The sequence below is a fragment of the Mesorhizobium sp. L48C026A00 genome, from assembly GCF_000502375.1.
GTDB lineage: Bacteria > Pseudomonadota > Alphaproteobacteria > Rhizobiales > Rhizobiaceae > Mesorhizobium > Mesorhizobium muleiense.
In genome coordinates this window covers 1-55,369 of the sequence record NZ_AYWU01000011.1, presented here as the reverse complement: position 1 = coordinate 55,369, position 55,369 = coordinate 1, and the positions used below count along the sequence as shown (strand labels likewise).

Here is a 55,369-nt window from a genome sequence, read left to right as displayed (position 1 = left end):
ACCGGCGGCGTCAAGGCTTCGCTGATGACGCTGGGGGCCGTGCTGTGGCTGTTACTGGTGGTGGTGATCTGACGGGCAGTGCTGCCGTCAAAGGCCGGCGGAAGCCGTCCTTTGACAACGTTGAATTCCAGTCAGGCGGCCGGCTCGAATTTCAGCGCGACCCCGTTGATGCAATAGCGTAGGCCGGTCGGCGGCGGGCCGTCCTCGAAGACGTGGCCGAGATGGCTGCCGCAGCGGGCGCAGTGGCATTCGGTGCGGACCATGCCGTAGCTGCGGTCGACGGTCGTCTCGACCGAACCGGGCACCGGATCGTTGAAGCTTGGCCAGCCGGTGCCACTCTCGAACTTCAGCTTGGATTCGAACAAGGGCTGGTCGCAGCCGGCGCAGAAAAATGTGCCGGCGCGCTTCTCGTGGAGCAGGGCGCAGCTGCCCGGCCGCTCGGTGCTGTGGTTGCGCATCACCGCATATTGCTCCGGCGTCAGCCGGGCGCGCCATTCGGCATCAGTGCGGGTGACAGGGTAGATGTGACTATCCATTTTATGCCTCTTAGCTCATGCCGCTATTGGGCTGCTTCCCAAGTTCGCCTAAAATAGGCTTTTGTTACGGCGTTTGCCGATATTTCCAGTCCTGCCGCGAAGAATTCCTTAGGCGATCGCTGCGAGATACCGCGCAACAGACCTTGCAAATCCCGTCTTTGCATCGCCGATGACGTTCTGGTTCCACCATGCGCCATAGATATGGTCGAACGCGAAAGGCTCCAGTGCCGACGCGATGCGGAGTACCTTCGCCGCATTGAGCGGGATGTAGTTCGGGTAGCTGTACATGAAGCTGACATGGCGGCGGGTTGGCGTCACCTGCAGGATGTCGCCGGCCAGGATGGCGTCGCCGCCGTCGCGCTTCCAGTGCAGCACCTGGCCGCCGGCAAAGTGACCGCCGCAACGGATAAGTGTCAGCGAGGGGTTCAGGGCGCGCGTCTCGCCCTGCCAACTGACAACAGCCGGATGCGGCCGCATGATCCACTTGCGGTCATCGGCATGCAGATAAATCGGCACGCCGCCAAACGCCTCGCTCCACTCGACCATCGCCGAATAATAATGGCAGTGCGAAATGGCGATCGCGATGAGGCCGCCGCGGCGGTTGATTTCGGCCACCGCCTCGTCGCTGACCATAGAGATGCAGTCCCACAGCACATTGCCGTGCGGCGTCTGTGCCAGCAGCGCCCGCTGACCGATGGCGAAGCGCGGCTCGATGCCGAAGGCGAGCACGCCGGCGTCGTCCTTCATCACGATCCGATGCCCGGCGGCGAGCTCTTGCGGCGTGATCCAGGCCTGGCCCTCCCAGCGCACATATTGCCGCTCGTCCTCGCAGATCGGGCAACGTTGCGGCGGCGCGGCTGCCGCCGCGAACTGGACGCCACATTGCAGGCAGAGGAAACAGGTCGGACGTCCTGTTTTGCGTAAATCCATTCAGTGCTTCCTTGAAAGCTGCTTCGTCGCGGCCTCGAGTCCGGCGAGCGTCAGCGGAAACATGCGGCCGCCGAAGATGTCGCGGATCATGGCGATCGAAGGGGTAAAACCCCAGTGCTTTTCGCTTTCGGGGTTGAGCCATACCGCGTTCGGCCATTGCTGCAGCAGACGGCTGAGCCAGACGACGCCGGCCTCCGGATTCCAGTGCTCGACCGAGCCGCCGGGATGCGCGATCTCATAGGGGCTCATCGAGGCATCGCCGACGACGATCACCTTGTAGTCCGGACCGTATTTGTGGAGGAGATCGAAGGTCGGAATCACCTCCGCATGGCGGCGCCGATTGTCCTTCCACACACCTTCGTAGAGGCAGTTGTGGAAGTAAAAATATTCGAGCTGGCGGAATTCGGCGCGGGCGGCCGAAAACAGCTCCTCGACGCTTCTGATGTGATCGTCCATCGAGCCGCCGACATCGAAGAACATCAGCAGCTTCACGGCGTTGCGCCGCTCGGGCCGTGTCTGCACGTCGAGATAGCCGTGCTCGGCCGTGGCGTGGATGGTGCCGGGCAGGTCGAACTCTTCCTCGGCGCCTTCGCGCACCCAGCGACGCAAGCGCTTCAGCGCGATATTGATGTTGCGGGTGCCGAGCTCGACGGCATCGTCGAAATTCCTGAACTCACGCTTGTCCCAGACTTTCACCGCACGGCGGTTGCGGCTCTCATGCTGGCCGATGCGAACGCCTTCGGGATTGTAGCCATAGGCGCCGAAGGGTGAGGTGCCGCCGGTGCCGATCCATTTCGACCCGCCCTGGTGGCGGCCCTTCTGTTCCTCCAGCCGCTTTTTGAGCGTTTCCATCAGCTTTTCGAAACCGCCCAGCGCCTCGACCAGCTTTTTCTCCTCATCGGTCAGGTGCTTTTCGGCAAGCCGCCGCAGCCATTCCTCCGGAATGTTCTCGACGTCGACCGGATTTTCGCCAGCCAGCGCTTCGACACCCATAAAGATGTGCGAAAAGACCTGGTCAAAACGGTCGATGTGGCGCTCGTCCTTCACCAGTGCCGAGCGGGCGAGATAGTAAAAACCCTCGACGTCATAGTCGACCAGCCCCGCCTCCAGCCCTTCCAGCAGCGACAGATATTCCCGGAGCGAAACCGGAACCCGCGCAGCCTTCAGTTCGAGGAAGAAGGGGATGAACATCGTCCGACTTCTATCTGTGCCCTTCGATCTTCTCGCGAGCGGCGCTGGCGATGAAGGCGGAACGCGTGAGGCCGCGTCGGCTCGCTTCGGCATCGATTGCCGCCAAGAGACCTGCGTCGAGCGACAGATTGGCTCGGACAGGCCGTCCGGAATCGATCAGCACGGGGATCATCACGGCAGATTCTCCGGCGGCGCTATCGATTTCGCCCAGTCGGAGCAGATCTGCCACCGTGCGTGCGTCGGGCAAGGGCAAGTGCTTCGCCCTTCGTGCCTCAGCCCATTCGCGAACGGCGGAGGTCGCGTCGGCTATCGCCTCCTCGGGACTTGCGCCACCGCCGTGACATCCGGGAAGATCGGGGACCCGCACTCCCCAGACATCATGTGCGCCGTCAAGAATTCCGACATAGTGCGTCATCATTCCTCCTTAAATCCATCCGGCAAGCCGGGCGATCGACCGTTCATCACATCAGATCATATTCGATGAAGCCGGTCCTGCGCGCCACGTGGTCGTAGAGCTTGCGCGCGGTGGTGTTGGTCTCGTGCGTCATCCAGTAGACGTTCTTGACGCCGATCTTGCCGGCTTCCTGCTTGACTGCTTCGATCAGGGCGGCGCCGACGCCTTTGCCGCGCACGTCCGGGTCGGCGAAAAGGTCCTGCAGATAGCAGTTGTTTTTTTCGGACCAGCAGGAGCGATGGTAGAGATAGTGCGTCAGGCCGACCGCCTTACCGCCGAGCGTGGCGATGAACCCTTTTGGTTCAAACTCACCCGCCGTGAACAGCCGCTTCCAGGTGACGGCGTAGACGTCTTCCGGCAGCTCGGTTTTGTAGAAGGTGAGGTAGGCAGTCCACAGACGCTGCCAGTCGGCGTGGTCGGATTGTGCCAGTGGGCGGACGGTGATCTCGGTCATTTCATTTCCTTCTGAAGCTTCGGGCCTAGGCTGCCCCGGTGCCCGGACGGCGGCAACGGTCCAGCAACGGGAAAGCGCTGTCCGCCGCATGCCCGGCCATCCGCTATGGCTTCGGGCGTTCGTCGCTCGAAAAGCCAAATCGTCGGCTTTTCGTCGGCCGACCGCTCCTCACCCCTGCCTTCTCGCCATGAAGGCCAGCCGCTCGAACAGATGCACGTCCTGTTCGTTCTTCAACAGCGCGCCGTGCAGCTTGGGCAGTGCGTTTTTCGGGTCGGCGCGCAAATCCTCGGGCGCGATATCGTCGGTCACGAGCAGGCGGATCCAGTCCAGTGCCTCGGAGGTCGACGGCTTCTTCTTCAGGCCCGGCACGTCGCGGATCTCGTAGAACTGGGTGAGCGCGGCGCGCACCAGGTTCTGCTTGATGCCGGGATAGTGCACGTCGACGATCCGATGCAGCGTCTCGAAATCGGGAAAGCGGATATAGTGGAAGAAGCAGCGGCGCAGGAAGGCGTCCGGCAGTTCCTTCTCGTTGTTGGAGGTGATGATGACGATCGGGCGCACGGCAGCGCGGATCGTTTCGCCGGTCTCGTAGACGAAGAACTCCATTCGATCGAGTTCCTGCAGCAAATCGTTGGGGAACTCGATGTCAGCCTTGTCGATCTCATCGATCAGAAGCACGACCTTCTTGGCCGTCGCGAAGGCATCCCACAGCTTGCCACGCTTGATATAATTGCTGATGTCGTTGAAGCGCTCGTCGCCGAGTTGGCTGTCGCGCAGCCGCGACACGGCGTCATACTCGTAGAGGCCCTGCTGCGCCCTTGTCGTCGACTTGACATGCCATTCGATCAGCTCGAGGCCGAGCGCGGCCGCCACTTGCCTGGCCAGTTCGGTCTTGCCGGTGCCGGGCTCGCCCTTGACCAGCAATGGCCGCTCCAGCGCGATCGCCGCATTGACCGCCACCATCAGATCCTTGTCGGCGACATAGGCCGCCGTGCCTTCGAAACGCATTTTTGCTCCTCGGTTTTCATGGCAACCGTAAGGAGACAGCCCAGCCCATGCAAGGCGCAGCGGCGAGGGCGCGGTGAACCCATGTGCCGCGCAGCTCCCAGGCAGGACCTTGCGACGAATAAAGCCGCCGAACATGGCCGTCTCTCTGGCGCTTGGCCTGCCATCGGCCTATATTGGGCGTGGCGGTCTGCGCTTCCCGGCAGGAGAACATTTTCCCCGGGGCCTTAATGATCCCTAGGGAGCTGTCCCTGGGAAGACCCGTGGGTTTTCTCATACGGCGCCCACCTACTTTGTAGGTTCCCGGGATCGCTCTCTCCACCGGTTGTGTGGATCGTCACTTGACGCAAAGGATCCACGCTTCGGTGGATCATGCGGTGGAAAACGTCGCTCCTAAAACTCCATCCAAATCTGACCTTTTCTATCGTCGGCGCATGACATCCTCGAAAGACCTGAAAAGACAGTTGCGACGCGAAGCACTCGGGCGCCGCGACGCGCTCGACCCGTTCTGGCGGGTGGAGGCAGCGCTCGAAATGGCCGAGACGGCGCGGGACAGCATTGCGATGGAGCCGGGCCAGATCGTCTCCGGCTTCTGGCCGATGCGCTCGGAAGTCGACGTCCGGCCGTTGATGTTCGCCTTGCGCGAAAAAGGTGCACGGCTTTGCCTGCCGGCGATTCTCGACAAGACCACCATCGTCTTTCGCGAACTGGTGCGCGGCGCGCCGATGATCGACATGGGGTTCGGCACCGTCGGGCCGCATGAGGAGGCCGAGGTGCTCGATCCCCAGGTGATGCTGGTGCCGCTCGCGGCTTTCGACGCGCGCGGCCACCGCATTGGCTATGGCGCCGGCTATTACGACCGTGCCATCGCGCGGCTGGTCGACAAGGGGCAGCCGCCGCGGCTGATCGGCATTGCTTTCGACTGCCAGCAGGTGGCGCTGGTGCCGGACGAGCCGCATGACGTGACCATTCCGGAAATACTCACCGAGAGCGGGTTGCGCCGGTTCGCGCCGAAATTGTAGATAAGTTCCTGGACGCATGGTCTTTTCCGGAAGTCATGCAGCTTTTTGCTTCGCTGACCTTCGGTTCGGGATCATGTTTAGATGAGACTTCTCTTCCTCGGCGATATGGTCGGCAAGACGGGACGCACGGCGGTGTGGGAACAACTGCCCGGCCTGATCTCGGATTTCAAACTCGACTTCGTCATCGTCAATGGCGAGAACGCCGCCGGCGGCTTCGGCATTACCGAAGAGATCTTTCGCGAGACGATCTCGGCGGGCGCCGACGTCGTCACAACCGGCAATCATGTCTGGGACCAGCGCGATGCGCTGGCTTTCGCGCCGCGCGAGGAACGCTTTCTGCGTCCGTCCAATTTCCCCAAGGGCACGCCGGGGCGGGGCTCGGGCGTCTACATCGCCAGGAACGGCGCGCGCGTTCTGGTCGCCAACATCATGGGCCGGGTGTTCATGCATCCTGAACTCGACGATCCGTTTCAGGCCGGCGAGCGCGAGCTTGCCGCCTGCCCGCTTGGCGAACAGGCCGATGCGGTGGTCATCGATTTCCATGCCGAGGCGACCTCTGAAAAAATGTGCTTTGCGCACTTCGTCGACGGCCGCGCCAGCCTGGTTGTCGGAACTCACACGCATCAGCCGACCGGCGACCACCATATCCTCAACGGCGGCACCGGCTATATCTCAGACGCCGGCATGTGCGGCGACTATGATTCTTCGCTCGGCATGGACAAGGAGGAGCCGCTCAACCGCTTTCTGTCGAAGGTGCCGAAAGGGCGCTTCGAGGCGGCGAGCGGCCCGGCGACATTGTGCGGCGTCGGCGTCGACATTTCGGATCGCAGCGGCCTGACCGAGCGGATTGCGCCGTTTCGCCGCGGGCCGCGGCTCGAAGAAACCGCGCCCTCGTTCTGGTCATGACATTGATGTAAGCGATTGTAGTACCTAATTGCCGGCCACGCCTGCTTCAGATCGTAAGAGGGACGACCTCCATGCAGCTCATCGAATTCCTGGCGCCACATTTCGCCTTTGTCTCCGATCCGACTGCATGGGTCGCGTTGCTGACGCTGATCGTGCTGGAGGTCGTGCTCGGCATCGACAATCTGATCTTCATCTCGATCCTGACCAACAAATTGCCGGAGGCGCAGAGGGCCCGCGCCCGGCGAATTGGTATTTCGGCGGCGCTGATCATGCGGCTGGTGCTGCTTGCCACCATCTCGATCATCGTCCAGTTGACGGCGCCGGTATTCACCGCGTTCGGCCACGGGTTTTCCTGGCGCGATCTGATCCTGATCGCCGGCGGCCTGTTCCTCGTCTGGAAGGCGACCAAGGAGATCCACCACACGGTCGATCTCGAGGATCACCAGGACACGATGATGGGTGAGACGCTGCAGCTTTCGCTGGCCGGCGCCATCTTCCAGATCCTGCTGCTCGACCTCGTCTTTTCGATCGATTCGATCATCACCGCGGTCGGCATGACCGACGAGATCGCCATCATGTATATCGCCGTGATCGTGGCAGTCAGCGTGATGATGCTGGCGGCTGGACCGCTCGCCAATTTCATCGCCAAGAACCCCAGCATCGTCATGCTGGCGCTGAGCTTCCTGCTGATGATCGGCATGACGCTGATCGCCGACGGCATGGGCTTCCATGTGCCGAAGGGCTACATCTACGCCGCCATGGGCTTTTCCGCTCTTGTCGAGGGCCTCAACATGCTGGCGCGACGTCGGAGGAAGGCAAAGGCGGGCGCGGGGCACTGAGGTTGGCGGGGCGAAGCGACGGCGCGAAGGCCTGAGCTCTGCCTCAATTGTCGCGGCCATGCAGAACCTTTGAGACGGACAGCACCCCCCTCTGTCCTGCCGGACATCTCCCCCTCAAGGAGGGAGATTGGCAGCTTTAGCGCTCCGCTCGTCCTGCAGCGTTGGAGATTGGCGAAAGCCTCAGCGACATCCGATCTCCCCCCTTGCGGGCCCTTGCGGGGGAGATGTCCGGCAGGACAGAGGGGGTAGGAAGGATCGTTGCAGAACGGCTTTTTGCACCCAGCGACTTAAGCGGTCGGCGTGCCCTTCGGATGACGGTCGCCGATCAGGCCAAGCGTCAAGCCTTGCTCCAGCCAGGCCTTGGCGCCGGCGAGCACCAGCGCGAAGCCATCGGTCGAGCCGATCGCCTGCTTGACCTGTTCATCGGTGCTGCCGGCAAAACCGAAATTGCGAACCTCGACAAAGGTGCCGCCCTGCATCTCGGTAAAAGTCCAGACCACCGTGGTCGGCGGATCGCTCCATTGCATGACGATCTTTTCGTTCGTGACGAACTCGCTGACCGTGACCGGCGTCGAAACGCCATACATCCGCCACTCCCAGCGAACTTCCTTGCCGCTGTCCAACCTGCCGCTGCCGTGGGTGAACCAGAATTTCGTCGTGATCGTCGGATCGACGATGGCTTCGAATACTTCTGCGACCGGCCGCCGGATCAGCATGCCGGCTTCGGCGGTCGGTGTCTCACGGATGTCCATTTCGTCCTCCTTCCGAACCGGTCTCCGTCACCAGGCGTCGGGTTCGCGCACCAGGTGAATGATGTTGGCCGGATTGGTGATCCAGCCGCCACGAAAACCTTCGCCGAGCGCCTCGATGGCGTCGCAGCGCACAACACCGGCTTTGGCGAGATGATCGGCGGCGGCCGGAAAATCGTCGGTGAACAGTTCCAGCCAGATCTCGGCCTGGCTCAGCATCGGCGCTTCGTCGATCCACAGGCGATTGGGGCCGAGCTCGAAACCGATGGCAGGCGCCTTGGTCGTGAACGGTTTTAGGCCGACGACATCGCGGTAGAAGGCGATCGTCTCCTGGTGTTGGTGGGGCGGCACTTTCATGGCGATGTTGATGCCGCCGGTGATTTTCGCAGCCATTCTTTCCTCCGTCTTCTCAGATATTGTCTTCATTGGCGGGCTCGCCCTTCATCTCGCTGCGATAGTAGCCGTCGCGCAAATTGATGCCGTATTCGACATAGGCCTTCATGCAGGCCAGCATCTGCGACCAGCCCTCGCAATTGAGGTAGGACTTCTTCAGGCCGACCGCGTCCTCGTGCCAGCCGGCCTCGGCGATGGTGACGAAGGTGCCGCCGTCGTCCAGCGGCTCGAAATTCATCTCGATGCGCGTCTTGTAGGCCGGCTTGCCGTCGGCGTCGGTGGTGTCCCAGCGCAGCACGATGCGGTTGTCTTTCTCCACCTCGTCGACCTCGACCGGGACCTTGCCCCACCAGATGACCCTGGCGCCGGCCACCAGCGGGGCACTGGCGCCGCCGATGGTGGTGAAATAGCCGCTGAGCTTGTTCGGATTGACGACCGCATCGAAGACTTCGGCAACCGGTTTGCCGATGCGGCCCGAAACTCTGAATCCAAGAGACATATCCACAGCTCCTTCCTTGATCGGATCGATATTATGTTATAAAAATATAACATGTCAAGCAAGGCGCAGGATGACAATGTTTTCAAGGCGCTGGCGCATCCGCGCCGGCGCGCGCTGCTCGACGAGCTAAAGGACGCGCCGCGGACCACCGGCATGCTGTGCGATGCCTTTCCCGACATGGACCGCTGCACCGTCATGCTGCATCTGAAAGTGCTGGAGGAAGCCGACCTGGTGGTGGCGCGGCGCGAGGGGCGCGAACGCTGGAACCATCTCAATGCGCTGCCAATCAAGCAGATCCACGACCGCTGGATCAGCCAGTACGCCACGCATGCGATCAGCATTCTCGACCGGCTGAGATCCGATCTGGAGGAGTGAGCGTTCGCAGGAAAGCAGCTGGCGGTTACCTTGCCGCACCATCCTTACGGCGCGGCTGGACGAATTGAGCCGATTTATCTATAAGCCGGCCATTCCGAGATAGAGCGCCGTACGTCCATCGGACGCAGCAGGGACGTTCTGAAATTTTGACTTCGAGCATTTTGGCAAAGGCGAGGTGACTACCTCGCTGCAGGATGCTCTGCCAAGAAGACGACAGGGGTGCCATGGCTGGCCATTCACAGTTCAAGAACATCATGCACCGCAAGGGCCGCCAGGACGCGGTGCGGTCGAAAATGTTTTCCAAGCTGGCGCGCGAAATAACCGTCGCCGCCAAGAGCGGTACGCCGGACCCGTCGATGAACCCGCGCCTGCGTCTTGCCGTGCAGAACGCCAAGGCGGTGTCGATGCCGAAAGACAACATTCAGCGTGCCATCAACAAGGCGTCGATGGGCGACGCCGAGACTTACGAAGCTGTGCGTTACGAAGGCTACGGGCCAGGCGGCGTAGCGCTCATCGTCGAGGCGCTGACCGACAACCGCAACCGCTCGGCGTCGAATGTGCGGGCCGCCTTCACCAAGGCCGGCGGGGCGATGGGGGAAACCGGCTCGGTGTCGTTCATGTGGGACCGTGTCGGCGAAATCTTCTATCCGGCATCGGTAGGCAGCGCGGAGAAGGTCATGGACGCGGCGATCGAGGCCGGGGCCGACGACGTCCAGTCGGACGAGGAAGGCCACACGATCTATTGCGCCTTCGAGAATCTTGGTGAGGTGTCGAAGGCGCTGGAAGGCGCGCTCGGCGAGGCTGAATCAGTGAAACCGATCTGGAAGCCGCAGACCAACATTGCGGTCGATGAGGAGCGGGCACAGTCGCTGATGAAGTTGGTCGCCACGCTCGAGGACGATGACGACGTGCAGAGCGTTTACGCCAATTTCGAGGTCGACGACGAGACCATGGCGAAGCTCAGCGCGGCATGAGCACAGCTCAACCAGACATGAGCGGAGTTCAGTCCGAGATATGAGCGGAGCTTAATCTGAGATATGAGCGGAACTCAATCTGACATGACCGAAAAGCCGTTGCCCCAGGTCCGCATCACCTATTGCGCGCAGTGCCACTGGCTGCTGCGGGCCGGCTGGATGGCGCAGGAGCTGCTGTCGACCTTCGCAACGGATCTGGGCGAGGTCACGCTGGTGCCCGGCACCGGCGGCATCTTCACCATTTCCTGCAACGAGACACTGGTCTGGGACCGCAAGCGCGACGGCGGCTTTCCCGATGCCGCAAGGCTCAAGCAACTGGTTCGCGACGTGATCGATCCGGACCGCGATCTCGGCCATGCCGACCGCAAGAGCGACAAGTCAAAAGATACCCCGTCAAAAGACCCTGCCTGACGCAAGGTCTTTTAGATTTCTGCCCTCGTTCACCGCCACGCCACGATGAAGCAGGCCAGCGCGACGATGGCGGTGATGGTACGGACGTGGTTCCACATCACCCAGTCCCTGAGATAGGTGGCCCAAACGGCGGCGCCGTTGGCGCTTGCCGGATCGACGGCGGCCAGCGCGTTGTTGAGCGGCACGTTGAAAATCATCGTCACGATCAGGTTGCCGACGACATAGATCAGGGTGCCGGCGAGAAGCCACAACGAGCCCGGTTGGCCCCAGCCGATGACAGCGCCGACGACGAGGACGAGGCAGATCAGCCCGGTGCCGAAAAGCGCGGTCATGAACAGCGGCGTCACCGCAGTGACGTTGATCGAATTCATGGCGGCGATACCGCCCACGGCAGGCATGCGGGCGAGGCCCGGCATGACGAAGCTGGAGAAGGCGAAGAAGACACCAGCGACGACGCCCGAGCCGAGCGCGGCGATGAAGGTGAGGCTGGGAAGCAGTTTCATGATCATGTCAGTCACTCCATATGCCCGTACCAGCGGTTTCGGTTGCATAGGCGGAAAAGTCCTTTGGGGCGCGGCCGAGCACGCGCTCGACGCCGTCGGTCAGCGCCTCGTTGCGACCGTCGAGCACCTCGGTGAACAGCTCGTTGAGCAGCCCCGCGAACTCGGCCGGCAACTCGTATCCGGCTACTGCGGCGGTGAACTCGGCATGCGAAATCCTGACAAAGCGGATCTCGCGGCCGGCCGCCTTGCCGATCTCGGCGACCGCGTCGGCGAAGCTCAGCAGACGCGGCCCGGTCAGCTCGTAAAGCTGGCCGACATGGCCTTGCCGGGTAAGCACCGTCACGGCGGCGTCGGCAATGTCGTCGGCGTCGACGAACGGTTCTCCGACAGTGCCGACCGGCAAAGCCACCTCTCCGGCGAGCAGCGGATCGAGCAAAAAACTCTCGCTGAAGTTCTGGGAAAACCAGGCACAGCGCAGGATAGTCCAGTCGGCGCCTGAGGCTTTCAGCATCTCTTCGGCACGTTGCGCTTCGATTTCGCCGCGCCCCGACAGCAGCACCAGCCGGCGCACACCGCTTGCCACGGCAAGGTTGGCGAAGGCGCCGACCGCTTCGGCCGCACCGGGCACCGCAAGGTCGGGATAGTAGCTGATGTAGACGGCACCGACACCATCGAGCGCGGGTTCCCAGGTCGTATCGTCTTCCCAATCGAAGGGCGTGGTGCCCAAGCGCGAGCCGATCCGTACCGGCAGGCCCTGCGCCGTCAGCCTGTCCGCGAGACGACGGCCGGTTTTGCCGGTGCCGCCGAGGATCAAAATCGGTTTTGCTGCTGTGTCGATCATGGCGGGTTTCCTTTGCTGACAAATATGAGTAATCCTCACATTTGCAAAACGTGATAAACCCTCGTATTTTGTGAGTCAAGCCAATTTGTTGATCATTCGCCAGGAGACAGTGATGGAAGGCTCGAGCGTAGCGGGTTCACAGGATGGCCAGATCGCATCGCCGCGCCGGGCGCCCAGCCAGCAGCGCAGCCGCGAGCGGGTCGAGCGGATGCTGGCCGCCGCCTCTGCGCTGATCGCCGAGCGAGGCAGCGATGTCATGCGCATGGGCGAGGTGGCGGAACGGGCCGGCGTGTCGATCGGCTCGCTCTACCAGTTCTTCCCGGACAAGCGGGCGATCATCTGGACGCTGGCCGAGCGCTACACCGCCGAAAGCCAGGCCTGCATCGGGGCAGCGCTTGCACCAGTTAGCGACGCCGAAGGGCTGCGGCGAGCATTTTCCGAGCTGGTGGATATCTATTACGGGCTATTCCTGGCCGAGCCGGCGATGCGCGACATCTGGTCGGGCACGCAGGCCGACAAGGCGCTGCGCGAACTCGAACTCGCCGACAGCCGGGCGAACGCCGAATTCCTCACCGCGGTGCTGAAGCGGCTGCGGCCTACCGCCGATCCGGCGGCGCTGGAAACGACGGCGTTTCTCATCTGGCAGATGGGCGAGGCGACCATGCGGCTGGCGATCTCGGTCGGGCGCCAAGAAGGCGACGACCTGGTCGCCGCCTACAAGCGGATGGCGCTGCGCGAACTGGTTGGCGAATAGAGCCGCATTCAACAAAAAACCCGCCACGAGGGCGGGTTTCTTTCGATCCGAAAAGGCTTGCGGCTTAGAGGCCGAAACCTTCGAAACGCTTCTTGAACTTCGACAGGCGGCCGCCACGGTCGAGCAGGGTCTGCTGGCCGCCGGTCCAGGCCGGATGGGTGGTCGGGTCGATGTCGAGGTTCATCGTATCGCCTTCCTTGCCCCAGGTCGAACGGGTCGTGTATTCGGTGCCGTCGGTCATGACGACCTTGATGGTGTGGTAGTCGGGATGGATATCGGTCTTCATTGTGCTATTCCTGGTTGGCTGGCGCCGCTGACGGGCATAAAGCCTGCGTCGATGCGCCCCTTTTTAAAACTCGAAGCCGCAGCTATTGAGGAGCCACGGCTTTTAAAAACGGTCGGCGAGCCTATACATCAGCCGGAATTGAATCACAAGGCCGCGGCAAGCGCATATTGAGGCGCATGCCCAGAAGGCGGCCAGAGGAAACGGTCATGGCGCATACAAGCGGCGATGCAGACGAGCGTAGGCGCTCGATCAAGCCGCTGCGGCGCCTGTTCCCCTACATCACCCGCTACCGGAAAATGGTCATTGGCGCGGTCGTCTCGCTGACCGTTGCTGCGGCGACGACGCTGGCGCTGCCGCTGGCCGTGCGGCGGATGATCGACCACGGCTTTTCCGCCTCCGATTCCAGCTTCATCGCCGAGTATTTCGCCATGCTGGTGGTGATGGCTGCCTTGCTCGCCGCGGCGTCGGCCTGCCGCTATTATTTCGTCATTACGCTGGGCGAGCGCGTCGTCGCCGACATCCGCAGCGACGTGTTCCGCCATGTCACGACGCTGTCGCCATCCTTCTTCGACACCGCCCAGTCGGGCGAGATCGTCTCGCGGCTCGCCGCCGACACGACGCAGGTCAAGTCGGCGGTCGGCGCCACCGCGTCGGTAGCGCTCCGCAATGTCATTCTTGGGCTTGGCGCCGTGGCGATGATGGTCTTCACCAGCCCAAAACTGTCGGGCCTCGTCATCGCCGCCATTCCGGTGATCGTGCTGCCGCTGGTCGCCTTCGGCCGCTCGGTGCGGCGCAAATCACGGCTGGCGCAGGACACGCTGGCCGACGCCACGGCCTATGCCAGCGAGCAGATCGGCGCGGTGCGCACATTGCAGGCCTTCACCAACGAGAAGCAGGTCACCGGGCATTTTTCAGCTGCCGTGGAAGCCGCTTTCGCGGCGGCGCGGTCCTCGATCTTTGCCCGCTCCTTCCTCACCTTCTTCGCCATCTTCATGATCTTTTCCTCGGTGGTGGCGGTGCTGTGGTTCGGCTCGCGCGACGTGCTCGACGGCACGCTGTCGCCCGGCACGCTCGGTCAGTTCCTGCTCTATTCGGTGTTTGCCGCCGGCGCGCTCGGTGCGCTGTCGGAGGTGTGGGGCGAGCTTTCCCAGGCGGCGGGCGCTGCCGAACGGCTGACCGAGATCCTGGCCGAGAAGCCCGCAATCCAGGCCCCAGCGCATCCCAAACCGCTGCCGGCGACGGCCAGGGGCGCAATCAGTTTCGACGACGTGTCCTTCTCCTATCCGGCCGGGCCCGACCGCGCTGCCGTCAACGGCCTGAGTTTCCAGGTCAAGCCCGGCGAGACGGTGGCGATCGTCGGCCCGTCGGGGGCCGGCAAGAGCACCGTCTTTTCGCTGCTTCTGCGCTTTTACGACCCCGAGACCGGCAAGATCATGATCGACGGCGTCAATGTGCGCGAGGCCGACCCCGTCGCCANGCCAGTTGATACGGATGAAGAAGCGCTGCGTGGATGTGCTCGGGAGCGGCGGCCAGGGATGCGCTTGCCGACGAGTTCATCCTAAAACTTGAGAACGGTTATGACAGCCAGGTCGGCGAGCGCGGCGTGACCTTGTCCGGCGGCCAGCGCCAGCGCGTGGCGATTGCCCGCGCCATCCTGCGCGATGCGCCGATCCTGCTGCTCGACGAGGCGACCTCGGCGCTCGACGCCGAAAGCGAGACGCTGGTGCAGACGGCGCTGGAACGGCTGATGCAGGATCGCACCACGATCGTCATCGCCCACCGGCTGGCGACGGTGCTGAAGGCCGACCGGATCCTGGTCATGGATGGCGGCTGCATCGTCGAGGAAGGCACCCACCAGAGCCTCGTCGCCAAGGGCGGCATCTATGCGCGGCTGGCCAAGCTGCAATTCGAAACCGGGGCGAACGCTTTCAGGGGCGCCGCGGAGTAGTAGGACGACGCTGCCAAACGGCTTCGTCTTTTGCAAATGGCGCTGGTCGGCAGTGACGAAATTGCCGCCGCGTTCGATGCGCTTGAAGACATGTCAGGCGCCCTTCAGCACCTCCCCATAGCGCTTGCGCAAATGCTCGGTGAAATGCGTGGCGTTGAGCTTCTCGCCGGTGGCGCGCTCGAGCAGTTCGGGCGTTGACCAGCGCGAGCCTTGCGACCAGATCCTTTGCCGGCGCCAGTCGTTGATCGCCGCGAAATTTCCCTTGGCGAGGTCTTCGTCGGCGGAGGGATGATCTCTGGTCAGGGCGGCCCATTGCTGCGCCGCCATCATCGCGCCCAGCGTATAAGACGGGAAATAGCCGAACGCAGCACCCGGCCAGTGCACGTCCTGCATCGGCCCGTCGGCCGGGTTGTCGATGGTCGACAGGCCGAGATAGTCGCGCATCTTGGCGTCCCAGGCCTCGGGCAGGTCGGCGGCCTCGAGTCGCCCCGAGACAAGCTCCTGCTCCAACTCGTAGCGCAGGATGACGTGCAGCGGATAGGTCACCTCGTCGGCGTCGACGCGGATCAGGCCGCGCTCGACCCGGTGTACATGCGGCAGGATGTCTTCGATCGACCACGCCTCGCCGAGGTGCTTTTCGACCACCGGCAGCGCCCAGCGCCAGAATTCGGGGTTGCGGCCGATCTGCTTCTCGACGAACAGGCTCTGGCTTTCATGCACAGCCATGCCGCGCGCCTTGCCGAGCGGCCAGTGCGCCCACGCCTGCGGCAGGTTCTGTTCGTAAAGCGCGTGGCCGGTCTCGTGCAGCACGCCCATCAGTGCCGACAGGAAATCGGAGGTCTTGTAGCGGGTGGTGATGCGCACGTCGCTCGGCACGCCGCCGCAGAACGGATGATGCGATACCGACAGCGAGCCGTGGGTGAGATCGAAGCCGACCGCCGCCATCATGGCGAGGCCAAGCTCGCGCTGCTTTTCGATCGCATAGCTGCCCGAAAGCGGCTTCAGCGGATGTTTCGCCAGCCGCTTTTCCTGCACGGCCAGTGCCTCCGGCACGAAATCCCTGAGAAAGGTCTTCAACTCGGCGAAGACCGGCGTGATGTCGGCGGCGCGGTTGCCGGGATCATATTGCTCCATCAGCGCGTCGTACGGGTCAAGGCCGAGCACGTCGGCGCGAAGGCCTGCTTCCTCGCGCACCAGCGCAACGACGCCTTCGAGCGCCGGCAGGAACCCGGCCCAGTCGTTCTTTGCACGCAAGTCGCGCCACAACTGCTCGGAGCGCATCCGGGCGGTGGTTTGGCGCTCGACGAATTCGACCGGCAGGCAGGTCAGGTTGGTGTATTGCCGCCGGAATTCCTTGACCGCTGCCTGCTGTTCTTCGTTCAGCGTTTCCTGTTCGGCCGCTGCGATCCAGTCGGCGATCTCCGGCGCTGTCGCTCTGGCGTGATGCATGCCGGCCAGCGCCGACATCGCCTCAGCACGCTTGTCACCGCCGCCGACGGCCATGTGGGTCGCCTCGTCGGCGCTGAGAATGGCGAGCGCATGCTCCAGTGCTTCGAGCTTGTGGCCGAGGTCGTCGAGTTTTTGAAAGGACATGGCGGGTTCCGCTGAATTTGAACGGCGGGAAAAGATACCAATGCGCTGATATTGGCAACCCCGAAAGGCCGTTGGCGATGGGCACATGGTTGCTGGCCAGGATGCACAGCGCAATGGGTCTTGCAGGAGCGGTGGCGTGCGTGATCAATGTCGCGAGGCGGCGGCGCGTCGCATCGGGGGGACGAAGCATGATCGCCAATGTGCTGGTCGGGTTGGTGGCGCTGATCCACCTTTACATCGTCTATCTGGAGATGGTGCTGTGGGACACGCCGCGCGGCCACAAGGCGTTCAAGCTGACGCCGGAATTCGCCAGCGCATCGAAAGTGCTTGCGGCCAACCAGGGACTTTACAACGGCTTTCTCGCAGCCGGGCTGATCTGGGGGCTTTACCTCGGCGCGGCTGGTTTCCAGATCAAGGTGTTTTTCCTGCTCTGCGTCGCCATCGCCGGCCTCTACGGCGCGGCGACGGTCGGCAGGAAAATCCTCTACATCCAGACCGTGCCGGCTGCAGTTGCTCTGGTCGCAGTTTGGTTGGGCGCATAACCCCGAAATCGGACTCGATTTTTGGAAAAGTTCCCTGTGCGGATTGCTGCCTGGGGCTTCGGTGCGGAACGTATTTTGCACAAAACCAACAGATCATGCGCAAGATCAAAGTGCGGCGCTGTAATGGATGATTTCAGCCTTTTGGATAGTTTGGGCCGTAGCCGTTCGGATAGTACCCGCCATCGCCACCGCTGCCGATGAGGAAGGCGCTGCCGGTGGCAGCCCGCAGCCTTTGGCTCACATGGTCGATCTGCGCCAGCATTTTATGATACTGCGTGGCCGGCATCGTTCCATCTCGCGCGGCCCTCTGCGCGGCCCGATCAAGTTGAGCGACCTGCGTGCGCAAGCCACGCGCTTCGTCCAGCTTGATCCTGTTCGCCTGCATGGCGCCTCGGATACCGGTATCCACGCTCTCTATCTGGTTGATCAAAGCTGCCTCATGCGGGCGGGCGTCGGCGCCGGCAAACGGAACGGTGACGAGAAGTGCGGCGAGCGTTGCAGTCCTGAGGTCTTGGGAGTGAAAGAGCGCATGTTGCGTCTCCTTTTTACAGGGGAGGCGGCGATTGGGAGGGCCACCTTCCGGCCGTGGGCCGTCGGTTCCGTCGGGTCGCAATGGACGCTTCCACCGCCGGCGGTTCTCGGGCCCATGACATAGCTAGGAGCGATCCTCGGCAAAGTGTAATCAAAAAAAGGTAATCTTTTCAGGCCTTGCTAGCCTGCATCGCCGCCCTAAGTGCGGCCGCCGCCTGGAGCCGGGGCGATCAGCGCTCGGTCAGTTTCAGCTCGATGCGGCGGTTCTTGTTGCGCGCGTCTTCGGTGTCGGCGGGGTCGAGCGGCTGGAATTCGCCGAAGCCGGCGGCAACCAGGCGGTTGGCCGGCACGCCGTTCTCGATCAGGAACTTCACCACCGAGGTCGAGCGCGCCGTCGACAATTCCCAATTGTCGCGGTAGCGGCCGGTGCCCGACAGGGGCTTGTCGTCGGTGTGGCCGTCGACGCGCAGCACCCAGTTGATCTCCGGCGGGATCTCCTTCTGCAGGTCGATGATGGCGTCGGCGAGCTTCTTCATCTCGTCCTTGCCGGCATCGTTGATCACTTCGGAGCCTGTCGGGAAAAGCACTTCCGACTGGAAGACGAAACGGTCGCCGACGATGCGGATGTTCTCGCGATCGGCGAGGATTTCGCGCAGGCGCCCGAAGAAGTCGGACCGGTAGCGGTTCAGTTCCTGCACACGTTGCGCCAACGCGACGTTCAGGCGGCGGCCGAGATCGGCGATCTTGGTGTTGGACTCGCGATCGCGCGCTTCCGACACATTGAGCGCTTCTTCGAGCGCTCCGATCTGTCTGCGCAGCGCCGAGATCTGCTGGTTGAGGATTTCAACCTGGCTCAGCGCCTGCTGGCTGATCTGGCGCTGGTTGTCGAGTTCGCCCGAAAGCGCCGTGGCCCGCTGGTTGGCGGCGTCGCCGGCACCGGCGCCTTGCGCCAGCAATTGCTCGAGCCGGCTCTTTTCCGCCTCCGACGCCGACAGCGACGCCTGCAAATTGGCGAGCGAATCTTCCTTGTCCTGCGTTGTCGAACGCTCCAGCGCCAGAAGCTGGGTCAGTTCGTTGATCTGCGAATTGAGGCGGTTGAGCACCGTGTCCTTGCCGGAGATTTCGCGGCCGAGCAGGAACTGCGCCAGCACGAAGACGGTAAGCAGGAACATGATCGCGAGCAGCAACGTCGACAGCGCGTCGACGAAGCCCGGCCAGTAATCGATACGGCGATCGGCACGCCGGCTCCTGGCGAGAGCCATGCTAATGGACTCCAGTCTTCTTCAAGGCGTCGGCGATCTTCTCCAGAGTGTTGCGCATCGCCTTCTGCTCGTCCGACTGGGCCTCGACCCAGTCGCGCATGATCTGCTGCTCCGAGCGCATGTTCTTGACCAGGCCCGAAATGCCGTCGGCAAGGTTGGCCATGGCGGTGGCGACACGCGGATTGGCGCCGCCGCCGTTCTCTTGCATGCTGCGCAGTCTTTCCGACAGGACGCGGATCTCGTCGGAGGACTCGACCCTGGGCGGTTCGGCGACGACGATGTCGGAGGACAGGTCGGTGACCGAGGACAGCCAGTTTTCGAGCTCGGTGTAGAAGCGTGTCTGGGCGCGGCCAGCCTGCAGGTCGAGGAAGCCGAGCACCAGGGAACCGGACAGGCCGAACAGCGAGGACGAGAAGGCGGTGCCCATGCCGGCCAGCGGCGCGGAAAGCCCGGCCTTCAGCGATTCGAGCACGGCGGCGGCATCGCCGGTACCGGGATCGAGCGAATCGATGGTTTCGCGGATCGAGCCGATCGTGTTGAGCAGGCCCCAGAAGGTGCCAAGCAGACCAAGGAACACCAGCAGCCCGACAAGATAGCGCGAGGTGTCGCGGCTTTCGTCGAGGCGGGTGGCGATCGAATCGAGCATGGTGCGCATTGAGCTGGTCGAGAAGGCGATCGTCGGCGAGCGGCCGATCATCGCCTTCATCGGCGCCAGCAGCACCGGTTCGGTGGTTTCGGAGCCGGCCCGAAAAGAGTTGACCCAGCGCACTTCGCGAAACAGCCGGCCGACCTGCGCGAAGGCCAGCAGGATGCCGACCGCAAGCACGCCGACGATCAGGCCGTTGAGACCGGGATTGGTGGCAAAGGCTGTCGAGATCTGACGGGTCAGGATGGCGGCGATGAAAGCGACGATCATCAGGAAGATGACCATGGTCAGGAGAAAGACCTGCGGGCTCGACAATTTGTGCGGATCGTACATCAGCACGTCGGAGCGCCTGCCCATGCCGAAGGATTTGAGTAAAGCCATCCGTGCCCCGTTTCCGATGCCGCCGCCGCCGCCAATTCACGTTTGACGGCGACTCTAAACGCAATTGTGACCAAATTGAATGGCGCTTGGCAATATTGCCAAGCGGACCATTGCGTTAGGGTCGGTTGATGACCAGGCAGTCGACCATGGCGGCAAGATGCAGGCCGGCGCCGGTGACGACAAAGCCGTGCCACAGCGCATTGTGGAAGCGCAGGCCCTTCCAGGCGAAGAAGATGACGCCGCAGGAATAGACGATGCCGCCGGCGACGATCAGCGCGATCGATGTCGTCGGCAATGTCTGGACGAGCGGCTCGACCAGAACGATGCCGCTCCAGCCGATGGCGAGATAGAAGACGATCGCCAGCCGGTCGAAGCGACCGGGAAGAAGCACTTTGATGGAGATGCCGATCGCTGCCGCGACCCAGACTAGGACGATCATCGAGATGGCCAGCGACGAACCGTCGAGCTGGGCGAGGAAAGGCGTGTAGGTCGCGGCGATCAGCAGATAGATCGTGGCATGGTCGAAGCGCCGCAATATCCACTTGGCAGGCGACGACACCGGCCACAGATTATAGGCCAGCGACACCGACAGCACGGCGAGCAGCGAAACCACGTAGAAAGCGGCGGCGATATATTCGCCCGGACCTGTATGGAAGGCAGCCAGCGCCAGCAGCGTCGAGCCAGCAGCAATGGCGAGCACGATGCCCACCGCATGGACGATGCCGTCAGCGATCATTTCGGCGCGCGAATAGTGCCAGCGTCCCATGAACGGGATTTCGATCTGGGGTATCTCGATCTGGGATTTCGGGCCGATGCGCGTCATGAATGATCCTGCATCCCCTTATTTGGGCGGATGCCGGACAGCATTTCAAGCTTTCGTTGCGGTTTTGCGACTGCGGCGGTTCAGCGCGCCAAGTCCGGGTTCATGGTTTTTCGGGGATCATGGTCTAGCGCGGCGTCACCGGCTTCCTGACGGTCTTCAACAGCGCACGCTGGATGGTCTCGTTGCCGGCGACGATCGAGCCGCCATCCAGCATGTTCTGCCCGCCGGCGAAGTCGGAGATGAAGCCGCCCGCCTCGCGGATCAGCAGGATGCCGGCGGCGACGTCCCAGGCCGACAGGCCGGTTTCCCAGAACCCGTCCATGCGGCCGGCAGCGACGTAGGCGAGATCGAGCGAGGCGGAGCCGAGGCGGCGCACGCCCGAAACTTCGGCCATCACGTTGCGCAGCTCGATCAGGAAATTGCCATGTTGGCCACGGCCGAGATGCGGCACGCCGCAGCCGATCACCGTGTCGATCAGCTTGGTGCGGCCGGCAACCCGCAGCCGGCGGTCGTTCATGAATGCGCCGCCACCGCGCTCGGCGGTGTAGAGTTCGTCCATCGCCGGATTGTAGACGACACCGGCGACGATCTGGCCCTGGCGCTCCAGCGCGATCGAGATGGCGAAGAGCGGAATGCCGTGCAGGAAATTGGTGGTGCCGTCGAGCGGGTCGACGATCCAGCGGTGCTGGCTGTCGTCGCCTTCGATCAGGCCGCGCTCCTCCATCAGGAAGGCATAGCCCGGCCGCGCCTTCGACAGCTCGGTGAAGAGGATTTCTTCTGCCTTGCGGTCGGCCTGGCTGACATAGTCGCCCGGCCCCTTCATCGAGACCTGCAGGTTCTGCACTTCGCCGAAATCCCGCGACAGCGAGCGGCCGGCCTTCATAGCGGCCTGGACCATGACATTGAGGATCGCGGAACGCGCCATTGCTCTTCTTCCTGCCGCTGCGCCTATTTGCCTAGAGGCATGATCTTATCCAAAAAGTCTGCAACTTTTTGGGATGATGCTATTTGCTTTGAGACATGATCTTGTCCAAAAAAGTCTGCAACTTTTTGGGATCATGCCTTAGTCGGCGCGGCGCACATAAGTGATTTCGTTGGTGTCGACGATGATACGCTCGCCCGAGCCGATGAAAGGCGGCACCAGCACGCGAATGCCGTTTTCCAGCATCGCCGGCTTATAGGACGAGGCGGCGGTCTGGCCCTTCACCACCGGGTCGGCCTCGGTGATCGTCAGCGTCACCTGGTCGGGCAGCGAAATGCCGATCGGCCTTTCGTCATAGAGCTGGACCGTCACCATCATGCCGTCCTGCAGGAAGGCAGCGCGATCGCCGACGAAATCCTTTTGCAATTCAAGCTGCTCGTAGCTTTCGGTGTCCATGAACACCAGCGCTTCGCCCTGTTCGTAGAGGAAGGAGAAATCCTTCATCTCCAGTCGGATCTGCTCGACTGTCTCGGCCGAGCGGAAACGCTCATTGAGCTTGGTGCCGTTGATCAGGTTCTTCAACTCGACCTGATTATAGGCGCCGCCCTTGCCTGGTTTGACAGCGTTGGTTCTGACCGCCACCCACAAGCCGCCATCGTGCTCGATGACGTTGCCGGGACGGATTTCGTTGCCATTGATCTTGGCCATGATGATGTGATCCGGAATGAGATTTTCGCGACGAAAGCGATTTGGCGCCTCCAAGACCACAAATCGCCAGGAGAGGCAAGCGATTGGGCAAGAGGGAGAGTGGACAGCAGGGGGAGTAACGGCGGAGCCATCCCCTCGTCAGCATCCATCCCCGCCGCTGCCCGATATTCACTGTCCGCGACGCTTTACGGCAGGCGGTTGGCCTTCTGCAGCAACTGCTTGGTCTGGTCGTCGGTCAGGCCCTGCAGAAAATCGTCCATCTCCGGATCGATCAGCCCGGCGCGCCGTGCGACGACGTACCAGGCGCCGGCAAGGATCGGATCCGGATCGGTGCCGATGCCGCCCATGTAAAGCTTGGCGAGGCGGTTCTGGGCGGCGACATTGCCGCCCTCGGCGGCCTGTTTCATCCAGCCGAAGCCGGACTTCAGGTCGCGGGCGCCACCGCGTCCCTCGATCATCCAGGCAGCGAGATCGATCTGCGCCGTATCGTAGTTCTGCCTTGCTGCCTGCGCCAGCAGGCCGCGCGCCTGGGCATCGTCGCGCAGCTTGCCGCCGACGCCATTGGCATACACCTGCGCCAACGCATATTGCGCGTCGGCAAGGCCGGTCGCGGCGGCGCGCTGATAATAGGACACGGCCTTTGCGATGCCGGCATCGCCGGGGTCCTGCCGCACCAGCAGCTGCGCGAAATTGAACTGCGCCAGACGGTTGCCGGCCTCGGCGGCGGCCTGCATCAGCGCGTAAGCCCCTTTCTCGTCCTTCTTGACGTAGCGGCCGTCGAGCAGCATCAGCGCATATTGGAACTGCGATTCCGGTATCCCCTGCTCGGCGGCAAGCGCGTACCACTTGGCCGCCTCCGCCGCGTCGACCGGCACGCCAAGGCCGCGCGACAATATCTCGGCGATCAACGTCTGCGCCGCCGGATCGCCATTCTGGGCGCGAACCAGAGCGAGGTTGTAGGCCGTCTTGTAAAGGCCGCGCTGGAAGGCGCCATAGGCAGAATCCGACGGCTTTGCACCGAAGCGGTCGGGATTAATGGCGTCGGCCGACGGCAGCGGCGCCGTGGTGGCGGGCTGCGGCAGCGGCGTGGCGATCGGCTTGTCCGTGCTTGCAGCGGTGTCGGGCTTCGGTTGCGGCAATGGGACGGTTTCCGCCACGGCGACCTGCACCGTGAGCTGCGCAAGCAAAGCACCGAAAAGGATTGTCGGCGCGGGCACGTCAGTCCTCGAAACGCGGCGCGGTTTCGTCGAGCAGCGCGTTGGCGCTGGCGATTGCCATCTTTGGGTCGATGCCCTCGGCAAAGACGGCGCTGGACAGCGCCACGAATTCGGCGCCGGTGGCAGCCACCGCTTCCACCGAAGTGATGTCGGACCCGGCCATGACGATGCAAGGGATCTGGATCACATCCGCCCACCATTGCCCCAGCGACAGGTTGCGTGGGTGCGGCTCCGGCTTGTTGTCGTAGCCGAAGCGGCCGAAGAAGATGTAGTCGGGCCTGAGTTCGCCGAGTTCCAGCGCATCGTCGCGGGTCTTGGCGCCGCCGGTGCCGACCATCATTTTTGCCTGGAAACGCTCGATCGTCTCGGCGAGTTTGGCCTTGCCGGCCTCGACATGAAGGCCATCGGCCTGGACGCGGCCGGCGATGCGGGTGTCGCCGGCAATGATGACAGCGATGCCTGCCGCTTGCGCCGCCGGCACGATCTGTTCGGCGAAGGCCTGGAAGGAGGCTTCGTCCATGTCGTTTTCGGGCAGGATCAGCGAGGCGACGTCGCCGCCCTCGAACGCCGCGCCGATGTGCTCAGCCGGCATGCCGGGCGGCGCGATCAGCACGATGCGGCAGCGATTTGGAGGCGTTGCGTCGTTCATTGGTTTTTGACCCCGGTTTTCGCCTATGCCGGGCGAAGATGGTTGCATTGCGGCATAGAGCAAAGTGCCGGCCTTGAACAGGCGGGCGGCCAGGACCATTGGCGCATGATTGTCGCACGGCAACGTTGTTGCCTCACTTGATTGCCTGGGTGCTCTCGGCTGGGGTCTTCGATTTCCACAGCGTCCAGCCAAGATTCATGCCGGCGGCGGCGACCAGGATGGCGGCGCCGCCGACCATCTGGGCCGGATGCAGCCGGTGGCCGAAGGCGACGACATCGACCAGGATCGCGACCACAGGGTAGATGAAGGACAGCGACCCCTGCAGATAGGTTGGCAGTTTCTGAATGGCGCCGTACATCAGGATGTACATCAGGCCGGTATGGATGACGCCAAGCGTCGCCAGCATGCTCCAGCTCCACACGTCGGCGGGAAGGTGGGAAAGGTTGGCGAAGGGTGCCAGGATGACGACGCCGACGCAGACCTGGATGAGGGCGATCAGGTGCGGCGACGTGCCTTTGAGCTTCTTGGTGACGATGGCGGCGACGGCCCAGAAGAAAGCCGCACCCAGCGCCATCGCGATGCCGATAAAATAATCCGTGCCGACATTACCTGTATTGGGGCCCGCATCGGAGCCGGCATCAGGCGAGCCTTGCACGATCAGCAGCATGCCGGCGAAGGCGATGCCAAGCCAGGCCAGCTTTGTCAGGGTCAGCCGCTCTGAGAAGAAGAGCGCGCCAAAGCCGACCAGCATGAAGGGCTGCGTGTTGTAAACAGCCGTGGCGATCGAGATCGAGGCGCGGGAAAACGAGCTGAACAGCAGCAGCCAGTTGATGACGATGGCCGCGCCGCCAAGGGCCGCAATCGCCACGATGCGCAGTGACAGCGTGCCGCGCAGCAGCCCCAGGGCAGCGCAGATGATCAGCAGCGTTATAGCGCCGAAGGCGCAGCGCCAGAAGACGACGTCCATGATGGGCTCGCCCGACATGACGACGAACCATCCGATCGTGCCGAGGATCACCATTGCGGCCGTCATTTCGACCGTGCCACGCACCGTGCTGTCCATGAATATTGCCTCTCGAAACGCTGATGGTTGATAATCCCATGCCACATCAGCGCTTTCAATAATTTGCGCCGGGTGATATGCCCGTTATGCCTAATTAAATAAGGTGAAGATGGCCTTTTCCTTGGGAATGTCAAATGCTGGACGATCTGGACCGACGCCTTCTCGAAATCCTGATCAAGGATTCGCGAACCTCATTGAAGGAACTGGCCCACCAGGTAGGACTGTCATCGCCGAGTGTCGCGGAACGCCTGCGTCGGCTGGAGGATCGTGGCGTTATCAGGGCCTTCACCGTCGAAATCGATCCCCAAGCGCTCGGCTACACCTTGCAGGCGATCGTTCGCATCCGGCCCTTGCCGGGCAAGCTGCATATTGTCCAGAAGCTGATCGAGGAGATTCCGGAGTTTGGCGAATGCGACAAGGTGACGGGCGACGACTGCTTTGTTGCCCGGCTGTTCGTGCGCTCGATCGGCGACCTCGACAAGCTTCTCGACCGTATCGCCGACAAGGCCGAAACGAGCACAGCCATCATCAAGGCGCAGCCGATCCGCAGGCGCCCGCCGCCACTCGGCGCAACTGCCTCCTCAAAACCGTGACAGGCCTCAGCACGAACGACCACAGCGTCGTGTGCGCATTTGCAGTCGCGGCGCGAAAGTTTATCGGCTATTCCAGCGTCTACACGCTTTCCCTCCAACTGCTCCCCGACGATGTCAGGCTTGCTATTCGATCCGTGGTTCTATGCCGCTGCCGTTCCAGCCGTCATCCTGGTCGGTCTGTCCAAGGGCGGCTTTGGCGGCGCGGTCGGTTTCGTCGGCGTGCCGCTGATGGCGCTGGCCATGCCGCCGGTGCAGGCAGCCGCCATCCTGCTGCCCATACTGTGCCTGATGGACATCGTCTCGGTGTGGACATGGTGGGGGGTCTACGACCGCAAGATGCTTGCGGACATGATGCCGGGGGCAGTGATCGGCATCGGCCTCGGCTGGCTGACCGCGGCGCTGGTGACAGCGGAAATGGTGCGGCTGATCGTCGGCGCCGTGGCGATTATCTTCGTGCTTCGCTGGGTCTATCTACAGGTGCGGCACGGTGCGAGCCACTCGGCCGAACCCAACCGCGCGGCTGCCGCACTCTGGGGGACGGTCGCCGGCTTCACCAGCTTCGTCGCCCATGTCGGCGGCCCGCCCTTTCAGGTCTATGCGCTGCCGATCCGGCTCGATCCGAAAGTGCTGTCGGGCACCGCCGCAATCTTCTTTGCCGCCACCAACGCGTTGAAGCTCATCCCCTATTTTGCGCTCGGACAGTTCGACACCACCAACCTGACCGCATCGGCGGTTCTGGTACCGCTGGCGCCGCTCTCGACCATCGCCGGCGCCTGGCTGGTGCGGCGGATGCGACCGGAACTGTTCTACCCCTTCACCTATGCGACCGTAGCGGTCGTCGCGGTCAAGCTCCTGTGGGACGGGATCGCCGGCCTTCTCTAGATTGCCAGCCGATGGAAGTTGCCGGCAGCCGAGCCGTCAGCAGCGTCACGGCGGTTTCAGGCGGGCGCGATGCGACATCGTCCAGAAACATTGCCGATGCTAATGCGCCGATGCCGGGGACCCGGTGGCGGGGCGACCGCCTGATCTCAACCCATTCCCATGACGGGAAAAGGCAATTCGGGGCATAACATGCAAAAGGTAGCACGAAACTTCTTCACGCTGGCCGTCTTCTACGCACTCGCCGGGATGGCGCTCGGCCTACAGATGGCGATCAGCAAAGATCATGCGCAGATGCCAACCCACGCCCACATCATGGTGGCCGGATGGCTGATGTCGGCGGTGTTTGCATTCTTCTACCATCTGTTTCCGGCAGTCGCGGAAAAGACGCTTGCCACCGTCCATTTCTGGTTGACGGCAATCAGTGGCACCGGACTGTTGATCGGCCTTTACATCATGCTTGCCGGCAACCCGGCGATCGAGCCGCTGGTGGCAACATCCTCGATGGGCTTTTACGCGGGGCTGCTGCTGTTCGCTTACATCGCGCTGCCGGTGGTGTGGAAAGCCGAACGGCATGCTGAGACGCAAAAGGCCTGAGTCCAAAGGTCTGGGCCCCAAAAAGCCTGGAGTTATTGTGCTGTTACGGCACAGGCGGGCGACGCTTGATCAAAAAATTTCCTCGCCGTTAAGGCTTCATTAAGCTTTACAGGCGTTTACTATGCGCATCCAGTGATCTGGATTCTTACCGAGTGGTTGGAGCCACTTTGTTTGACGCCTCCCTGTTAAACTCCTGAGAGCCGCCTTATCCGCGGCTCTTTTTTTTCGGCGACCCGGATTGCCGGTCGCCCGCGCCGCTGCGTCGCCGTTAACCGTTTGTTAAACATGTGCTTGCCTTCACCGGCGGCGAAGCGCATTTTCAAGCCTCGGTCATTTAGGGTGCAGGCGTGGCGGCGATGACGCCGATTCGGCCGGCTGTAAGGCGAGTGCAGGGCGTATCGATGAACGATCCTTCGAAGGGAAGCGCGAAAACCATCAAGCTGGCGGAGCGCCGGGTTTTCTCCCAATCCTTCAAGCCGCTCTACCAGGAAGGCATGGGCCTGGTCGAGCAGGCGGCCGAATATCTGGACGGCAAGGGCCGGGCCGAGGCGAAGAAACTGTCCAGGCTGGCGGCGACGCTCTATGCGGCCGAGTCGATGCGACTGACCACGAGGCTGATGCAGGTCGCCTCCTGGCTGCTTCTGCAGCGCGCCGCGAATTCCGGCGAAATGACTCGCGATCAGGTTGCTTCCGAAAAATCCAAGGTGCGTCTCGACACCGCTTCCGCCAACAACGATGCCGCAGGCTGGGTCGAGCTGCCCAAGGATTTTCTTGACCTCGTCGACCGCTCGCTGCGCCTGCAGGCACTGGTGCGCCGCATGGACGAGGAAATCTACGGCGGCGCCGTGGCCGAGGCTGCGCCATCCGGCCGCCGCACCAATCCGGTTTCCGACCAGATCACGCTGCTCAACACGGCTTTCGCCCGCGGCTGACAGACCGCTCGATAATTCTACTCTGACGGGACACCTACAGCGCCGCGCGTGCTCTTGGACACGCAAAGAACGCTGTAGCACTTTGATTTTTGCGCATGATGCTTTCCGAAAATCGGTTCTGATTTCGGGGTCATGCGCGGGCTCACGGACCCAAATGTCCGCTGCGCTTCGGTTCTCGAAAACCACTCCATCTGTCTCCTCAGAGCAGCCGGTGGGACGCAGCGGAACCGTTTCTGGTTTGTTCACATTTCGCTGGCATCGCTGTCCGCCACGGGTAAACTTGGCGGATGGGGGAAACGATTCGCATCATCGGCATCGATCCGGGGCTGAGGCGCACCGGTTGGGGCATCGTCGAAAGCCTCGGCAACTCGCTGCGCTTCGTCGCCTCCGGCACCGTGCGTTCCGACGACAAGGCGACGCTGGCGACACGGCTTTGCCAGTTGCATGACGGACTTGCCGAGATCCTGCATGCCGCCATGCCGCACGAAGCAGCGGTTGAGCAGACCTTCGTCAACAAGGATGCGGCCGCGACGCTGAAGCTCGGCCAGGCGCGCGGCATCGCCATGCTGGTGCCGGCGCTGGCCGGCCTGGTCGTTGCCGAATATGCGCCCAACGCCGTCAAGAAGGCGGTGATCGGCGTCGGTCATGGCGACAAGAAGCAGATCCACATGATGGTCAAGGTGCTGATGCCGAAGGCGACGTTCGACACCGACGATGCCGCCGACGCGCTGGCCATTGCCATCTGCCACGCGCATCACCGGCAGAGTGTTGTCTATAGGTTGGCGGCGCTGGCATGAGGGACCACACATGATCGGCAAGCTAAAAGGCACGCTGGACGAGGTCGACGAGGATTTCTGCATCATCGACGTGCACGGCGTCGGCTATGTCGTCCACTGCTCGACGCGCACGCTGGCCGGCTTGCCGGCCTCCGGTGAGGCGGTGGTGCTGTTCATCGAGACCTATGTGCGCGAGGACATGTTGAGACTGTACGGTTTTCAGTCGGTTCTGGAGCGCGAATGGTTCCGGCTGCTGATGAGCAATGTGCAGGGCGTCGGCGCCAAGGTGGCGCTGGCCATCCTGTCGACGCTGGCGCCGGCCGAACTCGCCAATGCCATCGCGCTGCGTGATATTGCCATGGTCAGCCGCGCGCCCGGCGTCGGCAAGAAGGTGGCCGAGCGCATCGTCACCGAACTGAAGAACAAGGCGCCGGCCTTTGCGGGCGCTGCCTCCGGCACCATCGGCCTGAAGCAGGAGCTTGGCGAAGGCGTCGCGCCGGCGCCGATCAGCGACGCCGTCTCGGCGCTGGTCAATCTCGGCTATTCGCGCGATACCGCCGCGAATGCGGTGGCGGCGGCGCTGAAAAGCGCCGGCGAGGACGCGGATGCGTCGAAGCTGATCCGCTTCGGGCTGAAGGAACTGGCGCGGTGAGTCTGCGCTTGTCCCGTTCTCTGCCCTGTGCAAGGAAGGCGGCATGAGCCTTTCGCCACGCCTCATTGCTCCCGACAAGCGCGGCGAAGATGCCGAGCAGACCTTGCGGCCGCAGACGCTCGGCGATTTCGTCGGCCAGGCGGCGGTGCGGGCCAATCTCAAAGTGTTCATCGAGGCCGCCAAGGGCCGCAGCGAGGCGCTCGACCATGTGCTGTTCGTCGGGCCGCCCGGCCTCGGCAAGACGACGCTGGCGCAGATCATGGCACGCGAGCTCGGCGTCAATTTCCGCTCGACCTCCGGTCCGGTCATCGCCAAGGCCGGCGATCTCGCAGCACTGCTCACCAATCTCGAAGACCGCGACGTGCTGTTCATCGACGAGATCCACCGGCTCAACCCGGCGGTCGAGGAAATCCTCTATCCGGCGATGGAGGATTTCCAGCTCGACCTGATCATCGGCGAAGGGCCGGCGGCGCGTTCGGTCAAGATCGATCTTGCCCGCTTCACACTGGTCGCCGCCACCACCCGGCTCGGCCTTTTGACCAATCCGCTGCGCGACCGTTTCGGCATTCCGGTCCGCCTCAATTTCTACTCGGTCGAGGAACTGGAGCAGATCGTGCGGCGCGGCGCCCGCATCCTTGCCATGCCGCTCGGAGACGATGGCGCGCTTGAGATCGCTCGGCGCGCGCGCGGCACGCCGCGCATCGCCGGCCGGCTGTTGCGCCGCGTGCGTGATTTTGCCTCCGTCGCCGGCGACGGTCACGTCGACCGCCAGATCGCCGACGAGGCGCTGACGCGGCTCGAGATCGATGCGCTCGGCCTCGACGCGCTCGACCGCCGCTATCTCTCGATGATCGCGCGGAATTTTGGCGGCGGGCCGGTCGGCATCGAGACCATCGCGGCGGGGCTTTCCGAGCCGCGCGACGCCATCGAGGACATCATCGAGCCCTATCTGATCCAGCAGGGTTTTATTCAGCGCACACCGCGCGGCCGCGTGCTGACCGCCAATGCCTGGCGGCATCTCGGCCTCGATGCGCCGAAGGACCTGGCGCAGCAGCAGATCAGCCTGTTCCAGGAAGAGTAGCGTCGGCGCGGCGTTGCGGCCTTCTTTGCTGCGCAAAATCTCCTAATCCTGGTCAGCTTGCCGGCGCATTTGCGGGCTCTAACGCTTCGCTGTGGGACCGTCGGTTCCACGAACGAAGGGGTTGAGCGATGATCACCAGACGCGGCTTCCTGCGCCTCATCGGCGGTTCCTTCCTATCCGCCGTGTCGCTCAATGCTTATGCGGTTGGCCTCGAGCCGATGCTGCTGACACATGTAAAGCGCTATTCACTGACCCCGCCAAACTGGACTGCAGGATTGCGGCTTCGCGTCGTCGCTCTCGCCGATATTCATGCCTGTCGGCCATGGATGACGCCGGAGCGGATCAGGTCACTTGCCGAACGGGCGAACAGCCTGCAGCCGGATCTGATTGTCCTGCTTGGCGACTATGCAGCCGGCACACGCCTGGTTACGGACTGGGTGGGCTCCTCCGAATGGGCGCCGGCCTTGTCAGGCCTGAAGGCGCCGCTCGGCGTGTGGTCAATCCTTGGTAATCACGACTGGTGGGAGGACCTTTCCGCCCAGAAGGCCGGGTTGGGGCCGACGGTGGCGCGCCGGGCGCTCGAGAGCGCCGGCATACCGGTCCTGGAAAACGATGTGGTGCGCCTGGAAAAAGACGGGCATGGCTTCTGGATCGCCGGACTTGCCGACCAACTCGCGCTACGACCGGGCAGGGCCTGGGGCCGCAGCAGGTTCACAGGACTGGACGACCTGCGCGGCACGCTGGCAAAGGTGAGCGACAAGGCCCCTGTTATCCTGCTGACATTTTCCCGGAGGTCCCGCCACGGGTATCGTTGACCCTTTCGGGTCATACCCATGGCGGACAGGTGCGGTTGCTCGGCTATTCTCCGGTCGTGCCGTCCCGCTTCGGCAACCGTTTTGCCTATGGCCATGTCGTGGAGGAGAACCGCAACCTGATCGTCTCCGGAGGCCTCGGTTTCAGCATCCTGCCGGTGCGTTTCGGGATGCGCCCAGAGGTTCTTTCGATCGAATTGGGTTCAGCACTTCAATGAAGTGACCTGATCGCGTCCATCACATCCGGCTCGGCCTTGTCGCCATCAAAAGCGTCGACGATGCCGAAGGCGCCGCCATAGCTCCAGACCGACCATGCGAAGCCATGGGCTTCGGCGCGCGCGATCATGTCCCTGACATAAGCGGCACGGTATTCGGCCGGCATCACGTAGGCATTGCCGTATTCCTGGCGGATCATGCCGAATTCGCCGAGCGTGATGTTCTCCGGCTTTATCCCGTTGGCCTTTGCCCAGGCCTCGACCCTGGTGAACGGCGCATCCATCGTCTCGCGCAGCTCCTCGTCGGTGTCCAGGCTGGCGACCTGCTCGTCGAGATAGGCAAGCAGGCCGCTCTGGCGCGCCCATGGCGCTTCGGCCTTGATCCTTGCGCGGATCGTATCGAGCGCAGCATCCAGCTGGGCGCGCGGGCTGGCGCTGAGCGGATAGGGCAGGCCGGTGACATAGGGGATGAAGTCGCCGGCCCAGGTCGCGCCCTGATGGGTCAGCAGGAACGGCTCGTAGGAGTGAAAGGTCCAGATGATGTTGTCGTCAGGGATCGCCTTTGCATCGATCTTTGCCAGCGATGCCGCATTGGAATAGCAGGCGCCGGTCAGGATCAGGGTGAGCCTGGCGGCTGACGAACGCGCCGCCACGAACAGTTTCTGCTGGCGCTCCGGCCACAGGCCGGTGCCGTCGGCGTCGCAGTCAATGACCGGCTCGTTCATCGGCTCGAAAGCGACTTGGCGCGGATCCTCGTCGGCCAGCGTGCGCGCCATCTTGCGCACCATTTCGACATAGGCGTCGAACATTTGTGGATCGTCCATCACCTCGCCCATGCCGATCTTGCGGCTGCTGCCGCCAGGGATCAGGTGCATGTCGACGATCACCTTCAAACCGGCGCGATTGATCATGCGCACCGAGGCCAGCACGTTGGCATAGAGCTCGTCGCGCAGCGTCAGCGTCTCGCCGGACAGAAACGGCGACGAATCGACGGGCATGCGCAGGAAATCGAAGCCGGCGCTCTTCAGCGCCTTGAGGTCGTCGTCGTTGAGGAACTTGCGCCATTCCGGATAAGGCAGGATTGCCCGCCGGTCTCCCCACTTGTCCTCGCCCGGCCATGTCGTCCATTGGTCGAGATTGAGGCCGCGCTTCATCATAAAGCTCGCCGCCTGGCCCGGCGGCACCAGCGCGGCCAGCACAAGCAGCGCCGCCATCAAGGTCTTGATCATCGCCGTCAACAGTGCCATCGGGTTCATGGGCCAAGTTAATGCGTGTCGCCCAAAACTGTGTAGCGGCTTTTGGACAACGACGCGCCCGGAAACACTACCTGAAGCGCGTCGTGCTTTAGGTGCCCGGTCAGGCCAAAAAAGGAAAGCGCGATGGACGATCATGGTGAATCGGCGGCGCTCTGCGCGGGGCTTTCCGGCGCGCTGACCGAATTCGGCCACCGGCTGATGGCGCGGGTCTATTATGCCGACACCGATTTCTCCGGTGTCGTCTATCACGCGCGCTATCTCGAATTCTTCGAGCGCGGCCGTTCCGATTATCTCAGGCTTGCCGGCGTCCACCACACCGAGCTTGCCGACGGCAAGCATGGCGAAAGAATAATCTGGGTGGTGCGGCGCATGGAAATCGACTTTCGCGGCTCCGCCCGCATGGACGATGTCTTGACCATCGAGACGCGCACCGAGGACATTTCGGGCGCCCGCATCTTTATGGCGCAGCAGCTGAAGCGCGGCGGCGAGGTGCTGGTCGAGGCGCGGGTCGAGGCGGCGATCATCGGCGAGAACGGCCGGCCAAGGCGCTTTCCGAAGGAATGGATCGCAACCTTCATGCCCAAGACAAATCGATAGTTCAAATCGGCAAGTTACCGGTCCCAATGATCCGCTGACGATGCCAGGCGGCTCGCCCAAGGCGCGGCAATGCGCCGCGCTGTGCGTCCTAACCCATCCTTAACCATAACAGTTCATGAAGAGAGTGGTGAAGATTGGAGGAATCCAGCGCCTTCCTTTCACCAAGATTTGCCCTGAAAAGGCCGCCTACGGTGCATTTTGGGGTTATTCCGCAAGCTTTGCGCGAACGGATTATAAGGGATGCCTATGGGCCAGCCGCCAGCCGTGCCCGGAAAATTCTTAAGGACGTAACCATGGAAAATATCGCACTCGCCGAACCGGGCGCGCATTTGTCGATTTGGGCGCTGTTCACGCAGGCCGGCTGGGTGGTCAAGCTGGTCATGATCGGGCTGCTCTGCGCCTCGATCTGGACCTGGGCGATCATCGTCGACAAGCTCGTCGCCTATGGCCGCATGCGGCTCGCGCTCAATCGCTTCGAACAGGTGTTCTGGTCCGGGCAGTCGCTGGAAGAGCTCTATCGCACGCTCGCCGACCGCAAGACGTCAGGCATGGGCGCCATCTTCGTCGCCGCCATGCGCGAATGGAAGAAGAGCTTCGAGAAGGGGGCGAAATCGCCGCTTGGCCTGCAGACCCGCATCGACAAGGCGATGGACCTGGCGCTGACCCGCGAAATGGAAAAACTGGAAGGACGGCTTGGCTTTCTCGCCACCACTGGCTCGGCGGCGCCGTTCATCGGCCTGTTCGGCACCGTGATCGGCATCATGACCTCGTTCCAGGCGATCGCGGCATCGAAGAACACCAGCCTGTCGGTGGTCGCACCCGGCATTGCCGAGGCGCTGCTGGCCACGGCAATTGGCCTGCTGGCGGCTATTCCCGCCGTCATCGCCTACAACAAGCTGTCGTCGGACGCGAGCAAGATCGCCGTGCGAATGGAAGGGTTCGCGGACGAGTTCTCCGCCATACTCTCGCGCCAAATCGATGAAAAAGTCGCGCAGAAGACCTGAGGAACAATCATGGGAATGTCTGTAGGCGCGGGTGGCGGGGGACGCGGTGGTCGCGGCCACAGGCGGCGCGGCCGCCATCACGCCATGATATCGGAAATCAACGTCACGCCGATGGTCGATGTGATGCTGGTGCTGTTGATCATCTTCATGGTCGCCGCACCCTTGCTGACGGTCGGCGTGCCGATCGACCTGCCGGACACGCAGGCCAAGGCGATGGATGTCGACACGCAGCCGATCACCGTTTCCATCAACTCCGCCGGCCAGATCTATCTCCAGGAGACTGAAATCCCGGTTGAGGAGCTGGTGGCGAAGCTGCAGGCGATTTCGAGGACCGGCTATGACGAGCGCATCTTCATCCGCGGCGACAAGTCCACCGACTATGGCACGGCAATGAAGGTGATGGCCCGTATCTCGGCCGCCGGCTACAAGAACATCGGCCTGGTTTCGTTGCAGGAACAGGATCAGTAGACGCTAGATGAGAACCGGCCTCACCACATCGGTGATCTTGCATGCGGTCGCGATCGGCTTCGGCCTGTTCACGCTGTCTGCGCCGGCGGCGTTGCCGGCGTCCGATGCCGAGTCTCTGGCGGTCGAAATCGTGCCGATGGAAGCTATCGCGCAGATACAGAAAGGCGACAAGAAGGCTGCGGTGAGCGAAAAGCCGGCGCCATTGCCGACCCAGCGCCCGGATATCGTTCCCGACGCGAAGACGGTCGGTGACAACAGCGTCGATACCGACAAGCCGCCGACGCCGGAACCCAAGCCCCAACCGGTCGATATGGCTGAGGCGCCGCCGCCCGCGCCGACGCCGAAAGAGAAGCCGAAGCCCGAGGACGCGCCGAAGCCGAAGGAGCAGCCGAAGCCTGTCCCGGCGACGGAGGTCGCACCGGTCCCGCAGCCGAAGGAAGAGGTCAAGCCCGAGCCGGTCAAGCAGGCGGAGCCCAAGCCGACACCGGCCAAGGAACCGGCGCCGACGCCGCCGCAGGACAAGACCGCCGCCATCGACCCGAAGCCAGAGGTCAAGCCGGACGCCGTTGCCGAGGCCATTGCCCAGGAGCCGCCAACCGAGGAGACGCAGCTTCCGGACTCGGCGCCCGCCCCGCAGGCGCGGCCGAAGCCGCAGCCGGCCCAGGCCGAAAGCGCCAAGGCGCCCGAGCGCAAGGACGCCGACAAGCCGGTCAAGGAAGCCTCGTCCAAGCCGAAATCGGAAGACAAGCAGTTCAACGCCGACGAGATTTCGGCGCTGCTCGACAAGCGCAAGCCGTCAGGCGGTGGCGCCAAGCGCTCGACCCAGCAGGCGTCGCTCGGCGGGGACAAGGATCAGGGCCAAAAGCTTTCGAGATCGGAACAGGGGGCGTTGGAGGCCCAGCTTGGTGGCTGCTGGACCCTGCCGGTAGGGCTCGAAGGCTCCGAGAACTTCGTCGTCGTAATCCGGTTCAACCTCGACGCCTCCGGCAAGCTGGACGGACGGCCATCCGTCGAAAAGTCGAGCGGCAACCGCCCGTTCGACGAAAGTGCCGTGCGCGCGGTTCAGAAATGCGATGTGGCCGGCCTGCAGGTTCCCGCAGGCAAACAAGACATCTGGGCCGACGTCCGGGTCACGTTCGATCCGAGGGAGATGCTGGGCCTGTAGGCCTGGCGCCCCCGCAGAATCATTGAAGACCCGTAGAATCATTGAAGAGAAGCGAGAAGACATGAAATTCATCCTCAAGCCGCTCCTGATGATCGTAGCGATGGCGCTGGGCATGACTGCCGCCGCCACCTTGCCGGCGCGGGCGCTCGTTGAGCTCAACGTCAACAAAGGCAATGTCGAGCCGCTGCCGATCGCCATCACCGATTTCCAGGGCGGCGATGCGCTGGGCGCGGAGATTTCCGGCATCGTCAGCGCAGACCTGAAACGCTCCGGCCTGTTCGCGCCGATCGACAAGAGCGCCTTCATCGAAAAGATCTCCAACCCCGATGCCACGCCTCGCTTCGAGGACTGGAAGGTGATCAATGCCCAGGCGCTGGTCACCGGCAGCGTCAGCAAGGAGGCCGATGGCCGCGTCCGTGCCCAGTACCGGTTGTGGGACACCTTTGCCGGCCAGCAGATGTCGGGCGAGCAGTTCTTCGCCAACGACGCCAACACAAGGCGCGTCGCCCACATCATCGCCGACGCCATCTATGAGCGGCTGACCGGCGAGAAGGGCTATTTCGACACGCGCGTCGTCTTCATCGACGAATCGGGCGCAAAGAACGCGCGAAAGAAGCGCCTCGCCATCATGGACCAGGACGGCGCCAATATCCGCTACCTGTCGGACGGCAGATCGATCGTGCTGACCCCGCGTTTCTCGCCAAACCGGCAGGAAATCACCTACATGTCCTATGAAAGCGGCCAGCCGAAGGTCTATCTGCTGCAGATCGAGACCGGGCAGCGCGAACTGGTCGGCGACTTTCCCGGCATGACCTTTGCGCCGCGGTTCTCGCCCGACGGCCAGAAGGTGATCATGAGCCTGCTGCGCGACGACGGCAATTCCAACATCTTCGCCATGGATTTGAGAAGCCGCTCGACGACCAGGCTCACCAATTCGACGGCCATCGACACCTCGCCGTCCTATTCGCCGGATGGCAGCAAGGTGGTGTTCACCTCCGACCGCGGCGGCCGCGCGCAGATCTATGTGATGGGCGCCGACGGTTCTGGCCAGACCCGCATCTCCTTCGGCGACGGCGTCTATTCGACGCCGGTATGGTCCCCGCGCGGCGACCTCATCGCCTTCACCAAGCAGACCGCCGGCGAGTTCCAGATCGGCGTCATGCGCGTCGACGGTTCAGGCGAGCGCATCCTTTCAACCGGCTTCCAGCAGGAGGGGCCGACCTGGGCGCCCAACGGCCGGGTGCTGATGTTCTTCCGCGATTCTGCCGGCGGCCCGAAACTCGTTTCGGTCGATCTCACCGGCCGCAACGAACAGTCGATCCCGACCTCGAATTTCGCTTCGGACCCGGCCTGGTCGCCGCTGCTGGAATAGGCTGGAAGGGGAATTGAGGAATTGAGGAACTGACGAGTTGAAGAACTGAAGGATGGAGAAGGCAGCGGCCTACATCGAGCACGCGAGGGATTTGGAAGTCTATAAGCGTGCCTATGCAGTTTCCCTTGGGGTACACAGAGCCACGCTTGCTTTTCCGAAAATGGAGCAATACGCGCTCGCCGATCAACTACGTCGTTCCAGCAAGGCGATCTGCGCCAATTTGGCTGAGGGTTTTGCCAAACAAACCCGCTCCAAGCCCGAATTCGCACGGTTCATTTCGATGGCGATAGGGTCATGCAGTGAAGTGGAGACGTGGATTTCGTATGCGTTCGATCTGGAGTATATCACCCAGGCGCAACGCGACGACTGGTTGCAATCCTATGCCCGCATCTACGGAATGCTGGTCAATCTCAGAGAGAAGCTGAGGTGACCTCTTTCCTCAATTCCTCAATTCCTCAGTTCTTCCACTCTTCAATTCGCTCTTTCCACGGCTTGGTCGCGTTTCAGCCGCATTTCTGCCTACGGTCCGCGCGCATTGTTGCCTCCACGGATTCCCTTGAACCAAACGGCTGCGGACGGTAGCCGAAACCAAATTTTAACCGTGTTTCTTGAACGCCGGTTAACCCAAACGTGGTTACTGGACGATCAACGAAATCACTCGAATTGCGAAGGAGAGGCGGCATGGGCCGTATCGCAGCACTTACCAGAAACCCGGCGATGATCGCGCTGGTGGCGTTGCTCGCCATCGCCGGCTGCGCCTCGAAGAAGAACCTGAACAGTGCCGCCGATCTCGGTCTCAGCGGCGCCGGGGCGGCAACGCCCGGATCGGCCCAGGATTTTACCGTCAACATCGGCGACCGCATCTTCTTCGACACGGATTCGTCCTCGATCCGCGCCGACGCGCAGACGACGCTTTCGCGCCAGGCGCAATGGCTGAACCAGTACAGGCAGTATGCCATCGTCATCGAAGGCCATGCCGACGAGCGCGGCACGCGCGAATACAATCTGGCGCTCGGCGCCCGCCGTGCCGCCGCCACCCGCGACTTCCTCGTCGCCAGGGGTGTTCCCGCCCAGCGCCTGAAGACCATTTCCTACGGCAAGGAGCGTCCGGTCGCGGTTTGCGACGACATCTCCTGCTGGTCGCAGAACCGCCGCGCCGTCACCACGATCAGCGGCGCCGGTTCCTGATCGGCAATTTTCCGATCGGCAGAAATGCAACACCTACGTGTGAAAGGCGGCTGCGGCCGCCTTTTTCATGTCCGGCGCCCGGATGTGGGACTTGAAACAAAATTTGGCCGAAGTCCTGCGTCCTTGGTAATAACCGAGGCGCCTGACGGTCCACTCCGATCGGAAGGCATGCAACAGGCAAACAATCCACGGCGAGAGGCACATGCATTTCAGATCGGTCTTGAGCGGCACGCTTGCGTTGCTGCTCGTATCAAGCGTCGCTGCCCCGGCAGTAGGCAATGAGCAAGGCACAGAAAAAAGCGGTTTTTCCTTCCGCCTGCCGACGCTCGGCATTTTCGGTGAAAAAAAGAAACCGGATCAGGTGCAATTTGCGCAGGATGGCACCGGCACTACCGCGCTGGAGGAACAACTCCGGCAAATGAACGGCAAGATCGAGGAGCTCAACTTCCAGGTGCTGCAGATGCAGGAGCAGATCCGCAAGCAGCAGGAAGATAACGAGTTCCGTTTCCAGCAGCTGGAAAGCGGCTCACATGGCGCGCAGCAGCCACGCGAGCAGAAGAAGTCGGACGCCACCACCAACACCGACAGCAGCGTCGCCGAGGCTCCGGCGACGCATGCGCCGGCCGATGCGGGCACACCGCCCGCCGGCGGCCAGAGCGGCGAGGTGATCGTCGAATCACCGACAGGCGAACCCGGCGCGGTGATCCCGGGCACGCCGCCGAAGACGTTCGGCACCATCACCGTCGACAAGAACGGCAATGTGATCGAGGGCAACACGCAGGCACATGCACCGGCGCAGAACACCGCCCCTGTCCCCGGCGACCAGGCCGCTGGCACGCAGGCCGGCAAGTCCGACGATACGGTGGTCGCGGCGCTGCCCGCCACCGACGACCCGGAGGAGCTTTACCGCAATTCCTATCAGTTCATCCTGTCGGGCGACTACGGCACTGCCGAACAGGGTTTTCGCGACCACATCGCCCGCTTCCCCAAGGACGCCAAGACGGCGGACGCGCATTACTGGCTGGGTGAGTCGCTGCTCGGCCAGCAGAAGTACCGCGACGCGGCCGAGACTTTCCTCGCCGCCAGCAAGGACTATCCGAAGGCCAAGAAGGCTCCAGACATGCTGCTGAAGCTCGGTGTGTCGCTGGTCGGATTGAACCAGCGCGACGTGGCCTGCGCCACTTTCGGCGAGATCGGCAAGCGCTATCCGAACGTTTCCGGCGCGCTCAAGGAACGCGTCAAGCAGGAGAGGGCGCTCGCGGCGTGTTAGTTTTTCTCCTGCATGTCGTTGCCCCAAGACTTGTTGCCCCAGATCCGGGGCCACTTTTAGGCGACATGCATTGACGCCCGAAACCGAGCCTGACCGTTCGGTTTTTTCGCAGATCGACTTTACCAGCGGCGCTGTTGCGGCCGTGTCCGGCGGCAGCGACTCGACCGCCCTCCTCCTTCTCCTCAAAGATCACCTCGACCGTACCGCGCCGGCAACGAAATTGCTGGCTGTGACCATCGATCACGGTCTGCGGCCGGGCTCGGCAGCGGAAGCACAGGCCGTGGCCAGGCTTTGCGCCGGGCGCGGCATTGCCCACCGCATCCTGCTCTGGTCCGGACGCAAGCCGTCGACCGGCCTGCCGGCTGCCGCGCGAGAGGCACGCTACCGGTTGCTGGTCGAGGCGGCGCAGGCGGAAGGTATCGGCCTGATCCTGACCGGCCACACGGCCGACGACCAGGCCGAGACCGTGCTGATGCGGCAAGCTCGCCAGGAGGAGGTGCGAGAGCCAGGGCGTGGCCTAGCCGGCATGGCACCGGCCACCCTCTATGACTGGCGGATCTGGATCGCACGGCCGCTTCTCGGCACACAGCGTGCTGCGCTGCGCGAAGTCCTGCGGCGCGCGAATGTCGGCTGGACCGAAGACCCGACCAATGAAGACGAGGCTTTCGAGAGGCCACGTATCCGCGCAGCGCTTGCCGACCGCAATGGTGCGCGGGAAGACGCGTTGGCGCTGGCCGCGCGGGCTGCGGTGGAGCGCGAGCAGCTTGGCCATCGCGCCGCCGCGCTGATCCGTGGCTTTGCCAGCAGGCCCGCAGCCGGCCTTATCCGTCTCGATCCGGGCTTTGCGACAGCCGTCGACGAGGCGGCGGCCGTCTACGCGCTGCGCGTCCTGCTGGCGACTGTCGGCGGCGTTGCCTTTCTGCCCGAGCAGGCTCGCAGCGAGGCGCTGCTCAACCGGCTGAGGCCCGGACCACCTGGCACAACCTCATTTTTCGCTACCCCGTTTTGCGCCACATTGTCGCGGACGGTGGTCGATGCGCGGCGTGCCGGCATTTTTCTGCGTCGCGAAACCCGCAACCTGCCGCCCGCTGCGCCTGCCGTGAACAATGCCCTCTGGGACGGTCGCCGGAGGATCACATTGGCGGACAGACCGGGTGAATTTTTGATCGCGCCGCTCGGCGCGGCGCGTGCCGCAAGACAGGCAATTGCCGAAAATGGCACGCCGCCGAGCCTTGTCCGCGCGGCTCTGGCGGCCGAGCCGGTGCTGTGGCGCGCAAGCGAACATCCGGGCGACAGCCCGGTCTTGCCGGGAATGGCGGTATGCCCGGTCGTCGCGCCCTTTGCCCGCTTCCTGCCGTCCTTCGACCTGGCGCCGGCCGGAACTGTCGCCGCGCTGATCGGCGCGCCGCGACTTCCTGCCCCGCCTTTCGGCGGCCACACTGCCGGTTGATCATGGGCGAAAGCTTAACCGCGACATGCTGTTCTGCTTGGCAATGAAGGGCGCCATCCCTATGTTAGACCCAAGTTTCCTCTCACGACGCGTGTCCGCTGGCGGACACCAACGGGACAATTGATGAATCCGAATTATCGCAATCTCGCGCTCTGGGCGATCATAGCGGTCCTGCTCATCGCTCTCTTCAATCTGTTCCAGACGCCGCAGACGCGCGGAGCAGCGAGTGACGTCCCCTATTCGCAGTTCCTGCAGGACGTCGCGGCCGGCCGGGTCAAGACGGTGACCATCGCGGGCGCCCGCATCTCGGGCACTTATACCGACACCTCTACCGGCTTCCAGACCTATTCGCCGGGTGATCCGTCGCTGGTTTCGAGACTCCAGGACAAGAACGTCACCATCAACGCGCGCCCCGAATCCGACGGTTCCAATTCGCTGTTCAGCTATCTCATCTCCTGGCTGCCGATGATCCTCATCCTTGGCGTCTGGATATTCTTCATGCGCCAGATGCAGTCCGGCTCCGGCCGTGCCATGGGCTTCGGCAAGTCCAAGGCCAAGCTTTTGACTGAAGCGCACGGCCGCGTCACCTTCCAGGATGTCGCCGGCGTCGACGAAGCCAAGCAGGATTTGGAAGAGATCGTCGAATTCCTGCGGGATCCGCAGAAGTTCCAGCGGCTTGGCGGCAAGATTCCGCGCGGCGTGCTGCTCGTCGGCCCTCCCGGGACCGGCAAGACGCTGCTTGCCCGTTCGGTCGCCGGTGAGGCCAACGTGCCGTTCTTCACCATTTCCGGCTCGGACTTTGTCGAGATGTTCGTCGGCGTTGGCGCCAGCCGCGTCCGCGACATGTTCGACCAGGCCAAGAAGAATGCGCCCTGCATCATCTTCATCGACGAAATCGACGCGGTCGGCCGCCATCGCGGCGCCGGCCTCGGCGGCGGCAACGACGAGCGCGAGCAGACGCTGAACCAGTTGCTGGTCGAAATGGACGGCTTCGAATCCAACGAAAGCATCATCCTGATCGCTGCCACCAACCGGCCGGACGTGCTCGATCCGGCGCTGCTCAGGCCCGGCCGTTTCGACCGCCAGGTGGTGGTGCCGAACCCCGACATCGTCGGCCGCGAGAAGATCCTGAAGGTGCATGTGCGCAACGTGCCGCTGGCCCCCAATGTCGACCTCAAGGTGATCGCACGGGGCACGCCGGGGTTTTCCGGCGCCGACCTGATGAACCTCGTCAACGAATCCGCCCTGATGGCGGCGCGGCGCAACAAGCGCCTTGTCACCATGGCCGAGTTCGAGGACGCCAAGGACAAGATCATGATGGGCGCCGAGCGCCGCTCGTCGGCGATGACCCAGGCCGAGAAGGAACTCACCGCCTATCACGAGGCCGGCCACGCCATCCTGGCGCTGAACGTGCCGTCGGCCGATCCGCTGCACAAGGCGACCATCATCCCGCGCGGCCGGGCGCTTGGCATGGTCATGCAGTTGCCGGAAGGCGACCGCTATTCGATGAGCTACAAATACATGATCTCGCGCCTTGCCATCATGATGGGTGGCCGCGTCGCCGAGGAGTTCAAGTTCGGCAAGGAGAACATCACCTCGGGTGCCTCCTCGGACATCGAGCAGGCAACCAAGCTGGCGCGCGCCATGGTCACACGCTGGGGTTTTTCCGACAAGCTTGGCCACGTCGCCTATGGCGACAACCAGGAGGAAGTGTTCCTCGGCCATTCGGTGGCGCGCACGCAGAACGTCTCGGAAGAGACGGCGCAGATCATCGACGCCGAAGTGCGTCGGCTGATCGACGAGGCCTATTCGACGGCGAAATCCATCCTGACCAAGAAGAAGAAGGAATGGATTGCGCTGGCGCAGGGGCTTTTGGAATATGAGACGCTGTCCGGCGACGAGATCAAGCAGCTGATCGCCGGCCACAAGCCGGCACGCGATCTCGGCGACGACACGCCGCCGAGCCGCGGCTCGGCCGTGCCGAAGTCCGGCAGCCGCCGCAAGAAGGGCCCGGAGCCCGAAGGCGGCATGGAGCCTCAGCCGTCAAGCTAGGGTCCGGCTCAGGAGATTGATTTCGAAAACGCCGCGGCTTGGACGCGGCGTTTTTGTTCAGGAGGTGCCGACAGCCGATCGCGGCCTGAAAAACTCAATCACTTCACCCAAGTGCCGGGGACTTCTCCACATGGGAAATAGACGTTGAAGGTTTGCGGATGCCGTGATGAGGGCTGATCTCCCCGCAAGGGGGAGATTGGCAGCGGCGCCGACAGCGCCTCGCTTGCAGCGCAGATACGGCATATCCTGGCCCTGCCTGCCACCGCCAGCAGCAAAAGGCCCGCGAACCGTCGCGAGCCTTGCTATCTTCGAATGTTAACGTCGATCAGCTCTTCAGCGCGGCATTGCAAAGACTGTAGAAGCCGCCACCGGTCTGGATCCACTTGAGGCCGCCCAGCGTCCCGGCCCCCTTGTTGGCTTGGTACTGGTCGCGGCAGGTGTACATGCGGGCCTTGGCCGGAGTTTCGCTGCTATATTTGTCCGAGATCGCCTTCGGAAACGTCACTCCCTGGGGAGCGGTCACGGTCGGCTTTTTCGGCTGGCTGGTGAGGCTTGCCTGATCGGCTGCCGGCTTGGTGTCGTCGTCGAAGGCACTGGCACCGCACTGGCTCATGCGGAAGTCGTTCCACTTCATGCCGTTCAGCGTGTTGCCGGCCTTGGCCGCCCGATATTTGGCGCCGCACTCCGCCCTGCTGAGGCCGCTGCCTGCATTGGCAGTTGCCGCTGCCTTGGTCGTCGCTGCGGCGGCCGCATCGGGCGTTGCAGCGCTGGTGCTGTTCGCCTTGGCTGGCGTGGCGTCGGTTGCGGCGGCGACGGTGGCGCATTCTGCCTTGCGGAACTGGTTCCAGTTCTGCCCGCCAAGTGTTCCGGCGTCCTTTGCCGCGTTATACTTGGTGCTGCATTCAGCCATGGTCAGCGCATTGGCGGGCGCTGCCAGGAATAAAGTCACGACGGCAAGACCCGTCAAAGTTGCAAGTCGATGGATAAGCATGTGTCTTCTCCCTCTGATGTTCACGTTATGTACCAAGCAAGCAATAGCACTCAACGAATGGTTGCGCCAGAGGCCAAATGGCGTAAAACCCTTCGGAAAGTGCATTATTTTGGATGAACTCGTTGCCAGCTCCTGCCCCCAGGCAATTTCCTGGGTGCATATGCACGGAAAACTTGTATAGAGCGGACCACTCTCCGGGAACTGCCTCGCATGACGGGCCGAGCGGGTCGGCCAGTGCGGCCGGCCCAGAATAACGCGACGGGGATTCCGACTTCGATGCCGCTGATTGGCACATGAAAGAATCCAGATGCGGTCTGAAGGTTCTGAACGCTGCTGGCGCAACCAGGGCAGGCAAATTCAAACCACTGACGTGACACAAAACACACAAGACAACAGTTTTCTAAGGAATGGTGCCCTATAATCATGAATTGTGATGATAGGGCTCGGGCCAATGTGTGGCATGACGTGCCGGCAATGAACCATCGGGAAGCTGACTAGCATGGCAGGAAGTTATTTCGGAACGGACGGCATTCGCGGCCGCGCCAATAGATTTCCAATGACGGCGGAGATCGCCATGAGGGTCGGCATGGCCGCCGGCCTTTCGTTCCAGCGCGGCAACCATCGTCACCGCGTCGTGCTCGGCAAGGACACCAGACTTTCCGGCTACATGATCGAGAATGCGATGGTGTCGGGCCTGTGCGCCGCCGGCATGGATGTGTTCCTGCTCGGCCCGATTCCGACGCCCGCGGTCGCCATGCTGGTGCGCTCATTGCGCGCCGACATCGGCGTGATGATCTCGGCCTCGCACAATCCTTACTACGACAACGGCATCAAGCTGTTCGGTCCCGATGGCTACAAGCTTTCCGACGAGATCGAGGAGCGCATCGAGGGCATGCTCGACAAGGATATCGAACTGGCGCTCGCCGACTCGGACGGGCTCGGCCGCGCCAAGCGCGTCGACGGCGTTCATGACCGCTATATCGAATTTGCCAAGCGCACGCTGCCGCGGTCGATGTCGCTGTCGGGCCTCCGCATCGTCGTCGATTGCGCCAATGGCGCCGCCTACAAGGTGGCGCCCGAGGCGCTGTGGGAACTCGGCGCCGAAGTTGTCGCCATCAACGTCGAGCCAAACGGCTTCAACATCAACAAGGAGTGTGGCTCGACCCATCCGGCCGGCCTGCAGAAGAAGGTGCATGAAGTGCGCGCCGATATCGGCATCGCGCTCGACGGCGACGCCGACCGCGTCGTCATCGTCGACGAGAACGGCGCGATCGTCGATGGCGACCAGATCATGGCGCTGATTGCCGAGTCCTGGCATCAGAGCGGACGGCTGGCCGGCGGTGGCGTCGTCTCGACGGTGATGTCCAATCTCGGCCTCGAACGCTTCCTCGGCGACATGAACCTGCAGTTGCACCGCACCAAGGTCGGCGACCGCTATGTCGTCGAGCACATGCGTGCGCACGGCCTGAACGTCGGCGGGGAACAGTCGGGCCACATCGTGCTGTCCGATTTTTCCACCACCGGCGACGGCCTCGTCTCGGCGCTCCAGGTGCTCGCCTGCATCAAGCGGCAGAACCGACCGGTCAGCGAATTGTCGAAGAAGTTCGCGCCGGTGCCGCAATTGCTGAAGAACGTTCATATTTCCGGCGGCAAGCCGCTCGAGGAGGCTCTGGTCAAGGCGGCGATCGAAGATGGACGCCAGCGCCTGGGCCAGGCTGGCCGCCTGGTCATCCGGCCGTCCGGCACGGAACCGCTCATCCGCGTCATGGCGGAAGGCGACGATCAGCAACTGGTCGAGGCCGTCGTCAACGACATCGTCGAGGTCATTTCGGAAACCCGCAGCGCTGCCTGATCCCCCAGTTTTTGCCAGCTTGAAAGCCCGCCTTCCGGCGGGCTTTTTCACGTGTTTCGCACGTCAAATCATCGGCGGAAATGACGCGAAAATCCTGTAAGATTTAGAGATTCATGGTTAAGCGATAGGGTTAAACGGCTTTTAACTTTTCCAATTCATTATCCACGACTGAAACCAATCAGATTCGGACGCGTTCGCTGTGCCGAGGGTTCTCAGGGGTGACAAGCATGTTCAATACAGCAAGAATGGGCCTCTTTGCCGCGCTGCTCGCGGGCGTGGCCGGACCAGTGTTGGCCGCCGACTTCGTCGAGCCGCCCGTGGTCGAGCCGGCCCCGCCGCCGCCCGTCTACGAGCAGCCGGTCGAATATGGCGGCTGGTACATTCGCGGCGACATCGACTACCACTGGTCGAAGTTCCGCGGCGGCGACTACATCACCTACGGGGCGGTTCCAGGCACTGGCAGCTTTGACAGCGGCAAGCTGGATGGCGCCTTCTCGGCCGGCGCCGGCGTCGGCTACCAGATCAACCGGCATTTCCGTACCGACCTGACCGCGGACTGGATGAGCAAATCCGATTTCCGCGGCTCGACCAGCGGCTTCTGCGGCATCAATCAGACGCCCTGCACTTCGACCGACCACTCATCCTATACGGCGCTGCTGCTCCTGGCCAATGCCTATGTCGATATCGGCACCTGGCACGGCGTCACGCCTTATGTCGGCGCCGGCATCGGCGGCGCCTGGGTCAAATGGGACACGCTGCACAACAATGACATCGACGGCGAGTTCGAGCATCATGGCGGCAAGGGCTGGCGCTTTGCCTATGCGGCCATGGCGGGCGCCTCCTACTGCCTGACCGATCGCGTCAAGCTCGATCTCGGCTACCGCTTCAGCCATATCGAGGGCGGCAAGATGTTCGACTACGCTTCAGACAGCAATGTCGGTCCCGGCCGTGACAAGGGCATCAATGTGCACGAAGTGCGCGGCGGCCTGCGCTACCAGTTCGGCAACTCGGACTGCGCCCAGCCGGAGCCGATCGCCTACGAACCCGAACCGGTTTACACCAAGTAATCGCTTCGAGAGCAGGTTTGCGGACCGCCCGGCAGAAGCCGGGCGGTTTTTTTCGTTGTGGCGGCAACGCGCATCAAAATCAATTCACTAACGCCCTGTTATCCTTAACCGGCACTTAACCACTATGGTTAACAATGCCCTGAAACGGCGCTCGCGATCGCGAATGGCGCCACCTTCGGGAGCCGGGGATCATGACAGTCAAATCGCGCATAGCACTGGCGCTTGCAGCAATCGCCCTGACGCCGTTGTCGCAGGCGCTTGGCGCCGACTACGATCCGCCGATCTATGTCGACCAGGCGCCGGACTATGTGCCGGTCGAAGTCGGTTCGGGATGGTATCTGCGCGGCGATGTCTCCTATCTGGTGCAGAAGAGCTTCGACAATGAGGACTTCGCCTTCGCGCCAGCGAACTTCGACGAAGAAGAGGATCACATCTTCGCCAGCATCGGCTTCGGCTACCATTTTAACGATTATCTGCGCGCCGATCTCAATCTCGGCTATCTGCCCGGCAACGAGATCAGCGTCAGCTATGACAACGGAACGACCGTGGCATCGGCGGACCTGGAGAACTACGCGTTCTCGGGCATGCTCAACGGCTATGTCGATCTTGGCACCTATGTCGGGATCACACCCTATCTCGGCGCCGGTATCGGTATTGTCCAGACCAGGCGGCGCCTCTCGGCGGACTACTTCACAGACAACGCCAACCCCGCCGACGATTTCGTCCGCGATGATAACGAGACCCATTACTCTTTCGCCTATACGCTGAACGCCGGCCTTGCCTACCAGGTGTCCAAGAACCTTTCAGTCGATCTGGGCTATCAATATTTTTCCGCACCCGACGCCGAATATACCACCGCACAGGATTTGGATTCCTATCCGATCGACAAAGGGATCAGCAATCATCAGGTCAAGGTCGGGCTGCGCTACGATCTCTGGTAGGCACGGCGAAAGCCTCGGGGATGCCAGCGGCGGACTTCGGTCCGCCGTTCTGTTTTTGGTCTGGGATGCGACCAGTATCCCGTCAGCGACAAAAACTTTCCTCTTGACGCCGGAAGCCTGAACGCATATCGCCGTCTGTGGGCCACCCCTCCCCAACGAGGGGCCACTATCTGGAAGGATAGACCACGATGACGATCCATACGAAGCCCGGACTGCGCCCGGCAAATCCCAATTTTTCCTCAGGTCCCTGTGCAAAACGCCCCGGCTGGTCAGTCGAGGCGCTGGCCAATGCCGCGCTCGGACGCTCGCACCGCGCCAAGATCGGCAAGACCAAGCTCGAACAGGCGATCGAGCTGACGCGGGAAATTCTCCAGGTTCCGGCAGATTATCGCATCGGCATCGTGCCGGCGTCGGACACCGGCGCGGTCGAGATGGCGCTGTGGTCGCTGCTCGGCGAACGCGGCGTCGACATGGTCGCCTGGGAGAGTTTCGGTTCCGGCTGGGTCACCGATGTGGTCAAGCAGCTGAAGCTCGCCGACGTGCGCAGGATCGAAGCCGGCTACGGCGCACTGCCGGATCTGACAAAAATCGACTTCGACCGCGACGTGGTCTTCACCTGGAACGGCACGACCTCAGGCGTGCGCGTGCCGAACGGCGATTTCATCCCGGCCGCCCGCAAGGGCCTGACCATTTGCGACGCCACGTCGGCGGCCTTTGCGCAAAAGCTCGATTTTGGCAAGCTCGACGTCGTCACCTTCTCCTGGCAGAAGGTGCTGGGCGGCGAAGGTGCGCATGGCATGCTGATCCTCAGCCCACGCGCCGTCGAGCGGCTGGAAAGCTACAAGCCTGGCTGGCCGCTGCCGAAAATCTTTCGCCTCACCTCGGGCGGCAAGCTCATCGAAGGCATTTTTAAGGGCGAAACCATCAACACGCCGTCGATGCTGTGCGTCGAGGATTATCTCGACGCGCTGCGTTGGGCGAAGTCGATCGGCGGTCTCGACGCATTGATTGCCCGCGCCGACGCCAACGCCGCCATTATCGACGGTTTCGTCGATAAATCCGCATGGCTCGGCCATCTGGCCACCGACCCGGCGACGCGGTCGAACACGTCCGTCTGTCTTTCCTTCACCGACCCCGACGTCGCCGCGCTCGATGCCGACGGACAAGCGGCGTTCGCCAAGGGCATCGTCTCGGCGCTCGACAAGGAAGGCGTCGCCTACGATATCGGCGCCTATCGCGATGCACCGCCGGGCCTGCGCATCTGGTGCGGCGCAACCGTCGAGACTTCCGACCTCGAAGCGCTGCTGCCGTGGCTCGACTGGGCCTTTGCCGCGCAAAAGGCGTCGCTCAAGGCGGCCGCCTGATCCCTCCCCTTCGAGGGGAGGGTGGCCCGAAGGGCCGGGTGGGGTCGCCTCCACCCAACTCAACGGTCCGCCATCCAGAAGAAAAAGATTTCGCCACGCCCGGCCGCAACCACCCCACCCCGGCACTTCGCGCCGACCCTCCCGTCAGGGGAGGGGCGCCAATCGCAAAGGATGAAGCCCATGCCCCGCGTTCTCGTCTCAGACAAACTCTCCACCACCGCCGTGCAGATCTTCAGGGATCGCGGCATCGAGGTCGACTACCTGCCCGATCTCGGCAAGGACAAGGAAAAGCTGCTCGAAGTGATCGGCCAGTATGACGGCCTCGCCATCCGTTCGGCGACCAAAGTCACCGAAAAGCTGATCGACGCCGCCACAAGGCTCAAGGTGGTCGGCCGCGCCGGCATCGGCGTCGACAATGTCGACATCCCGGCGGCGAGCCGCAAGGGCATCATCGTGATGAACACGCCCTTCGGCAATTCGATCACCACCGCCGAGCATGCCGTCGCCATGATCTTCGCGCTGGCCCGCCAGATACCGGAAGCCAATGCCTCGACCCATGCCGGCAAGTGGGAAAAGAACCGCTTCATGGGCACCGAGATCACCGGCAAGACGCTGGGCATCATCGGCTGCGGCAATATCGGCTCGATCGTCGCTACGCGCGGCGTTGGCCTGAAGATGCACGTCATCGCCTTCGATCCGTTCCTGTCGGACAGTCGCGCCGAGGAGCTCGGCGTCGAGAAGGTGGAACTCGACGAGCTGTTCGCCCGCGCCGATTTCATCACCCTGCACACGCCCTTGACCGACAAGACGCGCAACATCATCGACGCTTCGGCGATCGCCAAAATGAAGACCGGCGTGCGCATCATCAACTGCGCCCGTGGCGGGCTGATCGTCGAGGCCGACCTGATCGCGGCGTTGAAAAGCGGCAAGGTGGCAGGCGCCGGCATCGACGTGTTCGAGGTCGAGCCGGCGGAGAAAAGCGAGCTGTTCGGCATGGAGAATGTGGTGGCGACGCCGCACCTCGGCGCATCGACGATGGAGGCGCAGGAGAATGTCGCTCTGCAGGTCGCCGAGCAGATGGCCGACTACCTGATCAAGGGCGCCGTTTCCAACGCCATCAACATGCCGTCGATCACCGCCGAGGAAGCGCCGCGCCTAAAACCCTTCGTCAAGCTGGCCGAAGTGCTCGGCGCCTTTGTCGGCCAGGTCACCGAGGATCCGATCAAGGAGGTCGAGATCCTGTTCGACGGCTCGACCGCGACGATGAACACGCGCGCGCTGATCAGCGCCACACTTGCCGGGCTGATCCGGCCGCAGGTCTCCGACGTCAACATGGTTTCGGCGCCGATCATGGTCAAGGAGCGCGGCATCATCGTCGCCGAGGTCAAGCGCGACAAATCGGGCGTGTTCGACGGCTATATCAAGCTGACGGTCAAGACCGAGCACAAGACGCGTGCGATCGCCGGCACCTGCTTCTCGGACGGCAAGCCGCGCTTCATCCAGATCAAGGGCATCAACCTCGACGCCGAGGTCGGCCAGCACATGCTGTACACGACGAATGCCGACGCGCCCGGCATCATCGGCCTGCTCGGCACGGTCTGCGGCGAGAACGGCGTCAACATCGCCAACTTCCAGCTCGGCCGCAACCGGCCTGGCGGCGATGCCATCGCGCTGCTCTATCTTGATGCGCCGTTCCCGGAGAAGGTGCTGGAACAGGTGCGGGCGCACAAGTCGATCGACTCCGCCAAGCGGCTGCATTTCGACGTCGGCGTCGCCTGAATCATGCGCGAGCGCCCCGCGAGCTTTGTAAGCCCACGGGGCGTTTCGACAATGGCGTCGAAATATCGACAGAGTTCTTTCACGGCCCGTCACAGGTTTCCGGCTGTCAAATCGCCATTTTACGTCCGCTGTATTCAGCCAGGCTGATGCCGCCGAGCACCAGCACGAGAGCCACGCCCTGATAGAGCTGGAATGTCTCACCGACGATCAGCACCGACAGCAGCGTGCCGAAGATCGGCACCAGGTTGATGAACAGGCCGGCCCGGTTGGCGCCGATCAGTTCGATGCCCCTGATATAAAAAATCTGCGAGACGACCGAAGCGCCGGTCGCAGTGTAGAACGCTATCGCCCAGCCGCGCGCATCGGGGATGATGACCTTGCCGGCAGCCACCTCCCAGAGGAAGAAAGGCAGCGAGGTCACCAGTGCGGCAATCGACAGCGCCAGCATCAGGCTTTGCCAGCGTATGGCCGGCTTCAGCCGCAACCCGACCGAGTAGAAGCTGTAGCAAAGCACCGCGATCAGCATGATGGCGTCGCCGAAGTTGAGGTCCAGCTTGAGAAGCTGGCGCAGATCGCCGTGGCTGGCGGTCAGGGCGACGCCGATGATCGTCAGCACGACACCGGCGATCTGCACCCGGTTCACACGCAGGCGAAACAGCACGAAATTGGCGAGGATGATGACGACCGGGATTGCCGCCTGCTCGATCGAGACGTTGATCGCCGTCGTGTAGTTGAGCGCCGTGTAGAAGATCGCGTTGAAAAAGGTGAAGCCGCAAGCGCCGAGCCCGCCAAGCAGCAACCAATGCCTGCGCACCACCGGCCAGTCCTCGCGCAGCGTTCGCCAGCCGATCGGCAGCATGATCAGAACGGCCAGGAACCAGCGCAGGAAGACCAGCGTCATCGGCGAAATATGGTCGACTGCCAGCTTGCCGGCCACGGAGTTGCCGCCCCACAGCAAGGTGGTGAACAGCAGGAACAGATAGGCGGTTCGATGCATCGCGAAATTCCAGCCGGGGTGGGCAGGGTCATTGCCGACCTATTGTGGTGGTTCGCCCAAGTAAATGATGTCAAACGCGAAAATTGTTGTGCCTGAGGGCGCTTTCGGCGGCAAAGAATGGTCGCGCTCGCCGGGTGTTGACGTTATAGAACGACGTACGTCCACCTGGACGCACAAAGTACGCGTCTCAAGGCTTTGAACGTTCGCGTCGTGCTATCCGAAAATCGATTCCGATTTTCTGGCCGATGCGATAGAAGCCTGTCGTTTCGAACCATTCAAGCCGCTCGGAGCGGCGCCTCAAGGGAAAAGAAACATGGCCAATGTGGTGGTCGTCGGTTCGCAATGGGGCGACGAGGGCAAAGGCAAGATCGTCGACTGGCTGTCGGAACGCGCCGACGTCGTCGTGCGCTTCCAGGGCGGCCACAATGCCGGCCATACGCTGGTCGTCGACGGCAAGGTCTACAAGCTGTCGCTGCTGCCGTCCGGCGTGGTGCGGCAAGGCAAGCTGTCCATCATCGGCAATGGCGTCGTCTTCGACCCGCATGCCTTCGTCGCGGAAGTAGCGAAATTGAAGGCGCAAGGGGTCGAGGTGACGCCGGAGCGCCTGAAAATAGCCGAAAACACCGCGCTTATCCTGTCCTTGCACCGGGAGCTGGACGGATTCCGCGAAGACGCCGCCTCCAATTCGGGAACGAAAATCGGCACGACCCGTCGCGGCATCGGCCCCGCTTATGAGGATAAGGTGGGCCGGCGCGCAGTCAGGGTGATGGATTTGGCGGATTTGGAAACGCTGCCCTTGAAGGTCGACAGGCTGCTGACGCATCACAATGCGCTGCGCCGCGGGCTCGGCCACTCCGAAGTCACGCATGGCGCAATCATGAGTGAGCTGATTTCGGTCGCCGACGAGATCCTGCCCTATATGGACCGCGTCTGGAAGATCCTCGACGACAAGCGCCGTGCCGGCGAACGCATCCTGTTCGAGGGCGCGCAGGGCACGCTGCTCGACATCGACCACGGCACCTATCCGTTCGTCACCTCGTCCAACACGGTGGCTGGCCAAGCGGCCGCCGGATCCGGCGTCGGCCCGGGTGCCATCGGTTATGTTCTCGGCATCACCAAGGCCTATACGACGCGTGTCGGCGAAGGTCCGTTCCCGACCGAACAGAAGAACGAGATCGGCGAGTTCCTGGGCACGCGCGGCCACGAGTTCGGCGTCGTCACCGGCCGCAAGCGCCGCTGCGGCTGGTTCGATGCCGTGCTGGTTCGCCAAGCTGTCGCCGTAAACGGCATCAAGGGCATCGCCCTGACCAAGCTCGACGTGCTCGACGGGCTGGACGAGATCAAGGTCTGCACCGGCTACCGCCTCGATGGCGAGGCGATCGACTATCTGCCGGCCAGCCAGGGTGCGCAGGCGCGCGTCGAACCGGTCTACGAGACGCTGGAGGGCTGGAAAGGCACCAGCGCCGGCGCCAGAAGCTGGAACGATCTGCCGGCCCGGGCAGTCAAATATGTCCGTCACATCGAGGAACTGATCGGCGCGCCGGTCGCACTCCTTTCCACCAGCCCTGAACGGGACGACACAATACTTGTGACCGATCCGTTTCAAGACTAGATTCCAAGCTGTTCCGGGCATCGCGGCCGATTTGCGGGGGCCGGCCCAGAAACGAAATGCAGGTCGACTGAAGCATGGCAGATTTTGTTGGTGCTCTGAAAAAGACGCTCGACGGTCTTGGAAATCCGACGCCGGAGATACGCGCCAGGGTCTATGACAAGGCCCGTTCGACAATCGCGGACAAGCTTGCGAAGAACATACCGCCGCTGGCGCCGTCGGTCGTTGCCCAGCATAAGCGCACTCTGGAAGATGCCATCGCCATAGTCGAGCGGGGCTACGCCAAGCCTGCGCCGGTATCCGATCCGCTGTCGGAGCTGGAGGACATCTTCTCCTCGATCGACCGCAACAAGAACCAACCCAGCCATGTCCGACAGCCGGCAAAGGCCGAGCCGGCATGGCAGCCGGCCAAGACCGAGCCGGAATGGCAGCCGGCACCTGCCGCCAAAGCCTCGCTGAATTGGCAAAAACCGCCTCCAGAGGGCACCGATGCGGAGCCTTCGGACGCGGATCTTCCAGCGGCGTACGAGAACAGCGATAGCTTTAGAGACGATGTCTTCCCCAACGACGAGGAGCCGGCGCCGGACACTTTTCAGCGTCAGCATCCTGCCGAGCGCAGGCGCAGCTATGGCGGGCTGATCGCCGCTGTCATCGCCTTGCTCGTCATCGCGGGCGGCGGCTACGGCATCTGGCTGAACAAGGACGCGTTCAGCAACATGCTGGGTCTCAACAGCACGACGGTCGCAACCGTAGAACCGCTGGTGAAGCCGAGCCCGGCCGAGCGGCCGGCTGCCGATGCTGCGGCAAGGGCCCCGGCCGCAGCGGCTCCAGCCGATGCCGAGGGCACAAAGTTCACCCAGCGGCTGACACCGGAGGGCGGTGAGGTCGATCCCGGCCCCGCTTCAGGACAAGGCGGCATCGGAGAGGGCGAATCCGTCGCAGCACTGACCACGCCGCCGCCGGCCGCACCTGCGCCTGCAGCGCCGGCCGGTGATCCGCCAGC

Annotated in this window: 58 protein-coding genes, 1 other RNA gene and 3 pseudogenes (1 of these 62 cut by a window edge); 37 read left to right on the top strand and 25 right to left on the bottom strand. The window is 62.9% G+C overall.

What is annotated here, in order from left to right; all coding sequences use genetic code 11:
* A protein-coding gene (locus X738_RS61535) for a hypothetical protein (protein ID WP_023800028.1) crosses the window boundary here: on the top strand, positions 1-72 show its 3' portion. The gene continues 273 nt to the left of window position 1, outside the view; 72 of the gene's 345 nt are visible here — the last part of the coding sequence; its start codon lies off the left edge, out of view; its stop codon occupies positions 70-72.
* A gap of 59 nt (positions 73-131) precedes the next feature.
* Here X738_RS61535 and msrB read toward each other — a convergent pair whose 3' ends face one another.
* From msrB to X738_RS61505, 6 genes are all read right to left on the bottom strand, one after another.
* A complete protein-coding gene (gene msrB / locus X738_RS61530) occupies positions 132-536 on the bottom strand; it encodes a peptide-methionine (R)-S-oxide reductase MsrB (RefSeq protein WP_023800027.1) in 405 nt (134 codons plus the stop codon).
* 108 nt (positions 537-644) lie between these two features.
* Positions 645-1,466 carry a hypothetical protein gene (locus tag X738_RS61525; protein ID WP_023800026.1) on the bottom strand — a complete coding sequence of 274 codons (822 nt, stop codon included), beginning with the start codon at positions 1,464-1,466 and terminating at the stop codon, positions 645-647.
* Complete coding sequence (locus X738_RS61520) at positions 1,467-2,657, bottom strand: vWA domain-containing protein (protein WP_023800025.1); 1,191 nt, start codon at positions 2,655-2,657, stop codon at positions 1,467-1,469. It abuts the gene before it with no gap.
* A 10-nt stretch (positions 2,658-2,667) separates the two neighbouring features.
* The gene (locus X738_RS61515) at positions 2,668-3,072 is read right to left on the bottom strand and encodes a type II toxin-antitoxin system HicB family antitoxin (protein WP_036269921.1); all 405 of its coding nucleotides are present in this window, start codon (positions 3,070-3,072) and stop codon (positions 2,668-2,670) included.
* Between the two features lie 46 nt (positions 3,073-3,118).
* Positions 3,119-3,565 (bottom strand): GNAT family N-acetyltransferase, encoded by a 447-nt coding sequence (locus X738_RS61510; protein ID WP_023800023.1) that lies wholly within the window; start codon positions 3,563-3,565, stop codon positions 3,119-3,121.
* Positions 3,566-3,733: 168 nt separating this feature from the next.
* The gene (locus X738_RS61505) at positions 3,734-4,573 is read right to left on the bottom strand and encodes an AAA family ATPase (protein WP_023800022.1); all 840 of its coding nucleotides are present in this window, start codon (positions 4,571-4,573) and stop codon (positions 3,734-3,736) included.
* 181 nt (positions 4,574-4,754) lie between these two features.
* On the opposite strand from X738_RS61505, the gene ssrS reads away from it, so the two are divergent.
* The 4 genes from ssrS (at position 4,755) to X738_RS61490 (ending at position 7,337) form a co-directional block, all read left to right on the top strand.
* Positions 4,755-4,910, top strand: a non-coding RNA gene (gene ssrS, locus X738_RS81770) — 6S RNA.
* A 94-nt stretch (positions 4,911-5,004) separates the two neighbouring features.
* Positions 5,005-5,592 (top strand): 5-formyltetrahydrofolate cyclo-ligase, encoded by a 588-nt coding sequence (locus X738_RS61500; RefSeq protein ID WP_023800021.1) that lies wholly within the window; start codon positions 5,005-5,007, stop codon positions 5,590-5,592.
* A gap of 81 nt (positions 5,593-5,673) precedes the next feature.
* Positions 5,674-6,498, top strand: a complete 825-nt coding sequence (locus X738_RS61495) for a TIGR00282 family metallophosphoesterase (protein WP_023800020.1) — start codon at positions 5,674-5,676, stop codon at positions 6,496-6,498.
* Positions 6,499-6,569: 71 nt separating this feature from the next.
* On the top strand, positions 6,570-7,337 hold the full coding sequence (locus tag X738_RS61490; protein WP_031255296.1) for a TerC family protein: 768 nt from the start codon (positions 6,570-6,572) through the stop codon (positions 7,335-7,337).
* Between the two features lie 287 nt (positions 7,338-7,624).
* On the opposite strand, the gene X738_RS61485 is transcribed toward X738_RS61490, so the two are convergent.
* From X738_RS61485 to X738_RS61475, 3 genes are read right to left on the bottom strand one after another with little or no spacing between them, the layout of a single operon-like run.
* Positions 7,625-8,089 carry an SRPBCC family protein gene (locus tag X738_RS61485; RefSeq protein ID WP_023800018.1) on the bottom strand — a complete coding sequence of 155 codons (465 nt, stop codon included), beginning with the start codon at positions 8,087-8,089 and terminating at the stop codon, positions 7,625-7,627.
* Between the two features lie 27 nt (positions 8,090-8,116).
* Positions 8,117-8,479: a glyoxalase/bleomycin resistance/dioxygenase family protein gene (locus X738_RS61480; protein WP_023800017.1), complete on the bottom strand. Its 363-nt coding sequence runs from the start codon at positions 8,477-8,479 to the stop codon at positions 8,117-8,119.
* A 16-nt stretch (positions 8,480-8,495) separates the two neighbouring features.
* Positions 8,496-8,978, bottom strand: a complete 483-nt coding sequence (locus X738_RS61475; RefSeq protein ID WP_023800016.1) for an SRPBCC domain-containing protein — start codon at positions 8,976-8,978, stop codon at positions 8,496-8,498.
* 51 nt (positions 8,979-9,029) lie between these two features.
* Between X738_RS61475 and X738_RS61470 the strand changes: the two genes are divergently transcribed.
* The 3 genes from X738_RS61470 (at position 9,030) to X738_RS61460 (ending at position 10,738) form a co-directional block, all read left to right on the top strand.
* Entirely contained in the window at positions 9,030-9,353 is a 324-nt protein-coding gene (locus tag X738_RS61470) for an ArsR/SmtB family transcription factor (RefSeq protein WP_023800015.1), read from the top strand.
* A 224-nt stretch (positions 9,354-9,577) separates the two neighbouring features.
* The gene (locus tag X738_RS61465; protein WP_023800014.1) at positions 9,578-10,327 is read left to right on the top strand and encodes a YebC/PmpR family DNA-binding transcriptional regulator; all 750 of its coding nucleotides are present in this window, start codon (positions 9,578-9,580) and stop codon (positions 10,325-10,327) included.
* Positions 10,328-10,411: 84 nt separating this feature from the next.
* Complete coding sequence (locus tag X738_RS61460; RefSeq protein ID WP_023800013.1) at positions 10,412-10,738, top strand: SelT/SelW/SelH family protein; 327 nt, start codon at positions 10,412-10,414, stop codon at positions 10,736-10,738.
* Between the two features lie 29 nt (positions 10,739-10,767).
* Here X738_RS61460 and X738_RS61455 read toward each other — a convergent pair whose 3' ends face one another.
* Both X738_RS61455 and X738_RS61450 read right to left on the bottom strand, forming a co-directional pair.
* Complete coding sequence (locus X738_RS61455) at positions 10,768-11,247, bottom strand: anthrone oxygenase family protein (protein ID WP_023800012.1); 480 nt, start codon at positions 11,245-11,247, stop codon at positions 10,768-10,770.
* 1 nt (position 11,248) lies between these two features.
* Positions 11,249-12,082 (bottom strand): NAD(P)H-binding protein, encoded by an 834-nt coding sequence (locus X738_RS61450; RefSeq protein WP_023800011.1) that lies wholly within the window; start codon positions 12,080-12,082, stop codon positions 11,249-11,251.
* Between the two features lie 112 nt (positions 12,083-12,194).
* Between X738_RS61450 and X738_RS61445 the strand changes: the two genes are divergently transcribed.
* Positions 12,195-12,836, top strand: a complete 642-nt coding sequence (locus X738_RS61445; protein WP_023800010.1) for a TetR/AcrR family transcriptional regulator — start codon at positions 12,195-12,197, stop codon at positions 12,834-12,836.
* Positions 12,837-12,900: 64 nt separating this feature from the next.
* Here X738_RS61445 and rpmE read toward each other — a convergent pair whose 3' ends face one another.
* A complete protein-coding gene (gene rpmE / locus X738_RS61440) occupies positions 12,901-13,122 on the bottom strand; it encodes a 50S ribosomal protein L31 (RefSeq protein ID WP_023800009.1) in 222 nt (73 codons plus the stop codon).
* Here rpmE and X738_RS84860 point away from each other — a divergent pair.
* Both X738_RS84860 and X738_RS61435 read left to right on the top strand, forming a co-directional pair.
* The gene (locus X738_RS84860) at positions 13,105-13,293 is read left to right on the top strand and encodes a hypothetical protein (RefSeq protein WP_156942607.1); all 189 of its coding nucleotides are present in this window, start codon (positions 13,105-13,107) and stop codon (positions 13,291-13,293) included. The genes rpmE and X738_RS84860 overlap by 18 nt on opposite strands.
* A 35-nt stretch (positions 13,294-13,328) precedes the next feature.
* A pseudogene (locus tag X738_RS61435) lies at positions 13,329-15,070 on the top strand (ABC transporter transmembrane domain-containing protein).
* A 93-nt stretch (positions 15,071-15,163) separates the two neighbouring features.
* On the opposite strand, the gene X738_RS61430 reads toward X738_RS61435, so the two are convergent.
* On the bottom strand, positions 15,164-16,663 hold the full coding sequence (locus X738_RS61430; RefSeq protein ID WP_023800008.1) for a carboxypeptidase M32: 1,500 nt from the start codon (positions 16,661-16,663) through the stop codon (positions 15,164-15,166).
* A gap of 188 nt (positions 16,664-16,851) precedes the next feature.
* Between X738_RS61430 and X738_RS61425 the strand changes: the two genes are divergently transcribed.
* Positions 16,852-17,205, top strand: a complete 354-nt coding sequence (locus X738_RS61425; protein ID WP_023800007.1) for a DUF1304 domain-containing protein — start codon at positions 16,852-16,854, stop codon at positions 17,203-17,205.
* Positions 17,206-17,338: 133 nt separating this feature from the next.
* Here X738_RS61425 and X738_RS61420 read toward each other — a convergent pair whose 3' ends face one another.
* The 9 genes from X738_RS61420 to X738_RS61380 all read right to left on the bottom strand — a co-directional run bounded on the left by X738_RS61420 (position 17,339) and on the right by X738_RS61380 (position 25,407).
* Complete coding sequence (locus X738_RS61420) at positions 17,339-17,635, bottom strand: hypothetical protein (protein ID WP_198032834.1); 297 nt, start codon at positions 17,633-17,635, stop codon at positions 17,339-17,341.
* 331 nt (positions 17,636-17,966) lie between these two features.
* Positions 17,967-18,998 carry a peptidoglycan -binding protein gene (locus X738_RS61415; RefSeq protein WP_023800005.1) on the bottom strand — a complete coding sequence of 344 codons (1,032 nt, stop codon included), beginning with the start codon at positions 18,996-18,998 and terminating at the stop codon, positions 17,967-17,969.
* Between the two features lies 1 nt (position 18,999).
* Entirely contained in the window at positions 19,000-20,025 is a 1,026-nt protein-coding gene (locus X738_RS61410; protein WP_023800004.1) for a MotA/TolQ/ExbB proton channel family protein, read from the bottom strand.
* A gap of 115 nt (positions 20,026-20,140) precedes the next feature.
* On the bottom strand, positions 20,141-20,848 hold the full coding sequence (gene trhA / locus X738_RS61405) for a PAQR family membrane homeostasis protein TrhA (RefSeq protein ID WP_023800003.1): 708 nt from the start codon (positions 20,846-20,848) through the stop codon (positions 20,141-20,143).
* A 124-nt stretch (positions 20,849-20,972) separates the two neighbouring features.
* The gene (locus tag X738_RS61400; RefSeq protein WP_023800002.1) at positions 20,973-21,773 is read right to left on the bottom strand and encodes an inositol monophosphatase family protein; all 801 of its coding nucleotides are present in this window, start codon (positions 21,771-21,773) and stop codon (positions 20,973-20,975) included.
* 138 nt (positions 21,774-21,911) lie between these two features.
* Complete coding sequence (gene efp / locus X738_RS61395; protein WP_023800001.1) at positions 21,912-22,478, bottom strand: elongation factor P; 567 nt, start codon at positions 22,476-22,478, stop codon at positions 21,912-21,914.
* Positions 22,479-22,663: 185 nt separating this feature from the next.
* A complete protein-coding gene (locus X738_RS61390; protein ID WP_023800000.1) occupies positions 22,664-23,695 on the bottom strand; it encodes a tetratricopeptide repeat protein in 1,032 nt (343 codons plus the stop codon).
* Position 23,696: 1 nt separating this feature from the next.
* Positions 23,697-24,344: a thiamine phosphate synthase gene (locus tag X738_RS61385; protein WP_023799999.1), complete on the bottom strand. Its 648-nt coding sequence runs from the start codon at positions 24,342-24,344 to the stop codon at positions 23,697-23,699.
* A gap of 133 nt (positions 24,345-24,477) precedes the next feature.
* On the bottom strand, positions 24,478-25,407 hold the full coding sequence (locus tag X738_RS61380; RefSeq protein ID WP_023799998.1) for a DMT family transporter: 930 nt from the start codon (positions 25,405-25,407) through the stop codon (positions 24,478-24,480).
* Positions 25,408-25,541: 134 nt separating this feature from the next.
* Between X738_RS61380 and X738_RS61375 the strand changes: the two genes are divergently transcribed.
* The 8 genes and pseudogenes from X738_RS61375 (at position 25,542) to X738_RS61340 (ending at position 31,947) form a co-directional block, all read left to right on the top strand.
* Positions 25,542-26,000 (top strand): Lrp/AsnC family transcriptional regulator, encoded by a 459-nt coding sequence (locus tag X738_RS61375; protein WP_023799997.1) that lies wholly within the window; start codon positions 25,542-25,544, stop codon positions 25,998-26,000.
* Between the two features lie 111 nt (positions 26,001-26,111).
* Positions 26,112-26,882, top strand: coding sequence for a sulfite exporter TauE/SafE family protein (locus X738_RS61370; RefSeq protein WP_023799996.1), 771 nt, complete (start codon positions 26,112-26,114; stop codon positions 26,880-26,882).
* 189 nt (positions 26,883-27,071) lie between these two features.
* Positions 27,072-27,476, top strand: a complete 405-nt coding sequence (locus X738_RS61365; RefSeq protein ID WP_023799995.1) for a hypothetical protein — start codon at positions 27,072-27,074, stop codon at positions 27,474-27,476.
* A 401-nt stretch (positions 27,477-27,877) separates the two neighbouring features.
* The gene (rcdA, locus tag X738_RS61360) at positions 27,878-28,408 is read left to right on the top strand and encodes a protease adaptor protein RcdA (RefSeq protein WP_023799994.1); all 531 of its coding nucleotides are present in this window, start codon (positions 27,878-27,880) and stop codon (positions 28,406-28,408) included.
* Positions 28,409-28,695: 287 nt separating this feature from the next.
* Positions 28,696-29,205 (top strand): crossover junction endodeoxyribonuclease RuvC, encoded by a 510-nt coding sequence (ruvC, locus tag X738_RS61355; protein WP_023799993.1) that lies wholly within the window; start codon positions 28,696-28,698, stop codon positions 29,203-29,205.
* Between the two features lie 10 nt (positions 29,206-29,215).
* The gene (ruvA, locus tag X738_RS61350; protein ID WP_023799992.1) at positions 29,216-29,836 is read left to right on the top strand and encodes a Holliday junction branch migration protein RuvA; all 621 of its coding nucleotides are present in this window, start codon (positions 29,216-29,218) and stop codon (positions 29,834-29,836) included.
* A gap of 43 nt (positions 29,837-29,879) precedes the next feature.
* Positions 29,880-30,917 (top strand): Holliday junction branch migration DNA helicase RuvB, encoded by a 1,038-nt coding sequence (ruvB, locus tag X738_RS61345; protein ID WP_023799991.1) that lies wholly within the window; start codon positions 29,880-29,882, stop codon positions 30,915-30,917.
* 128 nt (positions 30,918-31,045) lie between these two features.
* Positions 31,046-31,947 (top strand): annotated as a pseudogene (locus X738_RS61340) (metallophosphoesterase).
* Here the strand turns inward: X738_RS61340 and X738_RS61335 are convergent.
* Positions 31,941-33,191 carry a glycoside hydrolase family 5 protein gene (locus tag X738_RS61335; RefSeq protein ID WP_023799990.1) on the bottom strand — a complete coding sequence of 417 codons (1,251 nt, stop codon included), beginning with the start codon at positions 33,189-33,191 and terminating at the stop codon, positions 31,941-31,943. The pseudogene X738_RS61340 and the gene X738_RS61335 sit on opposite strands and share 7 nt — an antisense overlap.
* A 132-nt stretch (positions 33,192-33,323) precedes the next feature.
* Between X738_RS61335 and ybgC the strand changes: the two genes are divergently transcribed.
* The 10 genes from ybgC (at position 33,324) to ftsH (ending at position 43,766) form a co-directional block, all read left to right on the top strand.
* Positions 33,324-33,797, top strand: coding sequence for a tol-pal system-associated acyl-CoA thioesterase (ybgC, locus tag X738_RS61330; protein WP_023799989.1), 474 nt, complete (start codon positions 33,324-33,326; stop codon positions 33,795-33,797).
* Positions 33,798-34,090: 293 nt separating this feature from the next.
* A complete protein-coding gene (tolQ, locus tag X738_RS61325) occupies positions 34,091-34,801 on the top strand; it encodes a protein TolQ (protein WP_023799988.1) in 711 nt (236 codons plus the stop codon).
* A gap of 9 nt (positions 34,802-34,810) precedes the next feature.
* Positions 34,811-35,269, top strand: a complete 459-nt coding sequence (gene tolR / locus X738_RS61320) for a protein TolR (protein WP_023799987.1) — start codon at positions 34,811-34,813, stop codon at positions 35,267-35,269.
* A 7-nt stretch (positions 35,270-35,276) separates the two neighbouring features.
* On the top strand, positions 35,277-36,434 hold the full coding sequence (locus X738_RS61315) for a TonB family protein (protein ID WP_023799986.1): 1,158 nt from the start codon (positions 35,277-35,279) through the stop codon (positions 36,432-36,434).
* An 88-nt stretch (positions 36,435-36,522) separates the two neighbouring features.
* Positions 36,523-37,806, top strand: coding sequence for a Tol-Pal system beta propeller repeat protein TolB (tolB, locus tag X738_RS61310; protein WP_245268562.1), 1,284 nt, complete (start codon positions 36,523-36,525; stop codon positions 37,804-37,806).
* 52 nt (positions 37,807-37,858) lie between these two features.
* Positions 37,859-38,236, top strand: coding sequence for a four helix bundle protein (locus X738_RS61305; RefSeq protein ID WP_023799984.1), 378 nt, complete (start codon positions 37,859-37,861; stop codon positions 38,234-38,236).
* Between the two features lie 251 nt (positions 38,237-38,487).
* Positions 38,488-38,994 (top strand): peptidoglycan-associated lipoprotein Pal, encoded by a 507-nt coding sequence (pal, locus tag X738_RS61300; protein WP_023799983.1) that lies wholly within the window; start codon positions 38,488-38,490, stop codon positions 38,992-38,994.
* A gap of 202 nt (positions 38,995-39,196) precedes the next feature.
* A complete protein-coding gene (gene ybgF, locus X738_RS61295; RefSeq protein ID WP_023799981.1) occupies positions 39,197-40,264 on the top strand; it encodes a tol-pal system protein YbgF in 1,068 nt (355 codons plus the stop codon).
* 70 nt (positions 40,265-40,334) lie between these two features.
* On the top strand, positions 40,335-41,714 hold the full coding sequence (gene tilS, locus X738_RS61290; RefSeq protein ID WP_023799980.1) for a tRNA lysidine(34) synthetase TilS: 1,380 nt from the start codon (positions 40,335-40,337) through the stop codon (positions 41,712-41,714).
* A gap of 123 nt (positions 41,715-41,837) precedes the next feature.
* Positions 41,838-43,766, top strand: coding sequence for an ATP-dependent zinc metalloprotease FtsH (ftsH, locus tag X738_RS61285; protein WP_023799979.1), 1,929 nt, complete (start codon positions 41,838-41,840; stop codon positions 43,764-43,766).
* A 325-nt stretch (positions 43,767-44,091) separates the two neighbouring features.
* Here ftsH and X738_RS61280 read toward each other — a convergent pair whose 3' ends face one another.
* The gene (locus X738_RS61280) at positions 44,092-44,757 is read right to left on the bottom strand and encodes a hypothetical protein (RefSeq protein WP_023799978.1); all 666 of its coding nucleotides are present in this window, start codon (positions 44,755-44,757) and stop codon (positions 44,092-44,094) included.
* A 499-nt stretch (positions 44,758-45,256) separates the two neighbouring features.
* On the opposite strand from X738_RS61280, the gene glmM reads away from it, so the two are divergent.
* The 5 genes from glmM to serA all read left to right on the top strand — a co-directional run bounded on the left by glmM (position 45,257) and on the right by serA (position 51,760).
* Positions 45,257-46,609, top strand: coding sequence for a phosphoglucosamine mutase (gene glmM, locus X738_RS61275; RefSeq protein WP_023799977.1), 1,353 nt, complete (start codon positions 45,257-45,259; stop codon positions 46,607-46,609).
* A gap of 227 nt (positions 46,610-46,836) precedes the next feature.
* Entirely contained in the window at positions 46,837-47,676 is an 840-nt protein-coding gene (locus X738_RS61270) for an outer membrane protein (RefSeq protein WP_023799976.1), read from the top strand.
* Between the two features lie 191 nt (positions 47,677-47,867).
* The gene (locus X738_RS61265) at positions 47,868-48,617 is read left to right on the top strand and encodes an outer membrane protein (RefSeq protein WP_023799975.1); all 750 of its coding nucleotides are present in this window, start codon (positions 47,868-47,870) and stop codon (positions 48,615-48,617) included.
* A gap of 188 nt (positions 48,618-48,805) precedes the next feature.
* The gene (locus tag X738_RS61260; RefSeq protein WP_023799974.1) at positions 48,806-49,981 is read left to right on the top strand and encodes a phosphoserine transaminase; all 1,176 of its coding nucleotides are present in this window, start codon (positions 48,806-48,808) and stop codon (positions 49,979-49,981) included.
* A 180-nt stretch (positions 49,982-50,161) separates the two neighbouring features.
* Complete coding sequence (gene serA / locus X738_RS61255) at positions 50,162-51,760, top strand: phosphoglycerate dehydrogenase (RefSeq protein ID WP_031255292.1); 1,599 nt, start codon at positions 50,162-50,164, stop codon at positions 51,758-51,760.
* 106 nt (positions 51,761-51,866) lie between these two features.
* On the opposite strand, the gene X738_RS61250 is transcribed toward serA, so the two are convergent.
* Positions 51,867-52,757: a DMT family transporter gene (locus tag X738_RS61250; RefSeq protein ID WP_023799972.1), complete on the bottom strand. Its 891-nt coding sequence runs from the start codon at positions 52,755-52,757 to the stop codon at positions 51,867-51,869.
* Positions 52,758-53,070: 313 nt separating this feature from the next.
* Here X738_RS61250 and X738_RS61245 point away from each other — a divergent pair, with 313 nt between their 5' ends.
* Complete coding sequence (locus X738_RS61245) at positions 53,071-54,369, top strand: adenylosuccinate synthase (protein ID WP_023799971.1); 1,299 nt, start codon at positions 53,071-53,073, stop codon at positions 54,367-54,369.
* Positions 54,370-54,443: 74 nt separating this feature from the next.
* Positions 54,444-55,369: pseudogene (locus X738_RS61240) on the top strand (hypothetical protein); the annotation flags it as partial.

Bases quoted from the DNA above. Each gene is read 5' to 3' on its own strand.
- msrB (WP_023800027.1), bottom strand. From the start codon at position 536: ATGGATAGTCACATCTACCCTGTCACCCGCACTGATGCCGAATGGCGC.
- X738_RS61525 (WP_023800026.1), bottom strand. From the start codon at position 1,466: ATGGATTTACGCAAAACAGGACGTCCGACCTGTTTCCTCTGCCTGCAA.
- X738_RS61520 (WP_023800025.1), bottom strand. From the start codon at position 2,657: ATGTTCATCCCCTTCTTCCTCGAACTGAAGGCTGCGCGGGTTCCGGTT.
- X738_RS61515 (WP_036269921.1), bottom strand. From the start codon at position 3,072: ATGACGCACTATGTCGGAATTCTTGACGGCGCACATGATGTCTGGGGA.
- X738_RS61510 (WP_023800023.1), bottom strand. From the start codon at position 3,565: ATGACCGAGATCACCGTCCGCCCACTGGCACAATCCGACCACGCCGAC.
- X738_RS61505 (WP_023800022.1), bottom strand. From the start codon at position 4,573: ATGCGTTTCGAAGGCACGGCGGCCTATGTCGCCGACAAGGATCTGATG.
- X738_RS61500 (WP_023800021.1), top strand. From the start codon at position 5,005: ATGACATCCTCGAAAGACCTGAAAAGACAGTTGCGACGCGAAGCACTC.
- X738_RS61495 (WP_023800020.1), top strand. From the start codon at position 5,674: ATGAGACTTCTCTTCCTCGGCGATATGGTCGGCAAGACGGGACGCACG.
- X738_RS61490 (WP_031255296.1), top strand. From the start codon at position 6,570: ATGCAGCTCATCGAATTCCTGGCGCCACATTTCGCCTTTGTCTCCGAT.
- X738_RS61485 (WP_023800018.1), bottom strand. From the start codon at position 8,089: ATGGACATCCGTGAGACACCGACCGCCGAAGCCGGCATGCTGATCCGG.
- X738_RS61480 (WP_023800017.1), bottom strand. From the start codon at position 8,479: ATGGCTGCGAAAATCACCGGCGGCATCAACATCGCCATGAAAGTGCCG.
- X738_RS61475 (WP_023800016.1), bottom strand. From the start codon at position 8,978: ATGTCTCTTGGATTCAGAGTTTCGGGCCGCATCGGCAAACCGGTTGCC.
- X738_RS61470 (WP_023800015.1), top strand. From the start codon at position 9,030: ATGTCAAGCAAGGCGCAGGATGACAATGTTTTCAAGGCGCTGGCGCAT.
- X738_RS61465 (WP_023800014.1), top strand. From the start codon at position 9,578: ATGGCTGGCCATTCACAGTTCAAGAACATCATGCACCGCAAGGGCCGC.
- X738_RS61460 (WP_023800013.1), top strand. From the start codon at position 10,412: ATGACCGAAAAGCCGTTGCCCCAGGTCCGCATCACCTATTGCGCGCAG.
- X738_RS61455 (WP_023800012.1), bottom strand. From the start codon at position 11,247: ATGATCATGAAACTGCTTCCCAGCCTCACCTTCATCGCCGCGCTCGGC.
- X738_RS61450 (WP_023800011.1), bottom strand. From the start codon at position 12,082: ATGATCGACACAGCAGCAAAACCGATTTTGATCCTCGGCGGCACCGGC.
- X738_RS61445 (WP_023800010.1), top strand. From the start codon at position 12,195: ATGGAAGGCTCGAGCGTAGCGGGTTCACAGGATGGCCAGATCGCATCG.
- X738_RS84860 (WP_156942607.1), top strand. From the start codon at position 13,105: ATGGATATCGGTCTTCATTGTGCTATTCCTGGTTGGCTGGCGCCGCTG.
- rpmE (WP_023800009.1), bottom strand. From the start codon at position 13,122: ATGAAGACCGATATCCATCCCGACTACCACACCATCAAGGTCGTCATG.
- X738_RS61430 (WP_023800008.1), bottom strand. From the start codon at position 16,663: ATGTCCTTTCAAAAACTCGACGACCTCGGCCACAAGCTCGAAGCACTG.
- X738_RS61425 (WP_023800007.1), top strand. From the start codon at position 16,852: ATGATCGCCAATGTGCTGGTCGGGTTGGTGGCGCTGATCCACCTTTAC.
- X738_RS61415 (WP_023800005.1), bottom strand. From the start codon at position 18,998: ATGGCTCTCGCCAGGAGCCGGCGTGCCGATCGCCGTATCGATTACTGG.
- X738_RS61410 (WP_023800004.1), bottom strand. From the start codon at position 20,025: ATGGCTTTACTCAAATCCTTCGGCATGGGCAGGCGCTCCGACGTGCTG.
- trhA (WP_023800003.1), bottom strand. From the start codon at position 20,848: ATGACGCGCATCGGCCCGAAATCCCAGATCGAGATACCCCAGATCGAA.
- X738_RS61400 (WP_023800002.1), bottom strand. From the start codon at position 21,773: ATGGCGCGTTCCGCGATCCTCAATGTCATGGTCCAGGCCGCTATGAAG.
- efp (WP_023800001.1), bottom strand. From the start codon at position 22,478: ATGGCCAAGATCAATGGCAACGAAATCCGTCCCGGCAACGTCATCGAG.
- X738_RS61385 (WP_023799999.1), bottom strand. From the start codon at position 24,344: ATGAACGACGCAACGCCTCCAAATCGCTGCCGCATCGTGCTGATCGCG.
- X738_RS61380 (WP_023799998.1), bottom strand. From the start codon at position 25,407: ATGGACAGCACGGTGCGTGGCACGGTCGAAATGACGGCCGCAATGGTG.
- X738_RS61375 (WP_023799997.1), top strand. From the start codon at position 25,542: ATGCTGGACGATCTGGACCGACGCCTTCTCGAAATCCTGATCAAGGAT.
- X738_RS61370 (WP_023799996.1), top strand. From the start codon at position 26,112: ATGTCAGGCTTGCTATTCGATCCGTGGTTCTATGCCGCTGCCGTTCCA.
- X738_RS61365 (WP_023799995.1), top strand. From the start codon at position 27,072: ATGCAAAAGGTAGCACGAAACTTCTTCACGCTGGCCGTCTTCTACGCA.
- rcdA (WP_023799994.1), top strand. From the start codon at position 27,878: ATGAACGATCCTTCGAAGGGAAGCGCGAAAACCATCAAGCTGGCGGAG.
- ruvC (WP_023799993.1), top strand. From the start codon at position 28,696: ATGGGGGAAACGATTCGCATCATCGGCATCGATCCGGGGCTGAGGCGC.
- ruvA (WP_023799992.1), top strand. From the start codon at position 29,216: ATGATCGGCAAGCTAAAAGGCACGCTGGACGAGGTCGACGAGGATTTC.
- ruvB (WP_023799991.1), top strand. From the start codon at position 29,880: ATGAGCCTTTCGCCACGCCTCATTGCTCCCGACAAGCGCGGCGAAGAT.
- X738_RS61335 (WP_023799990.1), bottom strand. From the start codon at position 33,191: ATGGCACTGTTGACGGCGATGATCAAGACCTTGATGGCGGCGCTGCTT.
- ybgC (WP_023799989.1), top strand. From the start codon at position 33,324: ATGGACGATCATGGTGAATCGGCGGCGCTCTGCGCGGGGCTTTCCGGC.
- tolQ (WP_023799988.1), top strand. From the start codon at position 34,091: ATGGAAAATATCGCACTCGCCGAACCGGGCGCGCATTTGTCGATTTGG.
- tolR (WP_023799987.1), top strand. From the start codon at position 34,811: ATGGGAATGTCTGTAGGCGCGGGTGGCGGGGGACGCGGTGGTCGCGGC.
- X738_RS61315 (WP_023799986.1), top strand. From the start codon at position 35,277: ATGAGAACCGGCCTCACCACATCGGTGATCTTGCATGCGGTCGCGATC.
- tolB (WP_245268562.1), top strand. From the start codon at position 36,523: ATGATCGTAGCGATGGCGCTGGGCATGACTGCCGCCGCCACCTTGCCG.
- X738_RS61305 (WP_023799984.1), top strand. From the start codon at position 37,859: ATGGAGAAGGCAGCGGCCTACATCGAGCACGCGAGGGATTTGGAAGTC.
- pal (WP_023799983.1), top strand. From the start codon at position 38,488: ATGGGCCGTATCGCAGCACTTACCAGAAACCCGGCGATGATCGCGCTG.
- ybgF (WP_023799981.1), top strand. From the start codon at position 39,197: ATGCATTTCAGATCGGTCTTGAGCGGCACGCTTGCGTTGCTGCTCGTA.
- ftsH (WP_023799979.1), top strand. From the start codon at position 41,838: ATGAATCCGAATTATCGCAATCTCGCGCTCTGGGCGATCATAGCGGTC.
- X738_RS61280 (WP_023799978.1), bottom strand. From the start codon at position 44,757: ATGCTTATCCATCGACTTGCAACTTTGACGGGTCTTGCCGTCGTGACT.
- glmM (WP_023799977.1), top strand. From the start codon at position 45,257: ATGGCAGGAAGTTATTTCGGAACGGACGGCATTCGCGGCCGCGCCAAT.
- X738_RS61270 (WP_023799976.1), top strand. From the start codon at position 46,837: ATGTTCAATACAGCAAGAATGGGCCTCTTTGCCGCGCTGCTCGCGGGC.
- X738_RS61265 (WP_023799975.1), top strand. From the start codon at position 47,868: ATGACAGTCAAATCGCGCATAGCACTGGCGCTTGCAGCAATCGCCCTG.
- X738_RS61260 (WP_023799974.1), top strand. From the start codon at position 48,806: ATGACGATCCATACGAAGCCCGGACTGCGCCCGGCAAATCCCAATTTT.
- serA (WP_031255292.1), top strand. From the start codon at position 50,162: ATGCCCCGCGTTCTCGTCTCAGACAAACTCTCCACCACCGCCGTGCAG.
- X738_RS61250 (WP_023799972.1), bottom strand. From the start codon at position 52,757: ATGCATCGAACCGCCTATCTGTTCCTGCTGTTCACCACCTTGCTGTGG.
- X738_RS61245 (WP_023799971.1), top strand. From the start codon at position 53,071: ATGGCCAATGTGGTGGTCGTCGGTTCGCAATGGGGCGACGAGGGCAAA.